The organism is Salinifilum aidingensis, from assembly GCF_054782015.1.
The window spans coordinates 57,672-115,165 of the sequence record NZ_BAAGTH010000016.1; the positions used below are offsets into that span (position 1 = coordinate 57,672).

The 57,494-nt window shown below is 72.3% G+C and carries 49 protein-coding genes (2 of these 49 cut by a window edge); 29 read left to right on the top strand and 20 right to left on the bottom strand.

Features of this window, described 5'->3' with window-relative positions; all coding sequences use genetic code 11:
* Both ACYVJE_RS19595 and ACYVJE_RS19600 read left to right on the top strand, forming a co-directional pair.
* Positions 1-1,436 carry the 3' portion of a four-carbon acid sugar kinase family protein gene (locus ACYVJE_RS19595; protein WP_461145594.1) on the top strand. 7 nt of this gene lie to the left of the window's left edge, so 1,436 of the gene's 1,443 nt are visible here — the last part of the coding sequence; its start codon lies beyond the left edge, outside the window; its stop codon occupies positions 1,434-1,436.
* A gap of 28 nt (positions 1,437-1,464) precedes the next feature.
* Positions 1,465-2,379 carry an NAD(P)-dependent oxidoreductase gene (locus tag ACYVJE_RS19600; protein WP_461145595.1) on the top strand — a complete coding sequence of 305 codons (915 nt, stop codon included), beginning with the start codon at positions 1,465-1,467 and terminating at the stop codon, positions 2,377-2,379.
* Positions 2,380-2,479: 100 nt separating this feature from the next.
* Here the strand turns inward: ACYVJE_RS19600 and ACYVJE_RS19605 are convergent, their stop codons facing one another.
* Both ACYVJE_RS19605 and ACYVJE_RS19610 read right to left on the bottom strand, forming a co-directional pair.
* Positions 2,480-3,046: a helix-turn-helix transcriptional regulator gene (locus ACYVJE_RS19605; RefSeq protein WP_459159221.1), complete on the bottom strand. Its 567-nt coding sequence runs from the start codon at positions 3,044-3,046 to the stop codon at positions 2,480-2,482.
* A gap of 261 nt (positions 3,047-3,307) precedes the next feature.
* Positions 3,308-5,269 (bottom strand): aconitate hydratase, encoded by a 1,962-nt coding sequence (locus tag ACYVJE_RS19610; RefSeq protein WP_461145596.1) that lies wholly within the window; start codon positions 5,267-5,269, stop codon positions 3,308-3,310.
* A 205-nt stretch (positions 5,270-5,474) separates the two neighbouring features.
* Between ACYVJE_RS19610 and ACYVJE_RS19615 the strand changes: the two genes are divergently transcribed.
* A complete protein-coding gene (locus ACYVJE_RS19615; RefSeq protein ID WP_459159219.1) occupies positions 5,475-5,906 on the top strand; it encodes a DUF4383 domain-containing protein in 432 nt (143 codons plus the stop codon).
* A gap of 110 nt (positions 5,907-6,016) precedes the next feature.
* Positions 6,017-6,850, top strand: coding sequence for a DUF2804 family protein (locus ACYVJE_RS19620; protein ID WP_461145597.1), 834 nt, complete (start codon positions 6,017-6,019; stop codon positions 6,848-6,850).
* A gap of 146 nt (positions 6,851-6,996) precedes the next feature.
* Here ACYVJE_RS19620 and ACYVJE_RS19625 read toward each other — a convergent pair whose 3' ends face one another.
* From ACYVJE_RS19625 to ACYVJE_RS19635, 3 genes are all read right to left on the bottom strand, one after another.
* Positions 6,997-7,995: a TerC/Alx family metal homeostasis membrane protein gene (locus ACYVJE_RS19625; protein WP_461145598.1), complete on the bottom strand. Its 999-nt coding sequence runs from the start codon at positions 7,993-7,995 to the stop codon at positions 6,997-6,999.
* Between the two features lie 205 nt (positions 7,996-8,200).
* Positions 8,201-9,532, bottom strand: coding sequence for an MFS transporter (locus tag ACYVJE_RS19630; RefSeq protein WP_461145599.1), 1,332 nt, complete (start codon positions 9,530-9,532; stop codon positions 8,201-8,203).
* A 64-nt stretch (positions 9,533-9,596) separates the two neighbouring features.
* Positions 9,597-10,358: an IclR family transcriptional regulator gene (locus ACYVJE_RS19635; protein ID WP_461145600.1), complete on the bottom strand. Its 762-nt coding sequence runs from the start codon at positions 10,356-10,358 to the stop codon at positions 9,597-9,599.
* A gap of 243 nt (positions 10,359-10,601) precedes the next feature.
* Between ACYVJE_RS19635 and thiI the strand changes: the two genes are divergently transcribed.
* Positions 10,602-11,858 (top strand): tRNA uracil 4-sulfurtransferase ThiI, encoded by a 1,257-nt coding sequence (thiI, locus tag ACYVJE_RS19640; protein WP_461145601.1) that lies wholly within the window; start codon positions 10,602-10,604, stop codon positions 11,856-11,858.
* A 133-nt stretch (positions 11,859-11,991) separates the two neighbouring features.
* Positions 11,992-12,666: a class I SAM-dependent methyltransferase gene (locus ACYVJE_RS19645; protein WP_461145602.1), complete on the top strand. Its 675-nt coding sequence runs from the start codon at positions 11,992-11,994 to the stop codon at positions 12,664-12,666.
* Positions 12,667-12,826: 160 nt separating this feature from the next.
* Here the strand turns inward: ACYVJE_RS19645 and ACYVJE_RS19650 are convergent, their stop codons facing one another.
* The 4 genes from ACYVJE_RS19650 to ACYVJE_RS19665 form a co-directional block, all read right to left on the bottom strand.
* Complete coding sequence (locus ACYVJE_RS19650) at positions 12,827-13,867, bottom strand: prenyltransferase (RefSeq protein ID WP_461145603.1); 1,041 nt, start codon at positions 13,865-13,867, stop codon at positions 12,827-12,829.
* Between the two features lie 10 nt (positions 13,868-13,877).
* Positions 13,878-14,606, bottom strand: a complete 729-nt coding sequence (locus tag ACYVJE_RS19655; protein WP_459159212.1) for a class I SAM-dependent methyltransferase — start codon at positions 14,604-14,606, stop codon at positions 13,878-13,880.
* Complete coding sequence (locus ACYVJE_RS19660) at positions 14,600-15,862, bottom strand: glycosyltransferase family 4 protein (protein ID WP_461145604.1); 1,263 nt, start codon at positions 15,860-15,862, stop codon at positions 14,600-14,602. Before ACYVJE_RS19660 ends, ACYVJE_RS19655 begins: the two co-directional genes overlap by 7 nt.
* A 257-nt stretch (positions 15,863-16,119) precedes the next feature.
* Entirely contained in the window at positions 16,120-17,148 is a 1,029-nt protein-coding gene (locus tag ACYVJE_RS19665) for a GH25 family lysozyme (RefSeq protein ID WP_461145605.1), read from the bottom strand.
* 571 nt (positions 17,149-17,719) lie between these two features.
* Here ACYVJE_RS19665 and ACYVJE_RS19670 point away from each other — a divergent pair.
* Together ACYVJE_RS19670 and ACYVJE_RS19675 are read left to right on the top strand one after the other, a co-directional pair.
* Complete coding sequence (locus ACYVJE_RS19670) at positions 17,720-20,080, top strand: Tex family protein (protein ID WP_461145606.1); 2,361 nt, start codon at positions 17,720-17,722, stop codon at positions 20,078-20,080.
* A gap of 250 nt (positions 20,081-20,330) precedes the next feature.
* Positions 20,331-21,455, top strand: coding sequence for an acyltransferase family protein (locus ACYVJE_RS19675; RefSeq protein WP_461145607.1), 1,125 nt, complete (start codon positions 20,331-20,333; stop codon positions 21,453-21,455).
* Between the two features lie 92 nt (positions 21,456-21,547).
* On the opposite strand, the gene ACYVJE_RS19680 is transcribed toward ACYVJE_RS19675, so the two are convergent.
* Positions 21,548-22,594, bottom strand: a complete 1,047-nt coding sequence (locus ACYVJE_RS19680; RefSeq protein ID WP_461145608.1) for a cellulose-binding protein — start codon at positions 22,592-22,594, stop codon at positions 21,548-21,550.
* 359 nt (positions 22,595-22,953) lie between these two features.
* Positions 22,954-23,583 (bottom strand): TetR/AcrR family transcriptional regulator, encoded by a 630-nt coding sequence (locus tag ACYVJE_RS19685; protein WP_461145609.1) that lies wholly within the window; start codon positions 23,581-23,583, stop codon positions 22,954-22,956.
* Positions 23,584-23,916: 333 nt separating this feature from the next.
* Between ACYVJE_RS19685 and ACYVJE_RS19690 the strand changes: the two genes are divergently transcribed.
* The 4 genes from ACYVJE_RS19690 (at position 23,917) to ACYVJE_RS19705 (ending at position 30,215) form a co-directional block, all read left to right on the top strand.
* Positions 23,917-25,413 (top strand): aldehyde dehydrogenase family protein, encoded by a 1,497-nt coding sequence (locus tag ACYVJE_RS19690; protein WP_459159205.1) that lies wholly within the window; start codon positions 23,917-23,919, stop codon positions 25,411-25,413.
* Positions 25,414-25,700: 287 nt separating this feature from the next.
* The gene (locus ACYVJE_RS19695) at positions 25,701-27,308 is read left to right on the top strand and encodes an APC family permease (RefSeq protein WP_461145610.1); all 1,608 of its coding nucleotides are present in this window, start codon (positions 25,701-25,703) and stop codon (positions 27,306-27,308) included.
* Between the two features lie 21 nt (positions 27,309-27,329).
* A complete protein-coding gene (locus ACYVJE_RS19700; protein WP_459159203.1) occupies positions 27,330-28,880 on the top strand; it encodes a GMC family oxidoreductase in 1,551 nt (516 codons plus the stop codon).
* A gap of 270 nt (positions 28,881-29,150) precedes the next feature.
* A complete protein-coding gene (locus ACYVJE_RS19705) occupies positions 29,151-30,215 on the top strand; it encodes an HAD family hydrolase (RefSeq protein ID WP_461145611.1) in 1,065 nt (354 codons plus the stop codon).
* A 52-nt stretch (positions 30,216-30,267) separates the two neighbouring features.
* Here the strand turns inward: ACYVJE_RS19705 and ACYVJE_RS19710 are convergent, their stop codons facing one another.
* Positions 30,268-30,813: a DinB family protein gene (locus ACYVJE_RS19710; protein WP_459159201.1), complete on the bottom strand. Its 546-nt coding sequence runs from the start codon at positions 30,811-30,813 to the stop codon at positions 30,268-30,270.
* 146 nt (positions 30,814-30,959) lie between these two features.
* Between ACYVJE_RS19710 and ACYVJE_RS19715 the strand changes: the two genes are divergently transcribed.
* The 7 genes from ACYVJE_RS19715 (at position 30,960) to ACYVJE_RS19745 (ending at position 37,589) form a co-directional block, all read left to right on the top strand.
* A complete protein-coding gene (locus tag ACYVJE_RS19715) occupies positions 30,960-31,667 on the top strand; it encodes an HAD family hydrolase (protein WP_461145612.1) in 708 nt (235 codons plus the stop codon).
* Positions 31,664-32,701 carry a phosphotransferase family protein gene (locus ACYVJE_RS19720; protein ID WP_461145613.1) on the top strand — a complete coding sequence of 346 codons (1,038 nt, stop codon included), beginning with the start codon at positions 31,664-31,666 and terminating at the stop codon, positions 32,699-32,701. The genes ACYVJE_RS19715 and ACYVJE_RS19720 overlap by 4 nt, the downstream gene beginning before the upstream one ends.
* A gap of 1 nt (position 32,702) precedes the next feature.
* Positions 32,703-33,917: an acyl-CoA dehydrogenase family protein gene (locus tag ACYVJE_RS19725; protein ID WP_459159198.1), complete on the top strand. Its 1,215-nt coding sequence runs from the start codon at positions 32,703-32,705 to the stop codon at positions 33,915-33,917.
* A 65-nt stretch (positions 33,918-33,982) separates the two neighbouring features.
* A complete protein-coding gene (gene fabG / locus ACYVJE_RS19730; RefSeq protein ID WP_461145614.1) occupies positions 33,983-34,738 on the top strand; it encodes a 3-oxoacyl-ACP reductase FabG in 756 nt (251 codons plus the stop codon).
* 21 nt (positions 34,739-34,759) lie between these two features.
* Complete coding sequence (locus tag ACYVJE_RS19735) at positions 34,760-35,938, top strand: acyl-CoA dehydrogenase family protein (RefSeq protein WP_461145615.1); 1,179 nt, start codon at positions 34,760-34,762, stop codon at positions 35,936-35,938.
* Entirely contained in the window at positions 35,935-37,050 is a 1,116-nt protein-coding gene (locus tag ACYVJE_RS19740; RefSeq protein WP_461145616.1) for an acyl-CoA dehydrogenase family protein, read from the top strand. Before ACYVJE_RS19735 ends, ACYVJE_RS19740 begins: the two co-directional genes overlap by 4 nt.
* 86 nt (positions 37,051-37,136) lie before the next feature.
* Positions 37,137-37,589, top strand: a complete 453-nt coding sequence (locus ACYVJE_RS19745) for a MaoC family dehydratase (RefSeq protein WP_461145617.1) — start codon at positions 37,137-37,139, stop codon at positions 37,587-37,589.
* 205 nt (positions 37,590-37,794) lie between these two features.
* Here ACYVJE_RS19745 and ACYVJE_RS19750 read toward each other — a convergent pair whose 3' ends face one another.
* The 5 genes from ACYVJE_RS19750 to ACYVJE_RS19770 all read right to left on the bottom strand — a co-directional run bounded on the left by ACYVJE_RS19750 (position 37,795) and on the right by ACYVJE_RS19770 (position 43,717).
* Positions 37,795-39,348 (bottom strand): AbgT family transporter, encoded by a 1,554-nt coding sequence (locus tag ACYVJE_RS19750; protein WP_461145618.1) that lies wholly within the window; start codon positions 39,346-39,348, stop codon positions 37,795-37,797.
* Between the two features lie 340 nt (positions 39,349-39,688).
* The gene (locus tag ACYVJE_RS19755; protein WP_459159192.1) at positions 39,689-40,321 is read right to left on the bottom strand and encodes a TetR/AcrR family transcriptional regulator; all 633 of its coding nucleotides are present in this window, start codon (positions 40,319-40,321) and stop codon (positions 39,689-39,691) included.
* A 165-nt stretch (positions 40,322-40,486) separates the two neighbouring features.
* Positions 40,487-41,263, bottom strand: coding sequence for an SDR family oxidoreductase (locus ACYVJE_RS19760; RefSeq protein ID WP_461145619.1), 777 nt, complete (start codon positions 41,261-41,263; stop codon positions 40,487-40,489).
* A gap of 1 nt (position 41,264) precedes the next feature.
* Positions 41,265-42,020, bottom strand: coding sequence for an SDR family oxidoreductase (locus ACYVJE_RS19765; RefSeq protein ID WP_459159190.1), 756 nt, complete (start codon positions 42,018-42,020; stop codon positions 41,265-41,267).
* Positions 42,021-42,040: 20 nt separating this feature from the next.
* The gene (locus ACYVJE_RS19770) at positions 42,041-43,717 is read right to left on the bottom strand and encodes a class I adenylate-forming enzyme family protein (RefSeq protein WP_461145620.1); all 1,677 of its coding nucleotides are present in this window, start codon (positions 43,715-43,717) and stop codon (positions 42,041-42,043) included.
* 180 nt (positions 43,718-43,897) lie between these two features.
* Here ACYVJE_RS19770 and ACYVJE_RS19775 point away from each other — a divergent pair, with 180 nt between their 5' ends.
* A complete protein-coding gene (locus ACYVJE_RS19775; RefSeq protein WP_459159188.1) occupies positions 43,898-44,482 on the top strand; it encodes a DNA-binding protein in 585 nt (194 codons plus the stop codon).
* Positions 44,483-44,512: 30 nt separating this feature from the next.
* Positions 44,513-45,169 (top strand): RES family NAD+ phosphorylase, encoded by a 657-nt coding sequence (locus ACYVJE_RS19780; RefSeq protein WP_459159187.1) that lies wholly within the window; start codon positions 44,513-44,515, stop codon positions 45,167-45,169.
* Positions 45,170-45,220: 51 nt separating this feature from the next.
* On the opposite strand, the gene ACYVJE_RS19785 is transcribed toward ACYVJE_RS19780, so the two are convergent.
* Positions 45,221-46,189 carry a TerC family protein gene (locus ACYVJE_RS19785; RefSeq protein WP_461145639.1) on the bottom strand — a complete coding sequence of 323 codons (969 nt, stop codon included), beginning with the start codon at positions 46,187-46,189 and terminating at the stop codon, positions 45,221-45,223.
* 539 nt (positions 46,190-46,728) lie between these two features.
* On the opposite strand from ACYVJE_RS19785, the gene ACYVJE_RS19790 reads away from it, so the two are divergent.
* The 8 genes from ACYVJE_RS19790 to ACYVJE_RS19825 all read left to right on the top strand — a co-directional run bounded on the left by ACYVJE_RS19790 (position 46,729) and on the right by ACYVJE_RS19825 (position 56,462).
* Positions 46,729-49,467 carry an alpha/beta fold hydrolase gene (locus tag ACYVJE_RS19790; RefSeq protein WP_461145621.1) on the top strand — a complete coding sequence of 913 codons (2,739 nt, stop codon included), beginning with the start codon at positions 46,729-46,731 and terminating at the stop codon, positions 49,465-49,467.
* Entirely contained in the window at positions 49,467-50,369 is a 903-nt protein-coding gene (locus tag ACYVJE_RS19795) for an ABC transporter permease subunit (RefSeq protein WP_461145622.1), read from the top strand. Before ACYVJE_RS19790 ends, ACYVJE_RS19795 begins: the two co-directional genes overlap by 1 nt.
* A 113-nt stretch (positions 50,370-50,482) precedes the next feature.
* On the top strand, positions 50,483-51,409 hold the full coding sequence (locus ACYVJE_RS19800; RefSeq protein ID WP_461145623.1) for a LysR family transcriptional regulator: 927 nt from the start codon (positions 50,483-50,485) through the stop codon (positions 51,407-51,409).
* A gap of 173 nt (positions 51,410-51,582) precedes the next feature.
* On the top strand, positions 51,583-52,788 hold the full coding sequence (locus ACYVJE_RS19805) for a CaiB/BaiF CoA transferase family protein (protein ID WP_461145624.1): 1,206 nt from the start codon (positions 51,583-51,585) through the stop codon (positions 52,786-52,788).
* Positions 52,788-53,561, top strand: a complete 774-nt coding sequence (locus ACYVJE_RS19810; RefSeq protein WP_461145625.1) for a crotonase/enoyl-CoA hydratase family protein — start codon at positions 52,788-52,790, stop codon at positions 53,559-53,561. The genes ACYVJE_RS19805 and ACYVJE_RS19810 overlap by 1 nt, the downstream gene beginning before the upstream one ends.
* Positions 53,558-54,292, top strand: coding sequence for an acetoacetate decarboxylase (locus tag ACYVJE_RS19815; protein WP_461145626.1), 735 nt, complete (start codon positions 53,558-53,560; stop codon positions 54,290-54,292). The genes ACYVJE_RS19810 and ACYVJE_RS19815 overlap by 4 nt, the downstream gene beginning before the upstream one ends.
* A gap of 13 nt (positions 54,293-54,305) precedes the next feature.
* Positions 54,306-55,262 (top strand): 3-hydroxyacyl-CoA dehydrogenase NAD-binding domain-containing protein, encoded by a 957-nt coding sequence (locus ACYVJE_RS19820; protein ID WP_461145627.1) that lies wholly within the window; start codon positions 54,306-54,308, stop codon positions 55,260-55,262.
* 15 nt (positions 55,263-55,277) lie between these two features.
* A complete protein-coding gene (locus ACYVJE_RS19825; RefSeq protein ID WP_461145628.1) occupies positions 55,278-56,462 on the top strand; it encodes an acyl-CoA dehydrogenase family protein in 1,185 nt (394 codons plus the stop codon).
* A gap of 276 nt (positions 56,463-56,738) precedes the next feature.
* On the opposite strand, the gene ACYVJE_RS19830 is transcribed toward ACYVJE_RS19825, so the two are convergent.
* Positions 56,739-57,179 carry a VOC family protein gene (locus ACYVJE_RS19830; protein WP_461145629.1) on the bottom strand — a complete coding sequence of 147 codons (441 nt, stop codon included), beginning with the start codon at positions 57,177-57,179 and terminating at the stop codon, positions 56,739-56,741.
* A gap of 93 nt (positions 57,180-57,272) precedes the next feature.
* Positions 57,273-57,494 carry the end of an excinuclease ABC subunit UvrB gene (uvrB, locus tag ACYVJE_RS19835; RefSeq protein ID WP_459159177.1) on the bottom strand. It continues 1,938 nt past the right edge of the window, so only the last 222 of its 2,160 coding nucleotides appear in the window; its start codon lies beyond the right edge, outside the window — the gene reads right to left on this strand; the stop codon is at positions 57,273-57,275.

A 57,494-nucleotide genomic window follows, 5' to 3' on the forward strand; every position in this document is an offset into this window, starting at 1 on the left:
CGCACCCCGCCGAGACCGCCGAGGCCGTGCCCACGGACAGGTTGCTCGGGGACCTGCCCGCTGACCGCGCCGTCGACCCGGACGAGCTCGCCGCCGCGATCGCCGGTGGGCCGCGCGTCGTCGCCCTCGACGACGACCCGACCGGATCGCAGACCATCGCCGACCTCCCGGTGCTGACCACCTGGTCCGTCGACGACCTGCGCTGGGCGCTGCGCGCCTCCGACACCGGATTCTTCGTGCTGACGAACACCCGCAGCCTCGCCCCGGACGACGCGGCCGCGCGCAACCGCGAGGTCACCGCCGCCCTGCGCACCGCAGCCGCGGCCGAAGGCGTGCGCTGCTCGCTGGTCAGCCGCAGCGACTCCACGCTGCGGGGGCACTTCCCGCTGGAGACCGACGTGCTCGCGGACAGCGCCGCGCGGCAGGGCCACCCGGTCGACGGCGTGGTCCTCGTCCCGGCCTTCCCCGACGCCGGCCGGATCACCGTCGACGCGGTGCACTGGACCCGGAGCGCACCGGGGATGGTGCTGCCGGTCGGACGCACCGAGTTCGCCCGCGACGCCACGTTCGGCTTCAGCAGCTCCGACCTCCGCTCGTGGGTCGCCGAGAAGACCGGCGGCCGCCACGCCCCGGAGCAGGTCCGCGCGATCACCCTGACCGACCTGCGCACCGGCGGGGCCGACCACGTCGCCGACGTCCTCGCCGGGCTGCGCGACGGCGAGCCGGCGGTCGTCGACGCCGTGCACGACGAGGACCTGCGAGTGCTGGCGCTGGCCTCGCTGCGCGCCGAGGCCCGCGGCAGCCACCTGCTCTACCGCGCGGGCCCGTCGTTCATGCGCGCCCGCACCGGCCAGGCGAAGCAGCCGCCGCTGCCGACCGCGCGACTGGCCGAGCTCACCGGTCCCGGGCACGGTCTCGTCGCCATCGGCTCGCACGTCGGCCTGACGACCGCGCAGCTGGCGGAACTCCGCGCTCTCGGCGGGATCGAGGAGCACGAACTGCACGTGCCCAGCCTGCTCGACGACACCGTGCGGGACGAGCACGTCCGGCAGGTCGCCGAGCGGGCCGCCGCCGCGATGGCCGACCGCGACGTCGTCATCACCACCAGCCGCGACCTCGTCACCGGGGCCGGTGCGGACGAGAGCCTGGCCATCGCCCGCGCGGTCTCCGCCGGGCTCGTCGACGCCGTGCGCACCGCCGTCCGCGCCCGCCGCCCGGCGTTCGTCGTCGCCAAGGGCGGCATCACCTCCAGCGACGTCGCCACCGGCGGTCTCGACATCCGACGCGCGGTGGTCCGCGGTCAGATGCTGCCGGGCATCATCTCGCTGTGGGAACCGGTCTCCGGGCAGTTCTCCGGCGTCCCGTACGTGGTGTTCCCCGGCAACGTCGGCGACGCCGAGGCGCTGGCGCACGTGGTCGGCAACCTCCGCACCTGAACGTCCCCTCATCCCACGGAGTTGGCACATGGTCGAGAACCACCCGACGGTCGCGGTGATCGGGCTCGGCGCGATGGGCATGCCCATGGCGCGCCGCCTGTCCGCCTCCTTCCCGGTCGCCGCGTTCGACGTCGCCGCCGACCTGCGCGCGCAGGCCGGCGAGTTCGCCGACACCACCGCCACCAGCCCTGCCGGGGCGGTGCGCGGGGCCGACGTGGTCGTGCTGGCGGTGCGCGACCGCCAGCACGTCGACGCCGCCCTGTTCGGCGCCGACGGTCTCGTCGCAACGGCGCGCCGGGGCACCCCGGTCGTGCTCACCTCCACCGTCGGACCGGACGTCGTGCGCAGCGCGGCCGAGCGGCTGGCCGGACACGGACTAGCCACTGTGGACGCTCCAGTGAGCGGCGGGCCGGCGCGCGCGGGCACGGGAGAGCTGCTCGTCCTCGTCGGTGCCGGGGACGCGGCGCTGTCCACCGCCCGCCCCGTTCTCGACGCGCTGGCCTCCACGCTCACGGTCGTGGGGCCGAACCCGGGTGACGGCCAGGCGCTCAAGGCGATCAACCAGCTGCTCGCCGGTGTGCACATCGCCGCCGCCGGGAAGGCGGTCGCGCTCGCCCGCGAGCTCGGCCTCGACCCGGCCGTGGTGGTGGATGCGCTCGGCGAGGGCGCCGCCGGGTCCTTCATGCTGCGCGACCGCGGACCGCGAATGCTCGAGTCCTACGCCGAGGAGGGAGCGCCGGTGCGGTCCCGCATGGACATCTTCGTCAAGGACATGGGCATCGTCACCGAACTCGCCCGGGACAACCGCGTTCCGGCACCGCTGTCGGCCGCCGCCCACCAGTTGTACCTGCTGGGCGAGCGCTCCGGCATGGGAGCGCGCGACGACTCGGAGGTCGTGCGCCTGCTGTCCCCGGGGAGTTCCGCGGAACGGGACGAGGGCTGAAGAACGGGGCGGGGGACGGGCCGCGCGCCGCTGCGCCGCGCGGACCCCCGCTCGTCCGTCCCGGGCAGGGGTTCACCGGCAGGGGTTCACCGGCAGGGGGTCACGCGCCCCTGTCCGGAACCGCGCCGTTGAGCGCGCCCTCGTCGAGGATCTTGATCACGGCCGAGGTCCGGTCGGATACCCCCAGTTTGACGAACACGGCGCGGAGGTGGTTCTTCACCGTCCGCTCGGTGATTCCCATCTGCCGCGCGATCTGCCGATTGGGCTTTCCGCTGAGCAGCAACGACAGGACCTGCCGCTCGCGTTCGGTCAGATCGGTGAAGCGCTCCTTCGGGATCGTGCGCGCGCCGGTCCCGAGCGCCTGCCCCGTTCCGGAGCGCGCCTCCGCACGCGCCGCACCGGCGCGCTCCGCGCCGGAATGCGTCGCATCGGAATGCACCTTCCTGGAATAAACCGAATCGTCACCGTCCTCGGCGTCCGCGCGGAGAAGACGCTCCACTTCGTCGAGCAACCGGTTCGCCCGGCACGTCTGATCGGCGGCCTCCCTGATCAGGGTGCGGATGACGGCCCGCACGGCCTCGTTCTCCGCCCGCTCATCATCGTTCATTCGTTCTCCGAATTTCGGTTGCGCCGCTTCTTGCGCACGAACACCGAGCAGCACCGACATCCTAGTCCACGAACGGCACCATTGGCCGCTGACCGCTCGATATTCCGCCATCCAGCCCACTCCGCGAAAGGAGAAAGCCCCGACGGGCGGACGGCCCGCGTCGCCGATCGAATGATCGGCAGGCGGAATTCCGCCCGCCTCCCGGCCGTTCGACGACGTTCGCCTCCGAGCCGGCCGGAGCCCTCGGCGGGCGCAGCCGACGCCGACGAGCGCACGGCCGGGGCCGCAGCGCTGTGCGACCCCGGCCGTGCAGCTCCTCCGTCACCCCCGTTCCTCGGAGGCCAGCAGCGGGATGAGCCCGCCGTACCGCACCGCGCGGACCTGGCGCGGCGACAGCGAGTGCCGCAGCGCGCAGTCCTCACCGCGGGTGAGGTTGTGCAGGGTCAGTTCCCGCCCCGCGTCGAGCGCAGCACCGGGGCGGTCGAGCGCGAGCACGTCGTCGCGCCGGATCCGGTCGTAGGAGCTCGGATCGGCGAACTCGAGCGCGAGGATGCCGAAGTTCGCCAGGTTCTGCCAGTGGATCCGGGCGAAGGACTTCGCCACGACCGCGCGCAGCCCCAAGTAGCGCGGGGTGATCGCGGCGTGCTCCCGCGAGGAGCCCTGCCCGTAGTTCTCGCCGCCGATGACGATGTGCCCGCTGCCGCCCTGGTGCTCCTTCGCCCGCGCGGGGTAGTCCGGGTCGAGACGGGTGAAGGTGAACTCCGCCAGCTGCGGGATGTTCGACCGGTACGGCAGGGCGCGCGCCCCCGCTGGGGAGATCTCGTCGGTGGAGACGTGGTCTCCGACCTTCAGCAGCACGGGCGCTTCGACGCGTTCCGGCAGCGGCGGGAAGTCCGGCAGCGCCGAGATGTTCGGGCCGCGCTCCAGCTGCTGCTGCCGCGCCTGCTCGTGCGGCAGCGGTTCGACGAGCATGGCGGTGTTGATCGAGGCCTTCTCCGGCAGCTGCGGGCGCGGCGCGCTCATGCCGTGGCTGTTCGCCAGGTCCCGCGGATCGGTGATCACCCCCGTCAGGGCCGAGGCGGCCGCGGTCTCCGGCGAGCACAGCCACACCGAGTCCTCCTCGGTGCCCGAGCGGCCGGGGAAGTTGCGCGGGAAGGTCCGCAGCGAGTTGTGCCCCACCGCGGGGGCCTGCCCCATGCCGATGCAGCCCATGCACCCGGACTGGTGAATCCGCGCGCCCGCGGCGATCAGGTCGAACGTCGCGCCCATCCGGGTCATGTCCTCGAGGATCTCCCGCGAGGTGGGGTTGACGTCGAAGCTGACCGCGTCGTCGGTCTGCCGCCCCCGCACGACCTCCGCGGTGGCGGCGAAATCGCGCAGCCCCGGGTTCGCCGAGGAGCCCACGACGACCTGGCTGACCGGTTCTCCCGCCACCTCGCGCACCGGCACCACCTTGTCCGGCGCCGAGGGCTCGGCGATCAGCGGTTCCAGCGCGGACAGGTCGATCTCGTCGGTGACGTCGAAGGTGGCGTCCGGATCGGCGTGCAGCTCGGTGAAGTCCGCGGGCCTGCCCTGGGCCTCGAGGAACTCGCGCACCGCCTCGTCGGCCGGGAAGACCGTGGTGGTCGCCCCGAGCTCCGCCCCCATGTTGGCGATCACGTGCCGGTCCATCGCGGTGAGCTCGTCCAGGCCGGGACCGGAGTACTCGATGATGCGGTTGACACCGCCCTGCACCGTGTGCCGGCGCAGCATCTCGAGCACGACGTCCTTGGCCGAGACCCAGTCGGGCAGCCGCCCGGTCAGCCGCACTCCCCAGATCTGCGGCATCCGGATGTGCAGCGGCCGCCCCGCGATGGCGACGGCGACTTCGAGCCCGCCGACGCCGATGGCCAGCATGCCCAGCGAGCCGGCCGCGCAGGTGTGCGAGTCGGAACCCACCATCGTCCTGCCCGGTTTGCCGAAGCGCTGCATGTGCGTCGGGTGGGACACGCCGTTTCCGGGCTTGGAGTACCAGATCCCGTAGCGCTGCGCTGCCGTGCGCAGGAACTGGTGGTCCTCGGCGTTCTTCTCGTCGGCCTGCAGCAGGTTGTGGTCGACGTACTGGACGCTCACCTCGGCCCGCGTGCGGTCCAGCCCCAGGGCCTCGAGCTCCTGCATCACCAGGGTTCCCGTGGCGTCCTGGGTGAGCGTGTGGTCCACCGCCAGCCCGATCTCCGAGCCGGGAGTCATCTCCCCTTCGACCAGGTGATCGGCGATGAGCTTCTGAGCCACGGTGCGCGCCATGTCCACCTCCAGGAGATCGGCGTTCGCGCGGCCTGCCGCACGGCCGCTCCACCGCCCTACCCCGCCGCGGGGGTGGCGAAACGATCAGCGGCCGGAACCCGCCGCCCCGGCCGGGCCCGCGACCGGCGGTGCATGCCCGCCCCTCCGGGCGGGTAGGCCGCGGGCGGATCGGCCCACCGCCCACCGCTGCGCACGACGAGGAACGATGAGCACCGCGACGATCAGCCGGCACACCGACTGGCGCAGCTACGTGCTGTGGTGCGAGGGGGCGCTGCTCGTGCTCCTCGCGGGTGCGGGGCTGGTCGCCAACGGCCTCGTGCCGCTGCTCGGCCGCCCCGAGCAGGTGGTCCTCGGCTTCCACGTCAACGGGCTGCACGGGCTGCTGCTGCTCGCCACCGGGCTGGGCGCCCTGAGCTGCTCGTCCCGCAGGTGGGGGCAGCGCCGCTTCCTCGGCGGGCAGGCCGTCGTCTACATCGTCGTGTTCCTGTTCACCGCCTCCCACATGGGGCCGTCCGCGGCCGAGACGATCGGGCTGAGCGTCCACGACGTGTTCCTGCACGCGGCGCTGGCCACCGCGGGGGCGGTGCTGTGGCTGTCGCTGTCGCTGGCGCCGCAGGGCGGGCAGGAGCGCAGCTGAACCGCCACCGCCCGCAGCTGCCGGCGCCGCGGACGTGGGCGGTTCCCCCGACGCACCGAGATCACTAGGATCACGACGTGGTTCGGGTCCAGGTGCAGGGGAGCGCGCGGATGACGGAAGACGCCCTGCCGGTGCGCCGGGTGGGTGCGGCCACCAGCGAACTGCCCCTCGACCCGGCGCGGCTGCCCCTCTTCCGCGGCGGCCGGCCCCGCAAGCTGTGGAGCTATCTCGGGGTGTTCGCACCCGGTGTCCGGCTGTGCGCGGGCGTGGTCCGCATCGCCGGGGCTGTCCAGTCGTTCTGGGCGGTGCACCTGCCCGAGCAGGGGGTCTTCCGCGAACGCACCGCGCTGCGCACCGCCGTCGCGTTCACCGACACCCGCGTGCGGTTCGACGGCCGCGGCGTGCGCGCCCGGCTCGGCCTCGTGCCGTGCGGCGACCGCGTGGACGTGGTCTCCCGCCACGGCCGGCACCCGGTGTGGACCCGCAAGACGCCGCTGCACGTGCGCGGCGCGGTGTCCGTCGACGGCACGTCGGTGCCCGTCGACGCACCCGGCCTGCGCGACGACTCGGGAGGGCACCACGCCCGCACCACCCGCTGGTTCTGGTCGGCCGGGTGCGGTGTGTCGGCCGAGGACCGCGCCGTGACGTGGAACCTCGTGGACGGGTTGCACGACGACCCGGCCGCCTCCGAGCGCACGGTGTGGATCGACGGGGCCGCCCAGCACGTCGACCCCGTCACCTTCGCCCCGGACCTCACCGCGGTGCACCACGCGCGGGGCGCGCTCTCGCTGCAGCACGAGGCCGAGCGCTCCCGGCACGACCGGCTGGTCGTGCTCGACAGCCACTACCGCCAGCCCTTCGGCGCGGCCGGCGGCTCGCTGCCCGACGGCACCGCGCTGCGCCGCGGGGACGGCGTCGTGGAGTGGCACGCCGCCCGCTGGTGAACCCGCCCGCCGCGGCGGGCGGGTTCCGCGGGGCTCAACGCGGCGGCCGCGCGCCGAGCAGCGCGGCGCAGACGACCACCAGCGCGAGCAGCACGAGCACCGTCACGGCGAGTTCGACGAGGAGGCCCGCCACGACGCTCACTCCCTCACTCCCTCGACACCGCGCTGCTGCGCTGGGTGCGGAAGCTGACCAGCGTGACCACGCCGAGCACGAGCACGATCACGCCCAGCGACAGCGGGGTCGGAACATCGGGCACGGCGGGCCACATCTCGTGCGCCCAGTGCAGCACCAGCTTGGCGCCGATGAACGCCAGGATGATGGCCAGGCCGTGGTTGAGGTAGGTCAGCTTGGCCAGGGCCGCGTGCAGGACGAAGTACAGCGCCCGCAGCCCCAGCAGGGCGAACGCGTTCGTGGTGAACACCAGGTACGGATCGGCGGTGATGCCGTACACCGCGGGCACCGAGTCGACGGCGAAGACCACGTCCGCGCCGAATACCGCGACCACGACCACCGCCAGCGGGGTCAGCGCGCGCCGGCCGCCTTCGCGCACGGTCATCCGCGCGCCGCGGTACTCCTCGGTCACCGGCATGAGGCGGCGCACCAGCCGCACCGACCGCATCTGCGAGACGTCCTTCTCGAACGACTCGCCGCTGATCGCCTCCCGCAGGATCTTCACCGCGGTGACGAACAGGATCGCGCCGAACACGAGGAACGCCCACGTGCCCGCCTGCAGCAGCGCAGCGCCCGCCGCGATGAACGCGCCGCGGAGCACGAGCGCGCCGACGATGCCGTACAGCAGCACGCGCTGCTGCAGCGCCGCCGGCACGGCGAAGGCCGTGAGCAGCAGCATGAACACGAACAGGTTGTCCACCGACAGCGACTTCTCCACCAGGAAGCCGGTGGTGAACTCGAGGGCCTCGGCTCCGCCGTAGGTCGGCCACAGCCACAGGGCGAACAGCAGCGGCAGCGCCAGGTAGAACACGGACCAGCCCACGGCCTCGCGCAGCGACACCTCGTGCGGTCGGTGCGTCACCGCGAAATCCGCGGCGAGCAGCGCGACGAGCACGAGGATGCTGATCGCCCACAGCCAGGGCGTTCCGATCGACTCCGTTCCCGCGGCCGCGGTGAGCGGGGTGCTGAGCACGGTTCTCCTCCTCAAGCAGCGAACTGTCTTGAGGTCTCCTTCACCGCGGCGGGCGGCCGTCCGGGGACGTCGCGGGACGTCCGTACTGACCGGGGCGGCCTCGAGAAGTACTCCCCTCGCGGGGAGTATCTCCGATCAGCGCGCTCGCGGCAACCTCCGATCAGCCACGCCCCGCCACCAGCAGCTGGCGCGTCCCCGTCGACCGTCACGAGCCTCCGTTCACGCCTCCGCGCTCCGCCACCGGCGCCTGCGCGGAGGCCCGCGCGGCACGCCCCCTCGGGGCGAACCGCAGCAGGACCGCCGACAGCGCGGCGGCCGCTGCGAAGACGAGGAAGTTGCCGTCCACGCCGCCGCCGGCGGCGAGCAGCAACCCGCCGACCTGCGGGGCGGCGACCGCACCGATGCGCCCGACGCCCAGCGCCCAGCCGAGAGCGGTGCCGCGCAGCTGCGCCGGGTAGGCATTGGCGATCGCCGCGATCACGAGGCACTGCGTCCCGTGCGTGCCCACCCCGGCCGCGACGAAGAACAGGTACGTGACGACCACGGGCGGGTGCGCGAGCAGCCCGACCAGCCCCAGCGCCGCCAGCAACGCCGCCGCTCCACCGGTGCTCACAGGACCGAAGCGGTCCCCGGCCCAGGCGGTGAGCAGCGATCCGAGCGCGGCGCCGAGGTTGAGGGCCAGCAGGAAACCCAGCGAAGAGCCGAGGGCGAAGCCAGACTCCCGCATCAGCTGCGGCAGCCACGTGCCCAGCCCGTACCAGGAGAACAGCACCGCCAAGGTGGTGGCCGCGAACAGCGCGCTCGCCGCACCGTGCTGCCGGGAGAACAGGCCGCCGCCCTCCGCGTCCCCACGCGGTTCCGGATCCCGCTGCTCGGCGGTGAGCCCGAACCTCGCCTCCACGTCCACCGCGCGGGCTTCGTCGCCGCGCGCCCGGTGATACGCCGGGGTCTCCGGCAGCAACCGCCAGCACAACGGCAGCACGACCACGAGCGCGAGCGCGGCCACGGCGAACATGCTCGGCCAGCCCCACGCGGGGATCATGCCGATGCCGAGCAGCGCTGCCAGCGTGCCGCCGATCGGCACTCCCGACATCATCAGCGTGGACACCAGGGAACGGCGGCCCGGCGGCACGAATTCGGCCGCCAAGGCGTTCGCCGAAGGCACGAGTCCGCCCAGCCCGAGCCCCGCCAGGAACCGGAGAGCACCGAAGGAGGCCGGTCCCCACGCCACCGCGCACAGCACGGTGAAGACCGAGAACCACGCGGTGCACAGCAGCACGGCGCCGCGCCGCCCGATCCGATCGGACAGCGCACCCGCCGCGAGTGCACCGACGAGCATGCCGGCGAACGCGAGGCTCCCCACGAGCCCGCCGGCCCCGGGGGTCAGACCCCATCCCGGTTCGCGCAGCAGTTCCGGCAGGACCGTCCCGTACACGATCAGGTCGTAACCGTCGAAGACGACGGTCACCCAGCACAGCACCACCACGAGAAAGGCCGCCCGGGTCGGCTGCTCCGGGCGCGCTTCGATGTGCGACATGGACCGGACCGTAGGCCGGCTGTTCCGCCCTCGGGCACAGCATTCTGCTATGGGGAACGAATCCTCACGCGCCGGCGCGCAGGTCCTCCTCCGCGCGCGCCGCCGCCGCGTGCAGCTCGGCGGCCCACTCCGGCACGCGCGCCGCTTCGAACCGCACGGCGGGGGCGGACACGGAGATCGCTCCCGCACCCGCGCCGGACTCGTCGTGCACCGGCACGCCGATGGCGCACACGCCGGTTTCGCTGACCTCCCGGTTGAGCGCGTACCCCTGCTCGCGCACCGCGCGCAGCTCCCGCAGCAGGTTCCGCCACCGCTCCTCGTCGAGCGAGTGGCCCCGACCCTCGCGCCGGTACAGCTGCTCCAAGCGGTGGGGTTCCAGCTCCGCGAGCAGCGCCTTGCCGCCGGAGCAGGCGTGCGCGGGCAGGATCGTTCCGCGGCGGTCGCCCACCTGCAGCACCTGGGGCGATTCGACGCTGGCGAGGAACCGGCACTGGGTGCCCACGCGCACCATGAGGTTCGTCGTCTCCCCCACCCGTTCGCACAGCGCTTCGAGGTGCGGCTGCAGCACCTTGCGCAGGTGCTGGTTCGCCGGTCCGCCCAGTCGGCTCGCGGCCAGCGCCGGACCGGGCACGTAGTTGCGGTTGCCGTCCTGCACCGCGAAGTCCCGGTAGACGAGCATCGCCAGCAAGCGGTGCGCGGTGGAACGCGCGATCCCCAGCTCCTCGGCCGCGTCGGCCACGCGCACTCCCCCGTGGTCCCGCAGCATCTGCAGCAGCAGGAGCGCGTTGTCGACCGAGCTCAGCGCGTACGGGGGCTTGTTCTTCACCGCGGGATCCTGTTCTCCTCCGCCGAATTCTCCCCCACTCTCGCGCCCGCCCCGGTGGCACCGCAACGGGCGGAGCCGAGCGCAGCGGCGCGCGGGTCCCCGCACCCGGAGGGCAACCGGCGAACGCCTTACAACCACCCGGCGGTGAGGCCGTATCCTCGAAGGGTCCTGCCGACGTCGCGCACGGCGGGCGTGCTGCCGCCCGGACGTCGGACCTACCGCGTGTCCAGAGAGGTGGAGTGCATGCCCGCGCAGCCGTGTGTGCTGCTCAAGCACGGAGAGCTCGCGATCAAGGGCCGCAACCGCGGCGTCTTCGAGCGGCACCTGCTGCGGAACCTGGAGGGGGCGCTCGGCGAGGTCGACCCCCGAGCCCGCGTGGAACGGCGCGCGGGGGTGCTGGTGGTGACCTCCCCGAACGCGCAGGACCCGCAGCGGCAGGCCGCGCTGGTCGAGCGCGCCCGGGAAGTGGTCGGCATCAGCGTCGTGCAGCCCGGGGTGCGCACGTCGAAGGACCCGGAGGCGACCGCGCAGTCCACGCTCGAGCTGCTGCGGCAGCAGCTGGGCGCGGCACCGCGCACGTTCGCCGTGCGGGCCCGCCGACGGGACAAGAACTTCCGCATGTCGTCCTCGGAGATGGCCGCCTACTTGGGCCAGCGCGTGGTCGACGAGCTGGGCTGGCCGGTGAACCTGGACAACCCGGACACCGAGATCACCGTCGAGGTGGACTGGCGCGAGACGTTCGTGTCCGTCCAGCACCTGCGCGGCCAGGGCGGCCTGCCGGTGGGCTCCAGCGGCAGGGCCCTGTCGCTGCTGTCGGGCGGGTACGACTCGCCGGTCGCGGCGTACCGGATGATGCGACGCGGGCTGCGCTGCGACTTCCTGCACTTCACCGGCGCCCCGTACACGGGACCGTCGTCGACGTACAAGGCCTACGCGCTGGTGCGGCAGCTCAACCGGTTCCAGGGCGGTTCGCGCCTGCACGTGGTGCCGATCGGCAAGGCGCAGCGCGCGCTGGCCACCGCCGGCGCCGGGGAGCTGCAGATCGTGGCCCAGCGGCGGCTCATCGTGCGCGTGGGCACCGCGCTGGCGCAGCGGCTCGGCGGCGAAGCCCTGGTGACCGGCGACAGCCTCGGTCAGGTATCCAGCCAGACGCTGAGCAACATGGCCACCACCGAGCAGGCGGCGGGCCTGCCGGTGATGCGGCCGCTGCTGGCCTGGGACAAGCAGGAGATCATGGGTGAGGCCGCGAGCATCGGCACGGCCGACATCTCCAAGCTGCCGGACGAGGACTGCTGCAGCCTGATCATGCCGCCGAATGTGGCCACGCACAGCCAGGACACCCAGTTGAACAAGGTCGAGAACCGCGTCGGGTTCGACGACCTGATCGAGGAGGTCCTGGAGAACATCCAGGTGCTGGAGGTCGAGGGCGAGCGCGCCGCGAGCGCCAGCTGCGAGGCCGACGGTGCCGCGGCCGACCGGGCCCCGGCCGCCACGGTCTGACCGGCGCGGTGCCGGCGGGGCGCCGCCCGCACCCTCCCGGCCGCCCGGTCGCGGCGGCGCTCGTCCCGCCGCACGCCGCGCGCGGCGTGCCGTAGGCTCGGCGCGAACGCCACCGAGAGCGCCAGGAGGTCGCGTGTCCACCACGGCCCCGGAGAGCATGCCCGCCGAACTGCTCGCCCGCGCCGAGAGCACCCCCGGCTTCATGCCGGTCGACGAGGGGCTCGCGCTGCACCGGGCGGCGATCGGACATCTCGGCGCGGGCACGGCGGTGGAGATCGGCACCTACTGCGGCAAGTCCACGCTGTACCTGGCCGCCGCCGCGCGGCACACCGGCGGCGTCGTCGTCACGGTGGACCACCACAGGGGCTCGGAGGAGCACCAGCCCGGCTGGGAGTACCACGACCCGGACCTGGTCGATCCGGAAGTGGGCCGGCTGGACACGCTCGGCGCGTTCCGCCGCACCGTGGCCACCGCGGGCCTGGAGGAGCACGTGCTGGCCGTCGTCGGCGACTCGGCCGGCATGGCGGCCCGCTGGAACACCCCGCTGGGCCTGCTGTTCCTCGACGGCGGGCACACCGAGCAGGCCGCGCGGACCGACTTCGACGGCTGGGCGCACTGGGTCGTGCCCGGTGGCGCGCTCGTCATCCACGACGTCTTCCCCGATCCCCGCGACGGGGGGCAGGCCCCCTACCACGTGTACCGGCGCGCGGTGGACTCCGGGCAGTTCCGGGAGGTTTCGGTGACGGGTTCGCTGCGGGTGCTGGAACGCGTCGCGGGCGAAGCGGGCGCCCGCATCGACACCGCATGACCGTCCGCGCAAGGGACTCCGCGGAGTGGCCGGCGCAGGCGGGCGGCCGGGGCCAGTCGGGAGGAACCCGCACAGCGCGAGCGCCCGGACGAGAACGTCCGCAGCGGACTCCCCGTGCCGGAACCCAGCGCTGCGCGGACGCGCGGACCGGGCGGCTCCGTCACCCCGCCACCGCGGCGACCCGCGCGCGCACCGGGCGCGCCGCTGCGGTGCCATCGCGGAAGATCCCGTTCGCCGGCGTGGTGCGCGACAGCGCGTCGGCGGCGAGGATCACCGCGGCCGACGTCCACGTGGTCCGCTCCCACGGCCACCGCTTGCCGTCGGCGAAGACGTGGCCGGTCCAGTACGACCCGTCCTCGTCGCGCAGGTGCTGCATCGCGGCGAACAGCTTGTGCGCCCACGCGCTCTCCCCGAGCGCGTCCAGGCTCAGCACGAGCTCGCAGGTCTCGGCTCCGGTGACCCACGGATGGTCGGTGACGCACCGCACGCCCAGACCGTCCACGACGAACTCGTCCCAGCGGGAGCGCAGCAGCGCCGCCGCCGCGGTGCCGCGCACCGCCCCGCCAAGAACCGGGTAGTACCAGTCCATCGAATAGCGGGGCTTCGGCGCGAACGCGCCCGGTTCCGCGCGCACCACCGCGCCCAGCCGGTCGGCCGCCTCCCGCCAGTGCGGCTGCGGACTGCCCACGTGCTCGGCCAGGGCGAGCGCGCACCGCAGGCTGTGGTGGATGCTGGAACAGCCGGACAGCAATGCCTCGTCGAGCGGGACACCGCGCGGGTCCACCGCCCAGCTGATCTGCCCGCGCTCGCGCTGGGCGCCGAGGACGAACTCGACGGCCGCGCGCACCGCGGGCCACATCTCGGCGGCGAAGTCCGCGTCCCCGGTCAGCAGCACGTGGTGCCACACGCCGACCACGGGGTAGGCGCAGAAGTTCGTGTCCGCGGCGGCGTCCTCGACGCGTCCGGCGCGCACGCGCAGCGGCCAGGACCCGTCGGGGCGCTGCGTCGCGCGCAACCACCGGTAGGCGCGGGCGGCGCGGTCCCGCTCGCCCGCCGCTGCCAGTCCCATCGCGGCTTCCACGTGGTCCCACGGGTCCACGTGCCCGCCCGGATACCAGGGGATCGCCCCGGAGTCGAGCTGCACCATGCCGATCGTGCGCGCGGTGCGGCGCACCTGCTCGGCGGTGATGGTGCCGGGCACCACCGGGACCTCAGGCGGCACCGGGCGCCCCCGGTTTGCCGAAGTAGGCGACCACGCTCTTGCCGAGCACCGGGTCGAGCAGCCGTTCGGCCGCGCGCGTGACCCGCGGGCGCCGCATCAGGTCCCACACGAGCATCCGGTGGTACGCCCGCACGGCCGGGTGCTCGTCGTCGTCCGGCCCCACCGCGCACTTCAGCCACCAGTACGGCGAGTGCAGCGCGTGCGCGTGGTGGTGGAACGCCGGCCGCAGCCCCGCCTCGCGGAGTTTGGCCTGCAGCTCCTCGGTGCGGTAGATGCGCACGTGCCCGCCTTCGACCTGGTGGTACTCGTCGGAGAAGGCCCAGCACACGCGTTCGGGGAACCAACGCGGCACGGTGACGACGACCCGCCCGCCGGGCTTGACCACGCGGACCAGCTCGTGCATCGCCTTCTCGTCCTCGGGCAGGTGCTCCAGGATCTCCGAGGCGATGACCCGGTCGAAGTGCTCGTCGGGGAACGGCAGCGACAGCGCGTCCCCGGCGACCGTGGTGGCGCTGGCCGCGGCGGGGACCTCGTCCCCCGCCTCCATCGCGGCGAACATCGTCGCCACGTTCTCCAGTTCGGCGGCGTCGTGGTCGAAGGCGACGACCTCCGCCCCGCGGCGGTACAGCTCGAAGGCGTGCCGCCCGGCGCCGCACCCCAGGTCGAGTGCGCGCATGCCCGGTGCCACGCCGAGCTTGTCGAAGTCCACCGTCAGCACCGGGTCGCTCCCTTCCGCGCCGCCTGCCGGCGCGTTCGCTCGATCGCTTCCGCGTAGCAGTCGACCGTGGCGGCGGCCACGGAAGTCCAGCTGTAGCGCTCCACCACCCGGCGCCGGCCGGCCTCGCCGAGCCGGTGCCGGTAGTCCGGGGAGTCCAGCACCGCGCCCAGCGCCGCCGCGAGCTCCTCGGCGTCGCCGGGGCGGACGAGTTCCACGGTTTCGCCGTGCTCGCCCGCGACCTCCGGGATGGCGCCGGCGCGGCTGGCCACCAGCGGGGTGCCGCAGGCCATGGCCTCCACCGTGGGCAGCGAGAAGCCCTCGTACAGCGAGGGGACGCAGGCCACCTCGGCCGAACCGAGCAGTTCGGCGATCCCGTCGTCGCTGAGCCCGCTCGCGGTGCGCACCACGTCGCCGATGGCGAGGTCCTCGATGCGGCGCTCGGTGGGCCCGCCGGGGATCGGTTGGGAGACGAGCACCAGTTCCACGTCGCGTTCGGTGCGCAGCTTCGCGACGGCCTCCAGCAGCGTGCCCACGCCTTTCATGGGGGTGTCGGCGCTGGCCATGGCGACGATCCGGCCGGGAACGCGCGGGGCTCGCGGCGGGTGGAACACCGCCGGGTCCACGCCGAGGGGGACGACGTTGAGCTGGTCGCGGCGCACGCCGAAGTCGCGCCGGATGTCGGCGGCGGAGGACTCGGACACGGTCATCAGGTGCGGGATGCGCCGGGCCACGCGGGCCTGCATCCGCAGGAAGCCGTACCAGCGGCGGAGGGTGATCCGCCGCCGCCCCCGCGCGTTCGCGAGGTCGACGCGGCGGTCGTGCGTGATCGGGTGGTGGATGGTCGCCGTCACCGGCAGCCCCGCCGCGGGCAGGCGGAGCAGGCCGTAGCCGAGGCTCTGGTTGTCGTGCACCACGTCGAACTCGTGCGCGCGGGCGCGCAGTTCCTCGGCCGCGCGCAGGGTGAACGTCAGCGGCTCGGGGAACCCCGCGGTCCACATGGTGCCGAGCTCGAGCAGGTCGACCCAGTCCCGGAACTCGCGCCAGTGGGGCGTGCGGAAGGGGTCGGGATCGCGGTACAGGTCCAGGCTGGGCACGCGGGTGAGCCGCACCTCCGGGTCCAGCTCCGGGTAGGGCTGCCCGGAGAAGACCTCCACGTGGTGGCCGAGCTCGGCCAAACCCCGGCTGAGATGGCGCACGTACACACCTTGGCCGCCGCTGTGCGGCTTGCTGCGGTAGGACAGCAGCGCGATTCGCACGGGTTCACCTCGCAGGCCGGTCGCCCCCGACCGGATCTGGAACCGGGTCGTTCCGGCCGGGCCTGAGCGATCACCTTAACCCGACCCGGTGAGCGGCGATCCCGTCAGGTGGTGTCCACCACGACACCGCAACCCCCGCTCGCCCCGGACAGGCACGTGGGCCGCCCGCGTGCGCGGACGGCCCACGTGCCGGAGGGGTGCCGCACCCCGCGCCGGGGGCTGCGGCGTTGTCGCACTGCTCGGGGCGGAGCCCCGGATCAGCGGGCCAGCTGCTCCAGCCGGGCCTGGCCCTCGCGGAACAGGTTGATGTCGGTGTTGCCGCTGATGCCGGGCACCGCGCCCTCGTCCGTGTACTGCCAGAAGTCCCAGTTGTCGAAGCCGGCGGGCACCGAGGGCTGGTCGACCTCGTAGGCGGCGAGCCACAGCGGGTGGTCGTTGTAGCTGTCCGTGCCGCCCATGCACTGCTGCCAGAACGACGGGTTGGCGTAGATGATCGGTTTTTCGCCTGTGCGTTCCTTGACGGTGTTGTTGAAGCCGTCCACCCACTGGTGCATCTGGTCGACGGACTTGCCGTAGCAACCGCCGCTGTTCGGGTCGACCTCCAGGTCCAGCACGGGCGGCAGCGACTTGCCGTCCTGCTGGTAGTCGGCCACGTCGAGGAAGCGGTTGGCCTGCTCCTCCGGACCGGAGGAGCCGGGGCGGGCGAAGTGGTAGGCGCCGGCGATCATCCCGGCGTCCTTGGCGCCGTGGTACTGCTGCGAGTACGTCGGGCTGGTGAAGCTCGTTCCATCCGTGGCCAGCACGAACGTGAACTTCTTGCCGGATCCGGCGACCTGCTTCCAGTCGATGGAGCCGTTGTGGTTGGACACGTCGATGCCCTCCACCGGCGGCCCGACCGGAGCGGGGGCCTCCTGCTCCTCGGCCTGCTGCCCGCCTGCCTGCTGCTGCGGGGAGTCCTCGGCCTTGGCCATCATCCGCTCGGCCGTCCCGGGCGACATCTCGCCGGTCTGGGCCGCTTCCTGCACGTCGCGCTGCTGCGTGCCGGGCCCGGCGAGGCTGGCGATGACGATGCCGACGAGGCCGACCGCGGCCACGGCACCTCCGGCCTGCATGGCCCGGGCGCGTGTCGGCACGCCCTCACCGCCGGGCAGGTTGGCCGACAGCCGGCTGAACAGCAGCGCCACCCTCTCCCGGAAGCGCTGCACGGCCGGGGCCTCCCATCCGCGCCGGAGCGTCGGCAGGACGGCGGCGACCGCGCGGTGCACCGCCGGTCGCACGCGATCCACGCCGGAGCGCAGCGTCGTGTCGACCGAGTGCGCGGCCGAGCGGACCGTGGACCACTGGCCGCGTGCCCCATCGTTCGGGTCCGATGGGGCACCGTTGACGTCTGAATCGGGGGATCGTGTTGCGTCGGGGTCTTCGTGTGTCACGAGACCCCACACTCCAGCGCGGAGCGTAGCCGTGCATCACGGTTTCTACGGGGTTCGGTACCTAGATTGACCCCTCGGGGTGTACTTGCGTGCAGCTGCAAACACGCATCGTGGCGAATCTCCGGGAAAACCTCGCATCCCGGACCGCTGCGTGCCAGCCGCCCCTCCCCGGCTCCGCCGAGCACCGGGAGCAGCCCCTCCCGACCGCTCGCAGGTGCGCTCCGCACGGCCCCGCGGCGCACTGGACGCGCACCCTACGGGACGCCCGCAGCGCCGGGAGCACCCCGTCCCGCTGGCGGGCCGCACCAGCCCCGCCCGACACGCCGCCGCGACTGGCGCGCGAGCCGCGCGGAGCGTTCCGGCACAATGCGAGCGGAGTCAGCGGAGATCGCGAAAGCACAGCGTAGGAAGCAGGCAGCGAGGCATCGTGACCACAGCCGTTCACCAGAAGATCGCCGAGGAACTCGGAGTCCAGCAGCGCCAGGTCGAAGCCGTGGTCGACCTGCTCGACGACGGCGCCACCGTGCCGTTCGTGGCTCGCTACCGCAAGGAGGTCACCGGCGGGCTCGACGACACCCAGCTGCGCACGCTCGAGGAGCGGCTGCAGTACCTGCGGGAGCTCGAGCAGCGCCGCGAGGCCGTCCTGGAGTCCGTCCGCTCCCAGGGCAAGCTCGACGAAGAGCTCGAAGCGCGCATCCGGGCCGCCGAGACCAAGGCCCGCCTGGAGGACATCTACCTCCCGTTCAAACCCAAGCGCCGCACGAAGGCGCAGATCGCGATCGAGTCCGGCCTGGAGCCGCTCGCGGACCGGTTGCTGACCGACCCGGCGCTCGACCCGGACACCACCGCCGCCGAGTACGTCGACCCCGACAACGGGGTGGCCGATGCCGATGCGGCGCTGACCGGTGCCCGCGCGATCCTGGTGGAGCGCTTCGCCGAGGACGCCGACCTCGTCGGCGAGCTGCGCGAGCGGATGTGGCAGCGCGGCCGCCTCGTCTCCCGCGTGCGCGAGGGCAAGCAGGAGGAAGGCGCCAAGTACTCCGACTACTTCGAGTTCGACGAGGCCTTCACCGCGCTGCCAGCGCACCGCGTGCTCGCGCTGTTCCGCGGGGAGAAGGAGGAGGTGCTCGAGCTCACCCTCGAGGCCGACTCCGACGCGGAAGCCACGGGCGCGGACTACCAGCGGATCATCGCCGCGCACGTCGGGATCGCCGACGAGGGCCGCCCGGCCGACGAGTGGCTCGGCGGGGTGGTCCGGTGGGCCTGGCGCACCCGCGTGTTCACCCGCCTGTCGGTGGACCTGCGCGCGCGGCTGCGGCAGCAGGCCGAGGACGAGGCCGTGCGGGTGTTCGCCGCGAACCTGCGCGACCTGCTGCTGGCCGCCCCCGCCGGGACCCGGCCGACGATCGGCCTCGACCCGGGGTACCGCACCGGCGTCAAGGTCGCCGTCGTCGACGGCACCGGCAAGCTCGTCGCCACCGACACGATCCACCCGCACAAACCGCAGCAGCGCTGGGACGCCGCGCGCGAGCGGCTGGCCGGGCTGGCGCGCGAGCACGGGGCCGGGCTCGTCGCGATCGGCAACGGCACCGCCTCCCGCGAGACCGAACGGCTCGCGGACGAGATCATCAAGGCCCACCCGGACCTCGGGCTGACGAAGCTGACCGTCTCGGAGGCCGGTGCGTCGGTGTACTCGGCTTCCGAGTACGCCGCCCGGGAGCTCCCGGACCTGGACGTGTCGCTGCGCGGCGCCGTGTCCATCGCGCGGCGGCTGCAGGACCCGCTGGCCGAGCTGGTCAAGATCGACCCGAAGTCGATCGGCGTCGGCCAGTACCAGCACGACATGTCCGAGGCGAAGCTCTCCCGCTCGCTCGACGCGGTCGTCGAGGACTGCGTGAACGCGGTCGGTGTCGACGTGAACACCGCGTCGGTGCCGCTGCTCGCCCGCGTGTCCGGCATCGGGGCGGGGCTGGCCGACAACATCGTCCGCCACCGCGACGACCACGGCGCGTTCCACGACCGCGAGGCGCTCAAGGAGGTCACCCGGCTCGGCCCGAAGGCCTTCGAGCAGTGCGCCGGGTTCCTCCGCGTCCCGGACGGCGAGAACCCGCTGGACTCCTCGGCCGTGCACCCCGAGTCCTACCCGGTGGTGCGGCGCATCGCCGAGAGCACCAGCAGCGACCTGAGCACGCTCGTCGGCAACGAAGCGCTGCTGCACCAGCTGCGCCCGCAGGACTTCGTCGACGACGCCGTCGGCCTGCCCACGGTGACCGACATCCTGTCCGAACTGGAGAAACCCGGGCGGGATCCGCGCGGCGAGTTCCGCACCGCGAACTTCGCCGAAGGCGTGGAAACCCTGGCGGACCTGCGCTCCGGGATGCAGCTGGAAGGCGTGGTCACCAACGTCGCCGCGTTCGGCGCGTTCGTCGACGTCGGGGTGCACCAGGACGGCTTGGTGCACGTCTCGGCGATGTCGAAGAACTACGTCAGCGATCCCCGCGACGTCGCCAAACCCGGTGACGTGGTCCGGGTGAAGGTGCTCGACGTGGACGAGGAGCGCAAGCGCATCTCGCTGACGCTGCGGCTCGACGACGAGCCCGGTCGTGCGCAGGGCAAGCGCGAGTCCGCGGGCGGCGGCCGCCCGTCCGGCGGCAAGGGCAAGGACAACGGCGGCAAGAGCGGCGGCGGCAAGGGCGGCGGCAAGCGCCCCCGCGGCGGTCGTCAGCAGCAGGACGCGCCGAGCGGCGCGTTGGCCGACGCGCTGCGGCGCGCCGGCTTCTCCGGGTGAGCGCACGACGACGGAGCGCGGCCACCGGCCCCTGCAGCGCGGGCCGGTGGCCGCGCTCCCGCTGGACCCGTTGCACCGGCGCCGCCCGCGCCGGTCCCCGCGCGGCGAGAGCACCGGCACTGCCGCGGAATCCACGGGGGAACGCGATGGCGTCAGCTGGGCGGCGTCAGCGACGGAACTCCCAGCGAGTTCCCAGCAGCCCCCCAGAGTGCATGAAGCCGACAAAGCCGGGGTTGGTAACGTACTTCGCGTGTCCGAGCAGACCACTCTGAACACCCGCACGTCCTCGGGCAAGAGCACACGAAAGATCAGCTGGGACGTGGTGCGCACCGCGTGCGTGACGCTGGTGATGCTCTACCACGGCACCCACCTGAGCGTTCAGCTGCACCCCGAACTGGCGCCCCGCACCTTCGAGTTCCCGTTCCAGGTGGGGGCCAGCATGCTGCTGGTGATCTCCGCCTACTTCGCGTGCGTGACGATCGGCCGCGGAGCGGTCTCCCGGTACTGGTGGAACCGGGTGGCGCGGCTGTTCCCGCCGTTCGTCGGCGCGGTGCTCGTCATCTACTTCGTCATGCGCCTGGTGCCGATCGAGGGGTGGTTCTTCCCCGGACCGCAGCACCTCGTCGAGAACCTGCTCATGCTGTGGCACTGGGACGACGACGTGTTCTTCCTCGACGGCTCGCACTGGACCGTTCCGCTGCAGCTCATGGGCTTCACCGCGGCGGCGGTGCTGTACCGGGCGCGCCTCGGGCACGGACGTGCCGTCGTCGGGCTGCTGTGGGTTCTGGTCTTCCTCCCGATCGCGCAGTGGCCGCTGCGCGTGTCCGGTCCGCCGGAGGTGTACCGGGTGCTCGTCGACGGCCTCGGCGCGCACCGCTGGCACCTGTTCGTCGCCGGCATCGCGATCTGGCTGTGGTCGCAGCGGCGCATCGGGAACCGGCACTTCACCGCGCTGCTGGCCTCGTGCATGTTCGCCCAGGCCCTGCACAACCACGCGGTGATGCCGGACGGTTCGCTCGAAGCCGACTGGGGCTCGACGATCGCGGTGTGCATCGGGCTGGTCGTGATCGCGGCGACCGCCAACGGCCCGGACTGGAACCGGTTCGTCCCCGACTGGCTGGGGCGCCGGTTCACCTGGTTCGCCGGCATCTCCTACGGCGTGTTCCTCATGCACCAGACCCTCGGCTACGTCGTCTCCCGCAAGCTCCAGGACGCCGGGTTCGGGCCGACGACGCAGACGCTGGCGATGCTGATCACCGGCGTGCTGCTCGGGTGGGCGCTGACGCACGTCGTCGAGCGGCCGATCCACCGCACGCTCATGCGCGGCTACGACCGGTGGGCCCAGCGCCGCGGGCGGGCACCGGTCCTCCCCTGAGCGCGCGCTGCCCCTGACCGCCCGCTGCGCGGTGCCGGCTCGCGGGCCGGCACCGCGCAGCGGGCGGCGTGCGGCACCCCGCCGGGCCGTGCTCAGCCGGGCGAGCGGGCGGGAGCTTCGGCCTCCGCCGCGGGGTCCCCGGCAGCCTCCTCCTGCTCGGCGTCGGCCTCCGGGGAGGTCTCGACGTGCCGGCCGGACTCGGCACCTGATCCCGGTTCCAGCGACGGCTCGGCCTCGCGCTGCCGCGGCACGCGCACCCGCTCGGAGGGCACCTTCCGGCCCGCGGCGACGTGCTGCACGTAGTTGTCGGCCTGCTCGCACTCGGCTCCGCTCTCCGTCGCGGCGAGGAACGGTTCCGCGCTGTCGAGCACGGCCTGGGCCGCGCGGACCTGCTCGCCGAGGTCGCGGCGCAACCGCAGCATCGTGTCCGCGTACTCGTCGGCGCGGCGGATGCGGCGCTGCGCCTCGTCCGTGGCCTCGCGCACCAGGCGCTCCGCCTCGGCACGGCTGGTGCGTTCCCGCTCGTCCAGCGCGCGCATCTCCTCGTCGCGGCGGGCGGCCATGGAGACCTCGAAGTCGTGCTCGACCTGACTGCGCCGCTGTTCGGCCTCGGCGTCGAGCCGGCGCCGGTGCTGCTCGGCCTCGTCGGCCATGCGCTGCACTTCCTCGCGGGTCCGCTGCAGCATCTCGGTGCGCTGCTGCTCCGACTGCCGCCGCCACTCGTCGGCCTCGGTGACGAGCTGCTCGTAGCGGTTGCGTAATTCCGCGGCGGACTGCTCCGAGCGGGCCCACTCGTGCTCGGCCGCGGCGCGGGCGGAGGCGGTGATCTCCTCGGCCTCGTCCTTGGCCAGTCGGACCATCCGGCGCAGCCGGTCGGACAGGGCGGTCTCGTCGACCGGCGTCCGGGCCTGCTCGTCGAGCTGCCGCTGCAGGGAGTCGATGTCGGCACGTGCCTGCTCCAACTGCTGCGACAGGTCGGCGACCTGGCCCAGCGCCGAGTCCCGGTCCTCGGCGAGCATCCGGATCTCGTTCTCGGCTTGCTGGATGTAGAACTTGACCTGGGAACGCCGGTATCCCCACCAGACGGTGTCGAAATCCGCTTGCAGCGGCACGAGTTCGCGATCCTCTTGCTGGCCCACGGTCTCACCTCGCTCGGGACGGGCTGTCATTGCGCTTCGAGCGAAGCCGCACCCGGCGGCACATTCCGTTCTACGCCACGGACCGGCGTGAACGAATCACTCCGGGCGACTGAACCGGATAACACGCGCACCAGCGCCACCCGATCAGTCGAGCCATTGGCGCGGCGGGTCACTCTGTTGATCGATTCTCCGAGCGGGCGTTAGCCGATATCAACAGTCGTGATGCGATGTGCATCAACCTGCAACCCGGGCGCCGGCGCGACGCCACCGCCCGGCCTCCTCCGCACCCGGGCGCCTGCGGCGCCGCAGGGGCCCACCGAGGCAGTGCTCCCCGGACCGCACCTCGGGCGCGGAGTCCCTCAGACCGAACGGACCGCGCCGGCGGAGCCGGCAGGCGCCTCCCCCGCTCCTCCGGGGCGGAGGATCCGCTGGAAGGTCGTGAGGATGTCGGCGCGCTCCGGCAGCGTCTCCCGCACGATACCCTGCAGCAGCAGACCGCAGAACGCGACCGACAGGGCGCGGCCCGTGGTCGGGTCGGTGTAGCCGGCGAACAGCTCGGCCAGCGTCGAGTCCCACTCCTGGCTCACGTGCCGCAGCGCGGGCCGGTGCAGCGCCGCGATGTAGAGCTCGTGCTCCACGGCGGTACGGGTGCGCTCCGGCCCGAGGTAGTGCAGGACGAGCTCGGTCAGCGCTTCGGCCAGGTCCTGCTGCGGCTGCCGCGTCCGCGCCCACTCGCGCAGCTGCACGACGTCGTCGGCGGCCGCCTGCCGCAGCGCTTCGGCGAGGAGGTCGTCGAGCGTGGAGAAGTAGTAGGTCGTCGACCCCAGGGGCACGTTCGCCTGCGCGGCGACCGCCCGGTGCGTGAGCTTCTCCACGCCCCGCTCGGCCACGACGGCGATCGCGGCGCGCGCGATGCGCTCGCGCCGGTCCGGATCCTTCGCGCGCCGCTTGGCCGCACCGGTGGTCTCGGCGGTTCCCGTGATCGACATCCCGTTCGACACCACCCCTCGTGTCGGCTGCCACAGCCCTTCGCGCCCACCGGCAGCTCGACGCCCGGCGGGTGTTTGATCAGCGTCCGCCCAGCCTGCCACACGCGGCGGGGGCGGCGATGCGATCCAACTCACGAGCACCGCATCTCCGCAGTTCAACGGCGTCATTCTACGCCGCGCGGACGCGCTTCTCGCGATCGTTCGCAAGGTCCCCGAACAGCGTCATGTACATCTGTACACACACGCTGCTAGGCTCAGTCCCGTTCGATTGCAGACGCCGAACTCGACGCGCACGGCAACCGCGGCGCGAACAACGACTACGGGAAATCACGCATGTCGCAAGCGGAAAACACGAACGCCACGCTGTTCATCGACGGCGTGTGGACGAACGCCGCGCAAGGCGGTAGCCGGGAGATCCGGTGCCCCGCCGACGGCGGTCTCGTCACCACCGTGGACGAGGCCGACCGCACCGACGCGGAACGCGCGATCGCCGCCGCGCGACGCGCCTTCGACACCGGCGACTGGCCCCGCACCCCCGCGTGGGAACGCGGTGACCTGCTGCTGAGGGTCAGCGACATCCTGGTGCGCGACACCGAGGAGTTCGCGATCGCCGAGTCGCGCGACACCGGCAAGCGGCTCGAGGAGAGCCGCATCGACATGGCCGACATCGCCGCGTGCTTCCGGTACTACGGCAAGATCGCCGGTACCGAGGCCGGGCGGGTCGTCGACACCGGCTCCGCCGACGCCATCAGCAGGGTGCAGCACGAACCGGTCGGCGTGTGCGGCCTGATCACGCCGTGGAACTACCCGCTGCTGCAGGTCGCGTGGAAGGTCGCCCCCGCGCTGGCCGCGGGCAACACCTTCGTGCTCAAGCCGAGCGAGCTCACCCCGAGCACCGCCGTGCTGCTCGTGCGCGCGCTCACCGAGGCCGGCCTGCCGGCAGGTGTGGGCAACCTCGTGCTGGGCACGGGCGCCGAGGCCGGTTCGGTGCTGTCCGAGCACGCCGACGTGGACCTGGTGTCGTTCACCGGCGGGCTGCACACCGGCCGGAAGATCGCCGCCGCGGCGGCCGGCACGGTGAAGAAGGTCGCGCTCGAACTCGGCGGCAAGAACCCCAACGTCGTCTTCGCCGACGCCGACTTCGACACCGCGGTCGACTACGCCATGCTCGCGATCTTCCTGCACTCCGGGCAGGTGTGCTCGGCCGGTGCCCGGCTGGTCGTGCAGGACGAGCTGCACGACGCGCTCGTCGACGAGATCGTGCGCCGCGCGCAGCGCATCCGCATCGGTGGCCCGTTCGACGAGGACGCCGAGACCGGCCCGCTGATCTCCGCGGAGCAGCTGCGCAAGGTCGAGGACTACGTGTCCAAGTCCCTCGGTGAGGGAGCTGTCCTGCGCACCGGCGGTGCCCGCCCGGAGGGCGAGCGCTACGCCTCCGGTCACTACTACCTGCCCACCGTGCTCGACGAGGTCCAGCAGGGCTCGTACGCGGTGACCGAGGAGTCGTTCGGCCCGGTGCTCACCGTCGAGCGGTTCACCGACGAGGACGATGCGGTCCGCATCGCCAACGACACGCACTACGGCCTCGCCGGCGCGGTGTTCACCTCCGACCCGGCGAAGGCGCAGCGGGTCGCCAACCGGATGCGGCACGGCACCATCTGGATCAACGACTTCCACCCGTACCTGCCGCAGGCGGAATGGGGTGGCATGAAGCAGTCCGGTGTGGGGCGTGAACTCGGCCGCGCCGGACTCGGCGAGTACCAGGAAACCAAGCACGTCTACCAGAACCTGCAGCCGCAGCCGCTGAACTGGCTGTTCACCGGGGAATAGCCCCCTGCAGAGCGCGTCCGCCCGCCGGTGGTCCGGCTCCGGCTGCCAGCAGCCGCGCCGCTGCCGGTGGGCGACCGCGCAGCACATCGCCGGCCGCGCCGGGCGGAGAGCCGCGCACGCGGCAGTACAGCGCCGTGCGCCGCGATTCCCCCGCATTCACGCACGGGGGCGCGTGTGTCCGCCCGGCGGTGGTCCGCGGAAAAACCGGAACGCCGCAACGAAGCGCACGAAACCACCCGGCCCGGGCCCTTTTTGCGAGGCGCGGGCGGGAAAGGAGTTGTCGGGGCATGAGTGCGCCCACGGGCGATACCGAGCTATCCGAGTTCGGATACACCAACAAGTTAAAAAGAACTCTCGGCGGATTCAGCACGTTCGCCGCGGGAATCAGCTACATCTCGGTGCTCACCGGCACCTTCCAACTGTCCTACTTCGGACTGTCCCACGGCGGGCCCGCCTACTGGTGGTCCTGGCCGATGGTCTTCCTCGGGCAGTTGCTCGTGGCGTTGAGTTTCGCCGAGTTGGCCTCCCGCTACCCGATCGCCGGATCCATCTACAACTGGGCCAAGAAACTCGGCGGCCAGCACGTCGGCTGGCTCGCGGGATGGATGATGCTGGTCGCTTCCGTCGTGTCCATCGCGGCGACCGCACTGGCCTACCAGAACACGCTGCCGCAGATCTGGAGCGGTTTCCAGGTCGTCGGCGACGGCTCCACCCCCGCTGAGCACGCCGTCAACGGGATCCTGCTGGCCACGGCGCTCATCGTGTTCACCACGCTGGTCAACGCCTTCGGCGTCAAGCTGATGGCGCGGATCAACAGCATCGGCGTGTTCATCGAGCTGGCCGCCGCGGTGCTGCTGATCGTGGCACTGGCCGCCGTCGCGGTGCACAGTCCCTCCGTGGTGCTGCAGACGAACGACAGCGGTGCGGACAACCCGGCCGGCTACCTCGGCGCGTTCCTCGTGGCCGGCATCGCCTCCTCGTACGTGATGTACGGCTTCGACACGGCCGCCTCGCTCGGTGAGGAGTCGGTGGACCCGCACCGCAACGCCCCGCGGGCGATCCTGCGGGCGTTGCTCGCCTCGTTCCTGCTCGGCGGGCTGATCATCCTGTTCGGCCTCATGGCCGCGCGGGACCTGAGCGCACCGGCGCTGCTCAACGGCGGTCTGCAGTTCGTCCTCAACGACTCGCTCGGCCCGGTCGTCGGCCGGCTGTTCCTGCTGTCGATCTTCGTGGCGATCACGGTGTGCGTGCTCGCGGTGCACACGGCGGCGATCCGCATCGCCTTCGCCATGGCCCGGGACAACGCGCTGCCCGCGGGCTCGAAACTGGCCCGGGTGAGCCCGCGGTTCCAGACCCCGGTCGTGCCCGCCGTCGTCATCGGCGCGCTGGCGTTGGCGCTGCTGCTGGTCAACATCAACCAGCCGCAGATCTTCACCGCGGTCACCAGCCTGGCGATCATCCTGATCTACATCTCCTACCTGCTGGTGACCGTGCCGATGCTCGTGGCACGGCTGCGCGGCACGTGGTCCTCGGCCGAGCAGCGGGGCCGCTTCAGCCTGGGCAGGTTCGGCCTGCCGATCAACATCCTGGCCGTGCTGTGGGGCCTGGCCATGACGACCAACCTGGCCTGGCCGCGCCGGGCGGTGTACAACGCCGACCCGCCGTACCACTGGTACCTGCAGTACAGCTCGCTGCTGTTCATCGGACTCGTGGGCGCGGGCGGATTCGCCTACTACTGGTTCGTGCAGCGCCGCAAGATCGGCGTGCTGAGCGAACACGCCTCCGCCGCCGACACCGCCGAGGCCGGCACCGCCGGGGCCGGGAGCAGTGCCGAGACCGGCAGCAGCTCGGAACCCGCACCGCGGGAACACGCGACGAGCACCCCTGTTTCCTGACCAGAAACGGAGAACACTGCCATGACCGACCAGTTCGACTACGTCGTCGTGGGTGGCGGCAGCGCCGGCGCCGCGGTCGCCGCCCGCCTGTCCGAGGACCCGGACGTGACGGTGTGCCTGCTGGAAGCCGGCCCGTCCGACGTCGGCGACAAGAACGTCCTGGAACTCGACCGCTGGATGGAACTGCTGGAGTCCGGCTACGACTGGGACTACCTCATCGAGCCGCAGGAGAACGGCAACTCGTTCATGCGGCACGCGCGCGCCCGCGTGCTCGGCGGATGCTCCTCGCACAACTCCTGCATCGCGTTCTGGGCCCCGGCCGAGGACCTCGACGAGTGGGAGTCCCTCGGCGCCACCGGCTGGGGCTCCGCGGACATCTTCCCGCTGTACAAGCGGCTGGAGACCAACGACGCGCCGGGTGAGCACCACGGCCGCAGCGGCCCGGTGAACATCCGCACCGTCCAGCCGAACGACCCGTGCGGTTCGGCGCTGCTGGACGCCTGCGAGCAGGCGGGGGTTCCGCGGACCCAGTTCAACTCGGGCACGACCGTCACCAACGGGGCGAACTGGTTCCAGATCAACGCCCGCGAGGACAACACCCGCTCCTCCTCCTCGGTGTCCTACCTGCACCCGATCATGGGCGACCGCCCCAACCTCGAGGTGCGCACCGAGGTGCGGGCCAAGCAGGTCACCTTCGACGGCACGCGCGCCACGGGTGTGCAGTACCTGGACTCCGACCAGCTGCACACGCGCGCCGTGCGGGCCCGGCGGGAGGTCGTGCTGTCCACCGGTGCGATCGACACGCCGAAGCTGCTGATGCTGTCCGGCATCGGCCCGGCCGAGCACCTGCGCGAGGTCGGGGTCGACGTCCTCGTCGACTCCCCCGGCGTGGGCTCCACGCTGCAGGACCACCCGGAGGGCGTCATCAGCTGGGACGCCAAGCAGCCGATGGTCGGCGAGTCGACCCAGTGGTGGGAGATCGGCATCTTCCACACCACGCAGCCGGGGCTGGACCGCCCGGACCTGATGTTCCACTACGGCTCGGTGCCGTTCGACATGCACACCGTGCGGCAGGGCTACCCCACCTCGGAGAACAGCTTCTGCCTGACGCCGAACGTCACGCGCGCCCGCTCCTCGGGCACGGTGCGGCTGCAGAGCCGCGACTTCCGGGACAAGCCGAAGGTCGACCCGCAGTACTTCACCGACCCGCACGACATCCGGGTGATGACCGAGGGCATCAAGCTGGCGCGGCGCATCGTCGAGCAGCCCGCGATGCAGGAGTGGGCCGGCGCCGAGCTCTTCCCCGGGCCGGACGTGCGCACCGACGACGAGATCGCGGACTACCTCAAGCGCACGCACAACACCGTCTACCACCCGGCTGCCTCGGTGCCGATGGGCGCCGAGGAGGACCCGAGCACGCCGCTGGACCCGCGGCTGCGCGTCAAGGGCGTGCAGGGGCTGCGCGTGGCGGACGGTTCGGCGATGCCGTTCCTCGTGGCGGTCAACCCGAACATCACCACGATGGCCATCGGCGAGAAGTGCTCGGACATGCTCGCCGAGGACCACCGCTGACGACGGCGTTCTCCGACAACACAACAACGGCCCCGGCCGCCCCCGGTACCGCTGCTCCCCCGGCGGTACCGGGCGGCACGTCGGTGAACACCGCGTTGGCGCGGCGCGGGTGGAAACGGCGCTCCTCCCCCGGGCGCCGGGCGGAGGTGGTCCCTCCGCCGCTCCCCGACCGCCCGCCGTGCGATGTCGGCCCCCTCCGCACCCCGATGGCGGAGGGGGCCGACGCGTCAGCGCCGGTGCTCCCCCACCGCGGGCCGGAAAGGAATGCGCGTGCGCATCTTTCGCAACACCATGCTGCTCGTGTCCGCGCTGGCGGTCGTGGCGTTCACGACCGCGGTGACGCGCACCGGCGGGCACGCCGCGCCGGGACTGGCGGGATGGCCCGACGACCGGGGCGACCGCGTGGCCCGGGCCGCCGACGCGGCCGAGGAGGGCGACTACGCCGTCTTCGACGCGGACAACACGCTCTGGGAGCACGACCTCGAGGAAGCGCTGCTGCCGTACCTGGAGATGCGCGGGGTGCTCTCGCCGGAGCGACTCGACCCCTCGCTGCGGTTGATCCCCTTCCGGGACGGCGAGAGCCTGTACTCGTACTACCTGCGCCTGTGCGAGATCGACGACAAGGTCTGCTACCCCTGGATCGCCCAGGCGTTCTCCGGGCTGCGGCTCGGCGAGCTCAAGGGCCACGTCGACGACCTGCTCGCGCGGGACGAGCCGGTCCCGGTGACCTACTACGAGGACGGGGAGCTCATCCGCGGCGCAGTGGAGCCGCCGCGGATCTTCCCCGCGCAGCGCGAACTCCTCGACGCGCTGCGCGGCGAGGGCGTGCGGGTGTACGTGGTCAGCGCCGCGGCCGAGGAGCTGGTCCGCATGGTGGCCTCCGACCCGCGTTACGGGCTGGACGTCCCGCCGGAGCGGGTCATCGGTGCCTCCATGCTGCTCGAGGACCCGCAGACGGGGCGATTGGGCACGGCGCGGCAGCGCATCGCCGCGGGCGGACGGGTCGGCGCCGACTACTCCCCGCGCGGGCGCGGGAGGTGGGAGCTCACGCCGCACCTGTGGGCCCCGCAGACGTGGTACGAGGGCAAACCCGCCGCGATCCGCGACTACATCGACCCGCAGCGGCCCCCTGTGCTCGTCGCGGGCGACTCGGAGAGCGACTGGGCCATGCTGTTCCGCGCGGACGTCGCCTCCGGCGGGGTGCGCATCTGGGTCGACCGCGACGCGGAGACCACCGCGGAGCTGCACGGGGAAGCGGCTTCGCGGGCCGCTGCGGGCGACGAGGACGCCGACCGCGGCTGGGTGTCGGTCGCGCCGGAGCAGTTGCGCGGCTGAGCCGCGGGCGTCGTGCCGCCGCAGGTGCTCGGCGGCACGACGCCCCGGCCGGTCAGCCCCCGCCGAACCGGGTTCCGGTCGCGGAGGCCCGGTACAGGTCGCGCAGCAGGAGCACCTCGGCTCCGTGGTGGAACAGCTCGCGGTTGATGTGCAGCACGAGCGCCAGGTAGGAGCGTTCGGCGTAGGGGCCTTCGGCCGCGCCGACGGGGCTCAGCCAGCCGTCCTCGTCGAGCCCGCCGATGCCCTCCCGCCACAGCCGGTGCTGCTCGTCGAGGTAGTCCAGCGCCGCAGCCGCACTGCCCGGGTACGCGTCCGCGTCGATGCGGAATTCGCCACCGCCGAAGTGGCCGCTCACCCGCATGCCGAACAGGTGCGCCGCGATGTGCGACAGACGCCAGGCCAGCGTTGTGAACGGTGGTGGAACCGGCTCGGGGTGCTCGAAGTCCATCCGCCACCCTTCCGGCACGGGCCGGATCGACCAGCAGCCGTCGACGGGTTCCCAGAAGTACTCCGCGTCGGTGAGGCCGTCGAGCCGCGGCCGCCACCGCTGCCAGTAGAAGTCCAGTTGGTCCAGGGCTTCGTCGCGCCACACGCTCATGCCCGGAGAGTACGCGGCACCTCCCACGCGGGAGCGGAGCGCACCGCGAGCCACCTCCGTCGGGGTGCACGTCCCGTGCCGTGCCGGCTGGAAGCGGCGCCCGCGCGCCCTGGTCAACATACCGTCTAGTCGGTACGGTGCCGCGTATGAACGGTGGCGACACGGTGGCCGGCACCACGATCCGCGCGGTCGTGTTCGACTACGGCGGAGTGCTCACGACGCCGGGCCGCTCCGCGATCGCGGAGTGGACCGAGCACGAGCGCATCGACCCCGGTACGTTCTCCACCACGTTGAAAGCCTGGCTGTCCCGCAGCGCTCCCGCCGGTACACCCATCCACCGGCTGGAGACGGGCGAACTCGGCCTGGCGGAGTTCAACCGGGAGCTCGCCGCGCAGCTGCGCACCGTCGACGGCGGTCCGGTCCCACCCGAGGGGCTCATCGAGCGCATGTTCGCGCGCATGCGCCCCGTCCCCGCCATGCACGAGCTGGTCCGCGCCCTCCCGCGCTGCGGCGTCCGCACCGCGCTGCTGTCCAACAGCTGGGGAAACCGCTACCCGGAGGAGCTGCGGGAACTGTTCGAGGTGGCCGTCATCTCCGGCGAGGTCGGCCTGCGCAAGCCCGAGCCGGAGATCTACCACCGCACGCTGGAGCGGTTGGCGCTGCGCCCCGAGCGCACCGTCTTCGTCGACGACGCCGAGCCGAACACCGCAACGGCCCGGCAGCTCGGCATGCACACCATCACTCACGCCGACGCGGACGTCACGCGGCGCGAACTCACCGGGCTCGTGCCGGAGATCGCCGACGCCCCGCCGCCGGTGCCGCGGGAGCACCCACAGGAAACGGAGATCCGATGACCGAGGCGACCTCGCACCGGCTTCCCGGGCTCGACCTGGAGCGGCTGCGCGAGTACCTGGACGAGACGTGTCCCGGCCTCGTGCGGGGTCCGTTGAGCGGGAGCCTCGTCCAGGGTGGCCGGTCCAACCTGACCTACGTCGTCGACGACGGCTCCTGCCGGTACGTCGTCCGGCGCCCGCCGCTGGGCCACGTGCTGGCCACCGCGCACGACATGGGCCGCGAGCACCGCGTGCTCAGCGCGCTGGCCGGCACCGCCGTGCCCGTGCCGCGCACGCACGTGCTGTGCCAGGACGAGGAGGTCCTCGGCGCCCCCTTCTACGTCATGGAGCACGTCGACGGCACCGTCTACCGCTCCGAGGCGGAGACCACGCAGCTGTCCACGCCCCAACGCGCCGACCTCGCCCACCGGCTCGTGGACGTGCTCGCCGAGCTGCACGGCATCGAGCCCGCCTCCGTGGGGCTCGAGGACTTCGGTCGCCCGGAAGGCTTCCTGCAGCGGCAGCTGCGGCGCTGGAACAAGCAGCTCGCCGCCTCCCGCGACCGGGACATCCGCGGCATCGACGAGCTGTCCGGGAAGCTGGCCGACCGCGTGCCGCAGAGCGCGAACGCGGCGATCGTGCACGGCGACTACCGGCTGGACAACGTGCTCGTCGACGACGACCTGCGCATCAACGCCGTGCTGGACTGGGAGATGGCCACGCTCGGCGATCCGCTGACCGACCTCGGCCTGCTCGTCGTGTACTGGGAGGGGTTCAGCGGCCTCGAGGGGGAGCCGATCACCAAGGGCATCGGTCCGGACTACGGGTTCCCCGGCGCGCGCGAGCTGCTCGACCGCTACGCGGAGCGCAGTGCGCTCGACCTGACCGCGTTGGACTGGTACATCGCGTTCGGGTTCTTCAAGATCGCGGTGATCCTGGAAGGCATCCACTACCGCTACACGAACAACCAGACCGTCGGCGAAGGCTTCGAGCACGTCGGGGCCCAGGTCGAACCGCTCGTGGCGCAGGGACTCGCCACACTCGAGGAGGGCTGACATGGACTTCGCGCACGACGAGCGCACCGAGCACGTGCGCTCCGAGCTCACCCGGTTCCTGGACGAGTGCGTCCACCCGGCCGAGCCGGAGTACACCGCGTGGCTCGCCGACAACGACGACCCGTGGGCCCGGCCGCCCGTGCTGGAGGACCTCAAGGCCGAGGCCCGCCGCCGCGGCCTGTGGAACCTGTTCCTGCCGGGCGAGCACGGGGGCGGGTTGACCAACCTGCAGTACGCCCCGCTGGCGGAGCTCATGGGCCGGACCGGCCGGCTCGCCTCGGAGGCGACCAACTGCGCCGCGCCGGACACCGGGAACATGGAAGTGCTCGCCATGTTCGGCTCGCAGCAGCAGCAGCGGCAGTGGCTGACGCCCCTGCTGGAGGGCCGCATCCGCTCCGCGTTCTGCATGACCGAACCGGAGGTGGCCTCTTCGGACGCCACCAACATCGAAACCCGCATCGAGCGCGACGGCGACCACTACGTCATCAACGGCCGCAAGTGGTTCTCCTCCGGTGCGATGAGCCCGCAGTGCGCGGTCCTCGTCGTCATGGGCAAGACCGACCCGGACGCCGAGAGGCACCGGCAGCAGAGCCAGATCCTCGTCCCCTCCGACACCCCCGGCGTCGAGGTCAAGCGCAGCATGCGCATCTTCGGCTACACCGACGGCGACGAGGGCGGCCACGCCGAAGTCGTGTTCAACAACGTGCGCGTGCCCGCCGAGAACATCATCAGCGGGGAGGGCGAAGGATTCGCGATCGCGCAGGCCCGCCTCGGACCGGGCCGGGTGCACCACTGCATGCGCGCGATCGGCATGGCCGAGCGCGCGCTGGAGCTGATGTGCCGGCGCACCGAGGACCGCGTCGCGTTCGGACAGCCGCTGGCCGAGCAGGGCGTCGTCCAGAACTGGATCGCGCAGGCCCGCGTGCGCATCGAGCAGGCGCGCCTGCTCGTGCTCAAGACGGCCTGGCTGATGGACACGGTCGGCAACAAGGGCGCGCACACGGAGATCCAGGCGATCAAGGTGGCCGTGCCGGAGATGGCCACGTGGGTCATCGACCGCGCCATCCAGGCCCACGGCGGTGCGGGCGTCAGCCAGGACACACCGCTGGCCGCGCTGTACGCGCACGCGCGCACGCTGCACATCGTGGACGGACCGGACGAGGTCCACCTGCGTTCCCTCGCGCGGCGCGAGCTGAAGGAGTACCGCACCCGCTGATGCGGGATCACCAAACGTTCCACCAGGTTTCCCCCAGCACGCAACGAGGAAGAGGAGGCAACGGCATGGTCGAGAAGAGGACCGCGGTCGTCACCGGGGCGGCCCGCGGGATCGGAGCGGCGACGGCGCAGCGGCTCGCGGAGGACGGCTTCGACGTCGCCGTCGTGGACGTCGACGCCGACCAGTGCGCCGGCACCGTCGCCGCGATCGAGGAGGCGGGCGGCAAGGGCGTGGCCGTCGGCGCCGACGTCAGCGACTCCGCGCAGGTGGACGCGGCGGTCGAACGCGTGGCGAGCGAGCTCGGACCACCGGTCGTCCTGGTCAACAACGCCGGCGTCCTCCGGGACAACATGCTGTTCAAGATGTCCGAAGAGGACTGGGACACCGTGATGAACGTGCACCTGCGCGGTTCGTTCCTGATGAGTCGCGCGGTGCAGAAGCACATGGTGGACCAGGGGTGGGGCCGGATCGTGAGCCTGTCCAGCACCTCGGCGCTGGGCAACCGCGGCCAGGCGAACTACTCCACCGCCAAGGCGGGACTGCAGGGCCTGACCAAGACCCTGTCGGTCGAGCTCGGCAAGTTCGGCGTCACCGCCAACGCCATCGCCCCCGGGTTCATCGCCACGGACATGACCAAGACCACGGCCGAACGCGTCGGCATGTCCTTCGAGGACTTCCGCGACGCGGCCGTGTCGAGCATCCCGGTCGGCCGGGCCGGCGATCCCGCGGACATCGCCAACGCGGTGTCGTTCTTCGTCGACGAGCGCTCCGGTTTCGTCAACGGCCAGGTCATCTACGTCGCCGGCGGACCGAAGACCTGATCTCGGATTGGACGTGTGCCCATGGACACCGCACGGTTGACCGAACTCGTCACCGAGTTCCTCGCCGAGCACGACCCGGCGGCGGAGGAACCGCGGGAGTTCCTCCGCGCGCGCTTCGACGCGGGGCTGGCAGCGGTGCACCACCCTCCCGGCCTGGGCGGGCTGGACGCGCCGCAGGAGCTGCAGGAGCACGTCGACGCTCTGTTCGCGCAGGCGGGCGCGCCGGACAACGACTCGCGGCTGAACACGATCGGCCTCGGCATGGCAGCCCCGACGGTCCTGCAGTTCGGCGACGAGGAGCAGCGCAGTCGCTACCTCCGTCCGCTGTGGACCGGCGAGGAGATCTGGTGCCAGCTGTTCAGCGAGCCCGGAGCGGGATCGGACCTCGCGGCGGTCGCCACGCGGGCCACCCGCGACGGCGACGACTGGATCGTGGAGGGCCAGAAGGTGTGGACCTCGCTGGCCCACCACGCCCGGTGGGCGCTGCTGCTGGCCCGCACCGACCCGGACCGGCCCAAGCACGGGGGGCTGACCTACTTCATCTGCGACATGACCGCGCCGGAAGTGGACGTGCGCCCGCTGCGCCAGATCACCGGTGAGGCGGAGTTCAACGAGATCTTCCTCAACCGGGTGCGCATCCCCGATGCGCAGCGGATCGGCGAGGTCGGCCAGGGCTGGCAGGTCGCCCTCGGCACGCTGATGAACGAACGCGTCGCGATCGGCGGCAGCAACCACGAGCGCGAGTCCGGCATGATCGGCGCGCTTGCCGGGCTGTGGCGCGCGGATCCGGGCGTGCGCGGTGCGGCGCGGCAGGACCGGCTGCTGCGGTTGTGGGTCGAGGCCGAAGCGGCGCGGCTGACGAGCCAGCGGCTGCGGCAGCAGATCGCGGTCGGCGCACCCGGGCCGGAGGGATCGGCGGCGAAGCTCACCTTCGCGCGGCTGAACCAGGAGATCTCCGGCATGGAGGTGGAGATCCGGGGCGCGGACGGGTTGCACTACGACGACTGGACGTTCCGCCGGCCCGACCGCACCACGTTCACCGACCGTGGCCCCGGTTACCGGTACCTGCGGGCCAAGGGCAATTCCATCGAGGGCGGCACGTCCGAAGTGCTGCGCAACATCATCGCCGAACGCGTCCTCGGACTGCCCGGGGAGCAGCGCGTCGACAAGGACGTGCCGTGGAAGGAGCTGCCGCGATGAGCACTCCCGACCTGCTGTACACCGAGACCGAGGAGGACCTGCGCTCCGCCGTGCGCGGGCTGCTCGAGAAGCGGTGCGACTGGACCGACGTGCTCGCCCGCTGCGAGGGCGAGGAGCCCTACGACCTCGGCCTGTGGCGCACCCTCGCCGGCGAGCTCGGCCTGGCCGGACTGCTCGTCGACGAGGAGCACGGCGGTGCCGGGGCGGGCCCGCGGGAGCTCGGCGTGCTGGCCGAGGAGATCGGCCGGCACGTGGCCCCCGTTCCGTTCCTCGGGTCGGTGCTCACCACGGCACTGCTGCGCGAGTGCACCGGCGACGCACGCGTGCGCGAGCTCCTCGGCGAGATCTCCGCGGGCACGCGGTGCGCCACCCTGGCCGTCGGCATGGCCCGCTCGCCGTACGCGGAGTTCCCGCGGGACGTGACCGCCGAGGGCGGTGAGCTGTCCGGCCTGGTGCAGACCGTGGTGGACGTCGAGGTGGCCGACACCGTGGTCGTGCCGGCGGTCGAGAGCGGACGGCCCGCGCTGTACCTCGTGGACACCGCCGCAGCGGGGGTGGGCCGCGAGGCCGCGACCCCGCTGGACCTGACCAGGAGGTTCGGCACGCTGCGGCTCGACCGCGCTGCGGCCTCCCCGATCGGTTCCGGGGACGATGCGGCGGCGCTGCTGCGGCGCGCTCTGGTCGTGGCGGCGGGCGCCGTGGCCTGCGAACAGGTCGGTCTGGCGCAGCGCTGCCTCGACGCGACCGTGGAGTACGCCCTGACGCGGTACCAGTTCGGCCGCCCCATCGGTTCCTTCCAGGCGGTCAAGCACCGGCTCGCGGACCTGTGGACCACCGTGAGCAACGGGCGGGCCGTGGCGCGCAACGCCGCCGACGGCCTGGCCGGCGGTGCCGAACCGGAGCTGTCCGTGGCGCTGGCGCGGAGCCACTGCTCGGACATGGTCGTGCTCGCCGCGGAGGAGCACCTGCAGCTGCACGGCGGTATCGGCATGACCTGGGAGCACCCCGCGCACCTGTACCTGGGGCGGGCGAAGTCCGGCCAGCTCACGCTCGGTTCGGGCGAGCAGCACCGGGCGCGCATCGGCGCTGCGGTCGACCTCCCACCGCAGTAGCGGTTTCCCGCAGCACCGCACCGAAAAGGAACCGGACACGGGACGTACTGCTCCGCACGACGGGACGGATGTCGAAAGGTGTTTTCATGCGCGTGTTCTCCGACAAGTCCGAGCTCATCGCCGCGGAGGGCGAGGAGCTCGGCCGCAGCGACTGGCTGACGATCAGCCAGGAGCAGGTGAACCAGTTCGCCGATGCGACGCTGGACCACCAGTGGATCCACGTGGACGTGGAACGCGCCGAGCAGGGGCCGTTCGGCGGCCCCGTGGCGCACGGGTACCTGACGTTGAGCCTGCTGCCCAAGCTCAACGCGGAGACCTACAGCGTGCAGGGCGCGCGCATGGGCATCAACTACGGCCTGGAGAAGGTGCGCTTCCCCAGCCCGGTGCTCGTGGGCTCGCGGGTGCGCGCGCGCACGGAACTCACCGGGGTGACCGAGATCAGCGGTGGCCTGCAGCTGGCGATCACCGCGACGATCGAGATCGAGGGCAACGACAAGCCCGCCTGCGTGGCCGAGACCCTCTCCCGCGTGATGTTCTGAGCCGCGCCCGGCCGCCGCGCAGCGCCGTTGCCCGCGCAGCGCCGTTGCCCGCGCTGCGCGGCGGCCGCCGGGACCCGGCGCCGCTCCCGAGGAGCTGCGCCGGGTCCCTCACCCGCCGCGCTGCTTCCCTCCCGCGGGGCGCTGCGCGTTCGCCGGGTGCGCACCGGCACGCGGGGCCGCGCGATCAGACCGCTCCGGTCGGTTCTCACGGCCCCGCGTGGATGCCCATACCGGGGCCGAGCGGCAGATCGGCGGCGTAGAACGCGGTCATGATCACCGCCCAGGTCAACCAGAACGGCACGACGAACGGTGTCATCCGGGAGACCAGCGTGCCGATGCCGGCGCTCGGCTCGTACCGCCGCAGGTAGCCGAGGATGATGATCATGTAGGGGTTGAGCGGCGTCATGATCTGCGTGGCGGAGTCGCCCACGCGGAACACCGCCTGCGCGAAGCCCGGTTCGAATCCCAGCAGCAGGAACATCGGGACGAACACCGAGGCCATCAGCGTCCACAGGCTCGACCCGGAGATGATGACCAGGTTGAGCAGCGAGGCGAGCACCATGAACCCGACGAACGCCGGGTAGCCCGTCAGACCCGCGGTGCGCAGCGCTTCGGCCCCGCCCACGGCCAGCGCCGTGCCCAGGTTCGTCCAGTCGAACAGGGCGATGAACTGCCCCAGCATGAACGCCAGCACGAGGAACCCGGTGAGGTTGCGCAGCGCCTCGCCCATCAGGCGCGGCACGTCGGAGGGCCGCGCGATCGTCGCCGCCCCGGTGCCGTAGGCGATGCCGGGGACCGCGAAAGCCAGCAGGATCAGCGTCGTCACCGAATCCAGCAGCGGCGATTCGGGCAGGAACGCGCCCTGCTCGTTGCGCAGCGGGGAATCCGGCCACAGCACCGCGGTCAGCACCGCGGCCGCGAGTGCGCCCAGGGCGATCCCCGCCCGCGCGAGGCCGCGGCGCTCCGCGGCGGCCAGGGCGATCCCCTCGGCCGAGAAGTCCTCCTCCACCGGCCGGCGCGGCACCTGCAGCCGGCGCATCCGCGGTTCGAGGACGCGGTCGATGAGCAGCCCCGCCAGCAGCCCGAGCACGAGCGCGGAGGTGAGGTTGAAGTAGTAGTTCGACACCGGTGTGACGGTCGTGGCCTGCTGCGGCAACGACTGCACGACGGAGTTGCTCACACCGGCGAACAGACCGTCCAAACTGGTCACCAGCGGCGAGGTGGAGTACCCCGCACCGGTGGCGGCGAACGCGCCGAGCAGCCCGGCCACCGGGTGCCGCCCGGCGGCTTGGAACACCAGCGCCGCCAGCGGGGGGACGATGATCATCGACGAGTCGGCCATGACGCTGGCGGTGACCCCGACCAGCCCCACCGCGTACGGCAGGACCCAGCGCGGCGCGCTGCCGAAGGCGGCGCGGATCAGCGCGGTGAGCAGACCGCTGCGCTCGGCGAGACCGACGCCGAGCATGATGGTGATCACGGTGGTCAGCGGCGGGAAGCCGAGGAAGTTCTCCGGGATCGAGGTGAGCAGGAACTCCAGCCCCGGACCGCTGAGCACCGCCCGCACCGGGGTCTCGGCCTCGGCGCCGGGAACCTGCACGGTCACCCCGAACAGCGCGACCACTGTGGAGACCGCGGCGACGGCGGCCACGAGGAACCCGAAGAGGAGGAAGGGTTCCGGAAGCCGGTTCCCGACGCGCTCGATCAGGTCGAGCACCCGGTCGGTCCGCGTGCTCCCGGAGGTCTCGCTCCCGCGCATCCCTGCTCCCCGCCGCCGTCGTTCCCCACCGCTGGTGCCGTGCCGCTCGCTGCGGTGCCCAGTCCCCGCTGCTTTCCCGACCCCTGCCGCGGTTCTGGCCGCCGGTGCCCTCCACCGCTACCGCTTCGACCGCGCCCAGGACACCGCGTCCGCGGCCCGGAACACAACCATCGACGGGGCGACCCCCGCGGCACCCGGAACCGGACCCCCGCTCCTCCGGAGGACGCTCCGCACACCCTCGATGACCTGGTGTTGGAACATTCCTCGAGAAATGTTCAACCCCCTGGGGGCATGCGCGGAGGTGTCGCTCAGCGCGGTGGCGCAGGGCGGAGCGCGCGGCTCAGGCCGGGCGCAGCGCGGCGAGCAGCAGGTCGGCGAAGTGCTCCCCGACCTCTTCACCGGTGAGTTCGCCGTCCTGGCGGAACCACGTGCCCAGGTGGTGCACCGCGCCGAAGTAGAAGTCCACGACGAGTTCCGCGGGCTTGTCCCGCACGAACACGCCCGCGTCCTGCCCCTCGGCGATGAGTTCGCGCACGCGCTCGTGGTAGCGGCGGCGTTCCGCCCGCACTTCCGCCTGCTTGTCGGCGCTGAGCAGGTGCATGGAGCGGAAGAAGATGACGGTGTCGTCCAGGTTCGCCACCGTGGTGGCGACCACGTCCGCGGCGACCTGGTGCAACCGCTGGTCGATGGGCAGGTCGCTGTCCACGGCCTGCTCCATCCGCGCGGTCTGCACGCGGAGCACCCGGGCGTAGATCTCGTAGAGCAGGTCGTCCTTGGAACCGAAGTAGTGGTACATGGCCCCCTTGGTCACGCCCGCGGCGTCGACGATCTGCTGCACCGAGGTCGTCTCGAAGCCCTGCTCGGCGAAAAGCCGCGTGGCGACGGTCAGCAGTCGGCGGGGAACCGACTCCGCGTCCGAGCCGGCCGCTGCCGCGTCGTGATCACCCGTGCGATTTCCCGCGGCCCGCACCATGTCCACCTCCGTCGTCGGTCCACACTGGCGCCCGCGTCCGGTTCGCGCCAGGTGCTCGGAAACCTGCCGCGGCCGCGCGTGCCGTGCGCCCGCGCGGCCGCGACTCACGATATCGACCGGGAGGGTTGCGCCCTGTGCGGCCGGTCGGCGCATCCACCGGCGTGGTCAATCGACTTCGCTGCGCAGTGCGCGTTGCAGTTTCCGCATCCCACTCTGCCACCGCTGGGGCTCGGTGGCGCGCCGCGCGTAGTAGTCGGCCACCTCCGGATGGGGCAGGACCAGGAACCGCCCGTCGTCGAGCGCCTCCACCACCTCGGCGGCCACCTGGTCGGGTTCGACCGCGTCCGCGGCCAGCAGGCGGTGCGCCTCCGAACCGGAATCGCCGAGCATGGACGTGCGCACGCCCTGCGGGCACAGCGCCTGCACGGTGATGCCCTGGTCGGCGTAGGTGATCGACAGCCACTCGGCGAAGGCCAGCGACGCGTGCTTGGTCACCGAGTACGGCGCCGAGCCGAGCATCGTCAGCAGCCCGGCCGCGGACACGGTCGCGAGGAAGTGCCCCCGCCCCCGGGACAACCAGTGCGGCAGCACGGCGCGCGCGGCGCGCACGTGGGCCATCACGTTGATCTCCCAGGAGCGCTCCCACAGCCACTCGTCGGCCTCGGGGCCGCCGGAATCGGCTACGCCGGCGTTCGCGCAGAACAGGTCGATGCGCCCGTGCTCGGTCAGCGCGCGGTCGACGAGCTGCTGCACGCCGTCCACCGCGACGACGTCGCCGACCACGGCAGTGCCGCCGATCTCGTCGGCCACCTGCCGCACCGCCGGCTCGTCCACGTCGCCGAGGACGACGCGGGTTCCGCGCGCGGCCAGCGCGCGGCTCAGCGCGGCACCGATGCCGTTTCCCGCACCGGTGACGATCGCGACCGTGCCCGTCCGGTCCATGTCACACCCCTCCGGTCAACGTTCCGCCGCCGTCGAGCACGAGCACCTGCCCGGTGACCCAGGAGGCGTCCGAGGACAGCAGGTAGGCCGCGGCACTGCCGATGTCACCGGGATCGCCGAGCCGCTTCATCGGGTACTGCTCGGCCACGTCCGACTCGTTGCCCTCGAACAGCGCGGTGGCGAACTGGGTCTTGACCACGGCCGGGGCGACCGCGTTGACCCGCACCGACGGCGCGAGCTCCACGGCCAGTTCCCGGGTGAGGTGGGTCAGCGCGGCCTTGGTCGTGCCGTAGAAGCCGATCCCCGGCGCGGGCCGCTCACCGGCCACTGAGGACACGTTGAGCACGGTGCCGCCGTTGTCGGACATCCACAGGCGGTGCACCTGCTGGGTCCAGGAGAGCGCGCCGAGCACGTTGACGTCGAAGATCTTCCGCGCGGCGCCGAGGTCCAGGTCCACGAGATCGCCGTAGACGGGGTTGATGCCGGTGTTGTTGACCAGCACGTCCACCCTCCCCCACTGCCGCAACACGCGGTCGACGGTGTCCGCGTGGTGCTCGGGGTCGTCGCCCTTGCCCGCCGCGGACATCGCGTGCTCCGGGCCGCCGAGCCCCTCGACCGCCTCGTCGAGCGCCTCCTGCTTGCGGGCCGTGACGCACACTTTCGCGCCCTCGGCCACGAGGCGTTCCGCGATGGCGTAGCCGATTCCCCGGCTGGCGCCGGTCACCAGTGCGACCTGTCCTTCGAAGCGCTTGCTCATCGGCGTTTCCCTTCCCGCGTTCAGCGTGTCGTCGCCGCACCGCTGCGGGCCTCGTCCCGCAGCTGCCGGCGCAGTATCTTGCCGGTGGCGGTCTTCGGCAGTTCGCCGACGACCACGACGGACCGGGGGTACTTGTAGGCGGCGAGGCGCTGCCGGCAGTGGTCGACGAGGTCCTGCTCGGCCACCTCGTGCCCGTCCCGCAGGGACACGTACGCCCGCACCGTCTCACCGCGGTACTCGTCGGGGACGCCGACGACGGCCACCTCCCGCACCGCTGGATGGCCGTAGAGGACGTCCTCGACCTCGCGCGGCCAGACCTTGAAGCCGGAGGCGCTGATCATGTCCTTCTTCCGGTCGACGACGTAGAACCAGCCCTGCTGGTCCATGAACCCGACGTCGCCGGTGTGCAACCGCCCCTGCGGGATCCCCCGGGCCGTTTCGTCCGGCTTGTTCCAGTACTGCGGCACCACCATGGGTCCTTCGATGACGATCTCGCCGACCTCCCCCGCGGGCAGGTCGGCACCGTCGTCGCCGACGATGCGCAGCACGCTGCTGAACGTCGGGATGCCGACGCTGAGCGTGCCGGAGGACTCGTCGACGGGCGCTTCCAGGTGCGCGGGCACCGAGGTGGCGGTGGCCGTGGTCTCGGTGAGCCCGTAGCCGTTGCGGATGTAGTGGCCGAAGCGCGCGCGGAAGTCCTCCACCACGGCCGAGGGAAGCGGAGCTCCTCCCGAGAAGAGCTGTTCGAGCGAGGAGAAGTGCTCGGCGCCGGCCTCGGGGTGGTTCATCAGCGCGACGTAGGCGGTCGAGGGGCCGATCATGTACTGCGGTCGGTGCTCGGCGAGCGCGTCGAGCACGACCCCCGGTTCGAAGCGGCGGACGAGGTCGAGCCTGCCTCCCACGGCGATCGCCGCGCCGAGCTGGCAGACCATGCCGGTGATGTGGAACAGCGGGGCGAGGCCGAAGATCCCGCACCCCTCGGAGAGCCGCTGCTGGATGCCGGCGGCGTTGAAGGCGAAGTTGCCGTGGGTGGTCGTCGCGCCCTTCGGCACGCCGCTGGTTCCCGAGGTGTACACCAGCAGCGCGGTGTCCGAGGCGCTGGGCCGCGGTCCCGCCGGCCGGCGGCCCGCGCGCTGCCGGGCGAGGGCGAGCAGATCGGCGTCGGCGGGCGCGCGCTCGGCGGTGGAACCGCCGAACACCCGCTCGTCGTCGCGGCCCTGCAGGTCCTGCTCGCAGGTGGTCACCACGCGGCGGACACCGGCCGGGCCGACCAGTTCGGAGAGCACCTCGCGGTGACCGCGCTCGGAGCTGACGACCACGGCGGGTTCGCTGTCGGCCAGGATCGTCGTCAGCTCGTGGCTGCGGTACATCGGGTTGAGCGGAACGACGACCGCACCGGCCTTCCACCCGCCCAGCAGGGCGAGGACGAACTGCGGTGTGTTCTGCAGGTACAGCGCGATCCGGGCGCCGGGCTCGACGCCCTGCTCGACGAGGTAGTCGGCGAACCCGTCGCTGAGCTCGTCGAGCTCGCGGTAGGTGAGGCGGCCGTCGAAGTAGGTGACCGCCACGCGGTCCGGACAGGTCCGGACGGCGAGGTCGAACATCTCGGTCACGGTGCCGTGCTCCGGCTCCAGCTCCGCCGGTGCGCCCTCCTCGTACAACGCCAGCCACGGGCGCTCGTCGTACACGCTGCCCACGTCACACCTCCTCGTGCCCCGACCACTGCGTCGACCGACCAGTCGGTACGCATCAGTCAACGTGCCAACGGCGGATCACGTCAAGAGCACCGGACGCGCACCCGGCACCGCGGCGACCGGGCGGCAGAACCCCGCGCACGCTGACGCACACCACGCCGCTTTCCGCGTTATGCTCAGACCATGACAGCCGCCCTGGAGACCGTGCTCGCGCGCGCCGGCCTGCGGATCACCGCCACCGAGTTCCTCTCCCTGGTCGAGGACGCCGCCAAGCGGCTCACCACCCCCCGGGCCGACCCCGCGGCGCACTTCACCGACGGCGAGCGCGCCGCGCTCGCCGAGGCGGGCCTCGACCTGGACCCGCTCGGCGAGGCGGAACCCGACCCGCGCGCCCGCACCGTGGCCGAGCAGGCGGTCCTGCGCGACACCGCCCTGTCGGTCGGCCAGGCCGCCGAACGCATCGGCGTCGACACCAGCCGCATCCGCCACCGCATCGCGGAGCACCGGCTGATCGGCTGGAAGGACCGCGGGGGCTGGCGGCTGCCCGCCTGGCAGTTCGGCGACCGCGACGTGCTGCCCGGGCTGGAGACCGTGCTCGCCGCGATGCCGCTGGACCAGCCCGCCCTCGTGCTGGCCAACTTCATGACCACCCCGCAGCAGGACCTCGAGCTGGGCGAGGCACCGGTGAGCCCGCACGAGTGGCTGCTCGCCGGCGGGGACCCGCGACCGGTGGCCGCGCTCGCCGCGCACCTGGGCCAGCCCGCCTGACGCCCCCGCAGCGATCCCGGACACGACGCCATGGCTCGGCTCCCCCAGCCGCCCCCGCCTGCCGCGTTGCAGGCCATGCTCCGCCGCACCGAAGACGTCATCGCCGTTCCCGCCGGTACGCGGCTGGTCCGCGTGTTCACGGCCACCGGCAACCACCCGCAGCAGTGGAACAGCTTCCGCTACGCGGGGCCGCTGCCGCACGCGCGGTTCGACCCGCACCAACCGGCCGCCCGCGGCGACCGCCCCGTCACCCGGGAGCACGGGGTGCTCTACTTCTCGCTGGCCGTGCGCACGTGCATCGCCGAAGTGTTCCAGGCGACCTCGACGGTGGACCGGCGCACGCGCGAACCGCACCTGGTGCTGTTCCGCCCGCGCCGCACGCTGCGGCTGCTCGACCTGTCCGGGCTCTGGCCCACGCGCGTCGGCGCGTCCCAGGCCATCAGCAACGGCCCCAAGGAGCGCGCGCAGGCCTGGGCCCGCGCGATCCGCGCGGCCTACCCGGAACTGGACGGCCTCTGGTACCGCTCGTCGATGGACGCGGGAAACCCGTCGATGTGCCTGTGGGACCCGCCCGCCGCGAACGCCGTGCCGGAGTCGCCGGACGTGCTGCTGCCGCTGAGCCACCCCGGTCTCGACGTGCCGCTCGGACGGGTGTGCTCCGAGCTCAGCTACACGCTGCTCGACTGAGCAGCGCTGCCTGGTGCTGCTGGCGCTGCTCGAACGGGGCGCCGTCCCGCCTCAGTGCTGGTGCTGCTGCTCGCGCTGCGCGTCGCGGCTCGACTTGGCCAGGCTCGCCCAGGTCGTCACGGCCAGCACGACCACGATGACCCCCAGGGACATCCAGTTCTGGATCTCCAGCCACGTCGGCACGAGGTGGTACTCGTGCAGCGCGTGGATGACGAGCTTGACACCGATGAAGGCGAGGATGACCGCCAGGCCGGTGGACAGGTAGACGAGCTTGCTCACCAGGCCGCCGACGAGGAAGTACAGCTGCCGCAGCCCCATCAGGGCGAAGGCGTTGGCGGCGAACACGAGGAACGGGTCCTGGGTGATGCCGAAGATCGCGGGGATCGAGTCGACGGCGAACAGCAGGTCGGCGCTGCCGATGGCCACGATGACCACGAACATCGGCGTCAGGTAGCGCTTGCCCTCGAGCCTCACGGTGGACTTGGCACCGTGGTACTCGGAGGTGACGGGGAAGACCTTCCGCGTCCAGCGGACGAGGGCGTTCTCCTTGTACTGCTCGTCCTCGTCCTTGTTGCGCAGCATGCTCGCCGCCGTCCACAGCAGGAAGGCGCCGAAGACGAAGAACACCCAGACGAACTTCGCGATCAGCGCGGCGCCGACGGCGATGAAGGCGCCGCGCATGATCAGCGCGAGCAGGATGCCGATGAGCAGCACGCGGTGCTGGTGGACGGAGGGCACCGCGAAGCTCGCCATGATGATCATGAAGATGAACAGGTTGTCCACGCTCAGCGAGTACTCGGTGATGTAGCCCGTGAAGTACTCGAGCGCGAAGTGCCCGCCGCCGAAGAACCAGACGCCGAGGCCGAAGGCGACCGCGCACGCGACGTAGAAGGCGACCCACTTGGCCGCTTCCCCGGTGCTGACCTCGTGCGGCTTGCGGTCGACGATGACGAGGTCGAGCAGCAGCAGCACGGCGAGCCCGCCGAGCGTCGCCAGCCAGACCCACCACGGCACGTGCATCGTGTCGTCACCAGCCGCCCGCTGCGCGAGCAGGCCCACTTCGGCACTCATCCAGAAACCTCCGGCTCAAGGGCGCACGCCAGCAACCGGAGGTCTCTTCCACCGACGCGGGTCGGCCGAGGGCGCCGGGCCCGCGCACGCACCCGCCCGCCGAGCACGGCGGTAGGCGGGTCGAGGACGAGCGGGTCCGTGATGACGACGCCGTCGCGAAAGGAATACTCCCCTCCACAGTCCGGGCGGGATTATCGCCGATCCAGGCTAGTCGCCGCCACATGACGTGACGATCAGCACCCGCGCGCTGCACGCGGCGTGCACCCCGGCGGCGGTGCGGATGCCTCAGGTCACAGCACCGCGCCGCGCGGATTGCTGTTTGGTCTCCGCTTCATAGCGTCTTCATTGTCTCCGGGCGGTGACGGCAACCCGGCGCGATCACGTCGCTTAGTGTCGGGCGCGTGTCCTCTCCCCGCGAGCCCCTCCGGTCCCGTCCGCGCTCCCGCAGCGACCGGCGCGCCCCGCGCCGGCGCCGCGCGGGTACCGGAGTGATCGCGCTCGCCCTGGTGGCGATCGTCGTGCTCGCCGCGTTCTGGTGGGCGGAGGAGGACCCGCGGCCCGCCGAGCTGCCGGCGCCGCGCGAGGCCCGGGTGGACGTGCTCGACGGGCCGGAGCGCGAGAACCGCGTGCAGCTCGACGTCACGCTCCACGCCCCCGCCGAGACGCCCGCCCCCGCCGTCCTGCTCGCGCACGGTTTCGGCGCGGACAAGACCAGCGTCGCGGACCAGGCCCGGGAGCTGGCCCGGCGCGGCTTCACCGTGCTCACCTACTCCGCGCGCGGGTTCGGCGCCAGCACCGGCAGGATCGCGCTGAACCACCCGGACTACGAGGTCGCCGACGCGCGCCAGCTCGTGGACTGGCTCGCCCGGCAGCCCGAAGTGCTCCGCGACGACGACAACGACCCGCGCATCGGCGTCACCGGCACCTCCTACGGCGGCGCGCTCGCGCTGTCGCTGGCGGGCACCGACCCGCGTGTGGACGCGCTGGCCCCGGTGATGGCCTACAACGACCTCGCCGCGGCGCTGCTGCCCAACCGCGCCTCGGCCGCCCCGCTGGACCGCAGCACCCCGGCCGCGGCCAGCGGGACCAGTACGCCCGGAGTGCTCAAGCAGGCGTGGGCGGGTCTGCTGTTCTCCGCAGGGGGCGAGCCCACGCCGCAGTCGCGCTCCGGCGGGGCCGGCGGCCCCGCCGGACAGCGCAGCAGCGCGCTGACCTGCGGCCGCCTCGCCCCCGCCGTGTGCCGCGCGTACACCCGCATCGCGCGCACCGGCGAGGCCGACCCGGCCGCCCGCGCCCTGCTGGAGCGCGCCTCACCGAAGCGGTTCACCGATCGCATCCACGCACCGACGCTGCTGGTCCAGGGCGAGCAGGACACGCTGTTCGGCCTGGACCAGGCCGACGCGAACGCGCGCCAGATCGCGCGCGCCGGCGGCGAGGTGCGCGTGCTCTGGTACGCGGGCGGGCACGGCGGAGGTGCTCCCGACGCCGAGGTGCGCCGCCGGATCGGCGACTGGTTCGCCGCACGGCTCGGCGGTGTGGACCCGCCCGAGGAACCGATCCCGGCCTTCCGCTACGACCTGGCCGGACGCCCCCAGCGCGACGGCCACCGCGCCGAGCGCACGGTGGTCGCCCCCGAGTACCCGGGGATGCGCGAGGGGCGCACGGCCCGCTTCGACATCGGGCTGCGCGGTGAACCGGCCCGCGTGGTCAACCCGCCCGGGGGAACACCGGCGGCGACCAGCACGCTGCCCGGCACCCGCGGGGCGCGCACCCCGGCGCGCGACCTGCCCGAGCAGACGGCCGTGTTCCGGTCGGAACCGCTGCGCAAGCCGCTGCTGATCTCCGGTGTGCCGCAGACGCGGCTGTCGGTGTCCGCCGTGCCCGGCCAGCCCGGCGGGGACGAGGCGGTGCTGTTCGCCAAGCTCTACGACGTCGGCCCCGGCGGGGAGCGCACCATGGTCGGCGACGCGGTGGCGCCGCTGCGGATCACCGGGCTGCCGCAGGACGGCAGCCCCGTCGACGTGCACGTGGCCCTGCCGGGCGTAGTGCACTCGGTGGAGCCGGGGCACCGCCTGGAGCTGGCGGTGACCACCACGGACAGGGCCTTCACCACCTCCCGGGAGCCGGCAGTGCACCGCGTCGGCCTGGCAGGCGGGGGCGCGTTGTCCGCGCCGTCGGTGCGCGGGACGGACCTCTCGGCAGGCAGCGTGCCGGTCGCCCCGCTCACCGGGATCGGGGTGATCATCGCGGCCGCCGCGCTGGTCTGGGGGGTTTCCCGGATCCGGCGCCGCGGCGACGGCGCGGTCGCCGAGCTGACCGACACGCCGCTGGCGATCGACCGGCTGTCCAAGTCGCACGCGGGCACCGCGGGCGGGGTGCGCGAGCTCTCGCTGCGCGTGGAGCGCGGGCAGATCGTCGGGCTGCTCGGACCGAACGGCGCGGGGAAGACGACCACGCTGCGCATGCTGCTCGGCCTGGTCCACCCCGACGCGGGAACCGTCCGGATCTTCGGCCACCTCGCGCGCCCGGGTGCGCCGGTGCTCTCGCGCGTGGGGGCGCTGGTGGAGAACCCGGGATTCCTGCCCCACCTGTCGGGCATCGACAACCTGCGCTCGTACTGGGCGGCCACGAGCAGGCCGATCCTGCAGGCGCGCTTCGACGAGGTGCTGCGCATCGCGGGCCTGGACGAGATCGCGCACAGCCCGGTGCGCACCTACAGCCAGGGCATGCGGCAGCGGCTGGCGATCGCCCAGGCGATGCTCGGCCTGCCGGACCTGCTGGTGCTGGACGAACCGGTGAACGGGCTCGACCCGCCGCAGATCCAGCAGCTGCGGGAGATGCTGCACCGCTACGCCGCCACCGGCCGGTCGGTGCTCATCTCCAGCCACCTGCTGTCCGAAGTGGAGCGCACCTGCACCCACGTGGTGGTGATGCACCAGGGGCGGCTGGTCACCTCGGGCGGAGTCTCCGAGGTGGTGGGCTCCGGCGATGAGCTGAGCATCCGGGTGGACGACCCGGCCGCGGCGGCCGAGGCGCTGCGCGCGATCACCGGGATCGGCCTGGTCCGCCGCGACACCGCCGACGGGCAGGTGCACGTGGACCTCGGGTCGGTCTCGGCCGGGATCGTGGTCAACGCGCTCGTCGCGGCCGAGGTGGCGGTGCACCAGGTCGGGCCGCGTCGCCGGCTGGAGGACGCCTTCCTCCAGCTCGTCGGAGAGGAACAGTGATGGTCGAGGACGCGGACGTGCCCGAGCTCGCCGTGGTGCGATCGACGCAGCCGGCCCAACCGGACGGCGCCGCCGAGGGGTACCGGGCGCGGCGCACGCTGCCCGTGCGGGTGGAGTTCGCCCGGCAGCTGCGGCGCCGCCGCACGCGGATCACGCTCGGCGTCCTGGCAGCCACCCCGCTGGTGCTGCTGCTCGGGTTCGCCCTCAGCGGCGGCACCGGCCCGCCGGACGGGCCGACGTTGGCGGACAACGCCACCGGCGGCGGGTTGAACTTCACCGCGTTCACCCTGTTCGCCGCGACGAACCTGCTGCTGGTCGTGGTCGTCGCGCTGTTCTTCGGCGACACCGTCGCCAGCGAAGCCGTCTGGTCGAGCTTGCGGTACCTGCTGGCCGCACCGGTTCCGCGCACGCGGCTGCTGCGGCAGAAGGCCCTGGTCGCGGCACTGCTGTCGCTGCTCGCGCTCGCCCTGCTGCTGGTCGTGTCGCTGGCGGTGGGACTCGTCGCCTACGGGGCCGGTGAGATGATCACCCCGACCGGGGAGACCGTGCCGTTCACGGCGGGACTGCTCAGCCTGGTGCTGTCGGGGCTGTACCTGGCGCTGCACCTGTCGTGGATCGCCGGGCTGGCGCTGTGGCTGAGCGTGAGCACCGACGCCCCGCTGGGGGCCGTCGGCGGTGCGGTGCTCGTGTCGATCCTGTCGCAGATCCTCGACCGCACCCCCGTGCTGGGCGGTCTGCGCAGCTACCTGCCGACGCACCACTCCACCGCCTACGTCGACCTGCTGCGGGTCGAGCTGGACTGGTCGACGGTGCCCTACGGCGTGTTCTCCGGGCTCGCCTACGCAGCGGTGTTCTGCGCGCTGGCGGTGCACCAGTTCCGGCGCAAGGACATCACGAGCTGACCCCACCCGCGCGGGCCCGGTGTTCGGCCGCTGACTCCGCGGCTGCCGCCTCGATCACACCGCCGCAGGTGATCGGCGTGCCGCGGCGAGCGCGCGGCGTAGGCTCGCCGCCGATGGAGACGTTCCACCTGCGGTACTTCGTCGCGGTCGCGGAGAACCTGAGCTTCTCCCGGGCGGCTCGGCAGCTGCACATGGCCACCTCCCCGCTGAGCCGCCGCGTCCGGGACCTGGAGCACGAGCTGGACGTGACGCTGTTCGACCGGGATCCGCACCACGTGCAGCTGACCGGGGCGGGCAGCGCGCTGCTGCCGCTGGCCAAGGACGTGCTGAGCCGCTTCGACGACCTGCCGTGGCAGCTGCACCAGCAGCTCGGCGCGGTACCGCGCACGGCCTACGCCGGTGTCGCTCCGGGACTGCACCCGCAGCTGCGGGAGGCGTTGCGAGCCGCCGAGCGGAGCTGCCCCGCCGGGGTGGAGCTCAAGCGCTGGCCGGGCAGCAGCGCGGACCTGCTCGCGGCGGTGCAGCGCGGCGAGCTCGCCGCGGCCCTGGTGCACCTGCCGGTGCACGCCGAGGGGATCGAGGTGCGGGAGGTGTTCCGGGAACCGCTCGGCGCCGTGGTGCCGGCGGCGGAGTTCGGGGGACGCTCCGCGGTGCGGTTGTCGGAACTCGTCGACCACACCTACGTGCGCCTGCCGGCGGGGATGCAGCCCACGTACTTCGAACAGGTCCAGGTGCGGCTGCAGGCCGCGGGAATTCACCGGAAAATTACCGCCAGCAGCGGCGATTACGGCGCCGTCGGGGAAATCGTCGCGAACGGATCTGCGTTCTCGCTCACTTTCCTCGACCCGAAAAGCGACATGGCCAAGCACCGCGGGGAGAACCTGGCAGTACTGCCGTTCGAGGACTTCGACCCGGAACTGACGACAGGTCTGATCTGGCACCGCGACCGCGCGGAGAACAACAGCGGCCTGCGTGAACTGGTAGAACACGTCGATCGCACCCTGCTCGACGTGCTGGGCGAGCCTCCGCGAGCGGAGTGATCACCCCGGCCGCCGCGACGGGGAACGGCGTGACCGCTGCGGTCGCGCCAGTTTTCGCGAATCGGTTCCGCTGATCGTTTGCCCCTCCTCCCGCGCCCGCCCTAGCCTGAAACCAGAAAGCTAGTTAGCCAGACGAATTTCTCTGGTTCCGGCGCACTCGCACGGAGCGAAGGATGACCGCAACGACTCCCAACCGAACGGATGCGCACGACCCGACCGGCCCGCTCGCCGGAGTGCGCGTCATCGACCTGTCCACCGTCGTCATGGGCCCCTACGCCGCGCAGGTCCTCGGCGACCTCGGCGCCGACGTGGTCAAGATCGAGAACCCCCACGACACCGCCCGACGCGGGACCGCCGCGCGCACGCCCGGCATGACCCCGCTGCACATGAACGTCAACCGCAACAAGCGCAGCGTCGACCTCGACCTCAAGGACCCCGACGACCGGCAGCGCGCCCTGCAGCTCATCCACGGCGCCGACATCGTCATCACGAACATGCGCATCGCCGCGCTGCAGCGCCTCGGGCTGGACCACGAGAGCCTGGCCGCCGACAACCCGCACCTCATCTACGCGCACGCCCAGGGCTTCCGCCCCGACTCCGAGCGGGCCGAGCTCGCCGCCTACGACGAGACGGTGCAGGCCGCCTCCGGACTGCTGGACATCGCCGAGCGCGCGGGCGACATCGGTTCCCCCGTGGTGCTGCCCAGCATCCTCGCCGACAAGGTCGCCGCACTGACCATCACCTACTCGGTGCTGGCCGCGCTGGTGCACCAGCGCTCCACCGGCCGGGGCCAGCTCGTCGAGGTCCCCATGGCCGACACGCTGCTGTCGTTCAACCTCGTCGAACACCTGCAGGGAAGGACGTTCGAGCCGCCGATCGGCGAGACCGGGTTCACCCTGTCCATGAACCGGGGGCACCGGGCCCGGCCCACCAAGGACGGTCTGGTCATGATCATGCCCTACACGCCGAAGAACTGCCGGGACGTCTTCCAGGCCGCCGGACGCCCCGACCTGGCCGAAGACCCCCGCTTCAACGACGACGCCCTCGACAGCAAGCACGACGGCGAGACCATCGCCCAGCTCATCGAAGAGGTCACCCCGAACCTGACCACCGCCGAGTGGATCGAGGTGTGCACGAAGAACAGCGTGCCCGTCGGCCCCGTGCTGCGCCTCGACGAAGCCGACGAGGATCCCTACGTCCGCGACGGCGGGCTGCTCGAGCTCGAGCAGCACCCCACCGAAGGGCCCTACCGCGTGGTCGGCATCCCGGTGAACTTCTCCGCGACGCCCCCGTCGGTCCGGCGGCACGCCGCGATCCCCGGCACGCACACCGACGAGGTCCTCGCCGAGCTGGACCGCTCCGACGAGGAGGAGAACTGATGTCCACACCGGACACCGCTGTGCACACCGAAAAGCACGGCGCCGCACAGCTGATCACGATCAACCGCCCGGCCAGCCGCAACGCGGTCAACTCCGCCGTCGCCAACGGCATCGCCGCCGCGCTCGAAGAGCTGCACGGCGACGAGGACCTGCGCGTCGGTGTGATCACCGGCGCGGGCGGCACGTTCTCGGCCGGGATGGACCTCAAGGCCGCCGCGGCCGGCGAATCCGCCGCGGTCGCCGACGGCGGATTCGCCGGCATCACCGAGGCGCGCAACGACAAGCCGCTCATCGCGGCCGTGGAGGGCCACGCCCTCGGCGGCGGGTTCGAGATCGCGCTGTCCTGCGACCTCATCGTCGCCGCCGACGGCGCCACCTTCGCCCTGCCCGAGGTCAAGCGCGGCCTCATCGCCGGCGGTGGCGGCACCGTGCGGCTGCCGCGGCGCATCCCGCACCACCTGGCGATGGAACTGCTGCTCACCGGTGAGGCCATCCCCGCCCGGCGCGCGGCCGAGATCGGCCTGGTCAACCGGGTCGTTCCGGACGGTTCGGCCGCGTCCACCGCCCTCGAGCTCGCCGAGCGGATCGGGGCGAACGCCCCGCTGGCGCTGGCGGCGGTGAAGTCGGTGCTGCGCGCCGGGGACGGCGCACCCGAGCACACCGCGCTCACCGCCCAGCGCGAGGCGGTCGAACACCTCCGCAACTCCGCGGACTTCGCCGAAGGAGCACGCGCGTTCGCGGAGAAGCGCGCTCCGGAGTGGAGGGGCCGGTGACGCGCGACGAGGTCCTGCAGGCGGTCACCACACCGCTGACTGCACCCGCCTACCCGCCGGTCCGCCCCCGGTTCACCGACCGGGAGTACCTCAACATCGTCTACCGCACCGATCCGGACGCGCTGCGCGCCGCCGTTCCCGAACCGCTCGAGATCGACGAACCGCTGGTGCGCTTCGAGATCATGAAGATGGGCGATGTCACCGCGTTCGGGCCCTACGTCGAAGCGGGCCAGGCGATCCCGGTGCGCCTCGGCGAGGAGCGCGGCGAGTACCTGCACGCGATGTACCTGGACGACTTCGGCGCCACCGCCTCCGGGCGGGAGGCCAGCGCCTACCCCAAGGCGCTGGGCAGCCCGGCGCTGTACCCCGACCGCGGTGCGCTGGTGGGCACGCTCGACTACGGCGCGGTCCGGGTGGCCACGGCCACCATGGGCTACAAGCACGCGCCGCTGGACCCGGACGAGGCGCAGGCGCAGATCACCACGCCGGCGTTCATGCTCAAGATCGTTCCGGACTACGACGGCTCGCACCGGGTCTGCGAGCTGGTCCGCAGCCAGATCACCGACGTGGCGGTCAAGGAAGCGCACACCGGACCGGCCCGGCTGGAGTTGCACGAGCACGTGCTCGCTCCGCTGGCCGACCTGCCCGTGCGACGGGTGGTCTCGGCCAGCCACGTGCTGACCGACCTCACGCTCGCACCGGCCGCCCCCGTGCACGACTACCTCGCTTGAGCGGGAGGATCCGATGTCCCCGCAGAACGATCCGCAGTGGACGGAAGTGGCGGTGGTGGGAGCCGGCACCATCGGGCTGTCCTGGGCTGCGCTGTACGCCGCGCGAGGAATGGCGGTGCGCCTGTCCGACCCCCGCGACGACCTGCAGCAGCAGCTCGACGAAGCCCTGCCCCAGCTCGCCGAGGGCCTGCCCGGTATCGAGACCGCGCAGTTGCGCGAACGGATCACCACCACCTCCGAGCTGGCCGAGGCCGTGTCCGGGGTCGACCTGGTGCAGGAGAACGGCCCGGAGCGGCTGCGGACGAAGCGGGAGCTGTTCGCCCAGCTCGCCGAGCTCGCACCGACCGGGGCCGTGCTCGCCTCCTCCAGCTCCGGCCTGGTCGCCTCCGACATCGCCGCGGAACTGGCGGAGCCGGCGGCGAGCCGCGTGCTCATCGCCCACCCGTTCAACCCACCGCACGTGGTGCCACTGGTGGAGCTCGTCCCCGGAAGCGCGACCGCCGAGTCCACGGTGGCCGCGCTGCAGGAGTTCTACGGCCGCATCGGCAAGGCACCGATCCGCGTGCACGGGGAAGTCCCCGGATTCGTCGCCAACCGGCTGCAGAGCAGCATCATGCGCGAGGCGATCTCGCTGGTGCTCGACGGTGTCGTCGACGTCGGTGAGCTCGACGCGGTGATGAAGAACTCGCTCGGCCAGCGCTACGCCACCGTCGGGCCGTTCGAGAGCTTCCACCTCGGCGGCGGCCCCGGCGGCATCCGGCACATGATGGAGCACCTCGGCTCAGGCATGGCCGAGCAGTGGGAGGAACTCGGCCGTCCGGAGATGAACGACGCCGCGGTCGCCGCGATCTCCGAGCAGACGGAGAACGCCTACGGGTCCGGCCCTGAGGAGTACCGGCGCCGCAGCGCCCTGCGCGACCGCAAGCACCTCGCACTCGACGCGGCGCTGCACAGCGCCGCGCAACGCTGAAACCAGGAGGAGACGATGCCCAAGCAGGCCAACACGACCCCGGACTTCTTCGGCTACGCCGAACACCTCGACGAGTCCGAGCGCGCCGAGCTCGCCGAACTGCGCGAGTACCTGGAGCGCGAGATCAAGCCGATCGCCGCGCGCGCCTGGGAGAACGCGCAGTTCCCCTTCGAGGTCGTCGAGAAGTACGCCCACCTGCAGCTGGCCCGCTACCAGTACCCCGAGTACGGCGACGGCCGCAAGCGCAGTTCGCTGTTCAGCGGATTCCTCAACCTCGAGCTCAACCGCATCGACCCCTCCCTGGCGGTGTTCTCGGGTGTCCACACCGGACTCGCCATGGGCAGCATCTACGGCGGCGGGGACCAGGAGCAGCGCGACCGGTGGATGCCGGACATGGTCGAGATGAACCGCATCGGCGCCTTCGCCCTGACCGAGCCCGAAGGCGGCTCGGACGTCGCCGGCGGCATGCGCACCACCGCGCGCCGCGAAGGGGACGAGTGGGTGCTCAACGGCGCGAAGCGGTGGATCGGCAACGGCACGTTCGCCGACCTCGTCGTCGTCTGGGCCCGCGACGAGGCCGACGGGCAGATCAAGGGCTTCGTCGTGGAGAAGGGCACGCCCGGCTTCAGCGCCAGCAAGATCGAGGGCAAGATCGCCCTGCGCGCTGTGGAGAACGCCGACATCACGCTGGACGACGTGCGCGTGCCGGAGCACAACCGGCTGCAGAACATCAACAGCTTCCGCGACACGGCCAAGGTGCTCGCCTCCACGCGCGGCGGCGTGGCCTGGCAAGCCCTGGGCGTGGCCGTGCGCGCCTACGAGCTGGCTCGCGACTACGCGGTCGGGCGCCAGCAGTTCGGCAAACCCATCGGCTCGTTCCAGATGATCCAGGACCTGCTGGTGAAGATGCTCGGCAACATCACCAGCGTGTTCGGCATCGTCGTCCGGCTCAACGAGCTCACCGAGCAGAACCGCGCCGGGGCCGACCAGGCCGCGCTGGCCAAGGCCGTGGCCACCACGCGGATGCGCGAGGTCGTCGCCTGGGCCCGCGAGCTGTTCGGCGGCAACGGCATCGTCCTCGACTACGAGGTGGCGAAGCTGTTCGCCGACGCCGAGGCGATCTACTCCTTCGAGGGCTCGCGGGAGATGAACACCCTCATCGTCGGCAAGTCCGTGACCGGCCTGAGCGCCTTCGCCTGACACCGGGGCCGCCGCGTCCCCGCGGCCGGCCCCCGGCGACCGCCCCGCGACGGTCCCGTCGGCGCTGCAGCGTTCCCGCGACACGCTTCCGGAGGCACCCGACTCGCCGGGCGCTGTATCAGGTGCGCTCCCCCGAAATCCCCGGTGACCTGCAGATTCCTCTTTTGAACGATTCCAGTGTGCGCAATTTTCATGAAAATTGCGCACACTGGAAAGAATCCAATGTGGCTGCGGATCACGCCGACCGGGCAGGCGGCGGAGCTTCGCCCCACCGCATCACTGCACGCAGAACTCGTTGCCCTCGGGATCGGTCATGACGACGCAGTACCCGTGCGGTTGGTCGTTCTCGTAGAGCACCGCGGCGCCCAGCTCCTCCAACGCTGTCACGTGCTCGCTGATGCGAGCCCGCGCCGCGGCGGCGTCGGACGGGGGCGAGCCGCGCCTGCTGATGTTGACGTCGAGGTGCACCCGGTTCTTCGCGCTCTTGCCCTCCGGAACGCGCTGGAAGAACACGCGCGGACCGGCACCGTCCGGGTCGACCACCGCGGAGAAGGCGTCCCACTGCTCCCGGGGCAGACCGAGGTGCTCGCCCACCTGCTCCCACGAGGAGAAACCGGGCGGTGGTGGCTCGACTTCGTAGCCGAGCGCCGCCGCCCAGAACCCCGCCAACCGCGCCGGATCGTGCGCGTCGAACGTGACCTGCACCCCGATGCCCACCGCACTCCTCCTGATGACCACCCGTACCGACTGCTCGCGGCGAGGGCTCAGCCGGGAGGGGACCTCCGGCAGAGCCCCGCTGAGCCACGACCGCTACTGGATCCCGGCCTCGTCCATGCCGCGCAGCTCCTTCTTCAGGTCCTCGATCTCGTCGCGCAGCCGCGCGGCCAGCTCGAACTGCAGCTCGCGGGCCGCGTTCATCATCTGGTCGTTGAGCTGCTGGATCAGGTCGGCCAGCTCGGCGCGGGGCATCTGCTTGGGATCGCGGTCGGACACCAGCCCGGAGCTGGTGGCCACGTTCTCCCCGCTGGGCTT

What these genes read in the sequence shown, in the direction of transcription:
- ACYVJE_RS19600 (WP_461145595.1), top strand. Translation starts at nt 1,465, where the DNA reads ATGGTCGAGAACCACCCGACGGTCGCGGTGATCGGGCTCGGCGCGATG.
- ACYVJE_RS19605 (WP_459159221.1), bottom strand. Translation starts at nt 3,046, where the DNA reads ATGTCGGTGCTGCTCGGTGTTCGTGCGCAAGAAGCGGCGCAACCGAAA.
- ACYVJE_RS19610 (WP_461145596.1), bottom strand. Translation starts at nt 5,269, where the DNA reads ATGGCGCGCACCGTGGCTCAGAAGCTCATCGCCGATCACCTGGTCGAA.
- ACYVJE_RS19615 (WP_459159219.1), top strand. Translation starts at nt 5,475, where the DNA reads ATGAGCACCGCGACGATCAGCCGGCACACCGACTGGCGCAGCTACGTG.
- ACYVJE_RS19620 (WP_461145597.1), top strand. Translation starts at nt 6,017, where the DNA reads ATGACGGAAGACGCCCTGCCGGTGCGCCGGGTGGGTGCGGCCACCAGC.
- ACYVJE_RS19630 (WP_461145599.1), bottom strand. Translation starts at nt 9,532, where the DNA reads ATGTCGCACATCGAAGCGCGCCCGGAGCAGCCGACCCGGGCGGCCTTT.
- thiI (WP_461145601.1), top strand. Translation starts at nt 10,602, where the DNA reads ATGCCCGCGCAGCCGTGTGTGCTGCTCAAGCACGGAGAGCTCGCGATC.
- ACYVJE_RS19685 (WP_461145609.1), bottom strand. Translation starts at nt 23,583, where the DNA reads ATGTCGATCACGGGAACCGCCGAGACCACCGGTGCGGCCAAGCGGCGC.
- ACYVJE_RS19690 (WP_459159205.1), top strand. Translation starts at nt 23,917, where the DNA reads ATGTCGCAAGCGGAAAACACGAACGCCACGCTGTTCATCGACGGCGTG.
- ACYVJE_RS19695 (WP_461145610.1), top strand. Translation starts at nt 25,701, where the DNA reads ATGAGTGCGCCCACGGGCGATACCGAGCTATCCGAGTTCGGATACACC.
- ACYVJE_RS19700 (WP_459159203.1), top strand. Translation starts at nt 27,330, where the DNA reads ATGACCGACCAGTTCGACTACGTCGTCGTGGGTGGCGGCAGCGCCGGC.
- ACYVJE_RS19710 (WP_459159201.1), bottom strand. Translation starts at nt 30,813, where the DNA reads ATGAGCGTGTGGCGCGACGAAGCCCTGGACCAACTGGACTTCTACTGG.
- ACYVJE_RS19715 (WP_461145612.1), top strand. Translation starts at nt 30,960, where the DNA reads ATGAACGGTGGCGACACGGTGGCCGGCACCACGATCCGCGCGGTCGTG.
- ACYVJE_RS19720 (WP_461145613.1), top strand. Translation starts at nt 31,664, where the DNA reads ATGACCGAGGCGACCTCGCACCGGCTTCCCGGGCTCGACCTGGAGCGG.
- ACYVJE_RS19725 (WP_459159198.1), top strand. Translation starts at nt 32,703, where the DNA reads ATGGACTTCGCGCACGACGAGCGCACCGAGCACGTGCGCTCCGAGCTC.
- fabG (WP_461145614.1), top strand. Translation starts at nt 33,983, where the DNA reads ATGGTCGAGAAGAGGACCGCGGTCGTCACCGGGGCGGCCCGCGGGATC.
- ACYVJE_RS19735 (WP_461145615.1), top strand. Translation starts at nt 34,760, where the DNA reads ATGGACACCGCACGGTTGACCGAACTCGTCACCGAGTTCCTCGCCGAG.
- ACYVJE_RS19740 (WP_461145616.1), top strand. Translation starts at nt 35,935, where the DNA reads ATGAGCACTCCCGACCTGCTGTACACCGAGACCGAGGAGGACCTGCGC.
- ACYVJE_RS19745 (WP_461145617.1), top strand. Translation starts at nt 37,137, where the DNA reads ATGCGCGTGTTCTCCGACAAGTCCGAGCTCATCGCCGCGGAGGGCGAG.
- ACYVJE_RS19750 (WP_461145618.1), bottom strand. Translation starts at nt 39,348, where the DNA reads ATGCGCGGGAGCGAGACCTCCGGGAGCACGCGGACCGACCGGGTGCTC.
- ACYVJE_RS19755 (WP_459159192.1), bottom strand. Translation starts at nt 40,321, where the DNA reads ATGGTGCGGGCCGCGGGAAATCGCACGGGTGATCACGACGCGGCAGCG.
- ACYVJE_RS19760 (WP_461145619.1), bottom strand. Translation starts at nt 41,263, where the DNA reads ATGGACCGGACGGGCACGGTCGCGATCGTCACCGGTGCGGGAAACGGC.
- ACYVJE_RS19765 (WP_459159190.1), bottom strand. Translation starts at nt 42,020, where the DNA reads ATGAGCAAGCGCTTCGAAGGACAGGTCGCACTGGTGACCGGCGCCAGC.
- ACYVJE_RS19775 (WP_459159188.1), top strand. Translation starts at nt 43,898, where the DNA reads ATGACAGCCGCCCTGGAGACCGTGCTCGCGCGCGCCGGCCTGCGGATC.
- ACYVJE_RS19780 (WP_459159187.1), top strand. Translation starts at nt 44,513, where the DNA reads ATGGCTCGGCTCCCCCAGCCGCCCCCGCCTGCCGCGTTGCAGGCCATG.
- ACYVJE_RS19785 (WP_461145639.1), bottom strand. Translation starts at nt 46,189, where the DNA reads ATGCACGTGCCGTGGTGGGTCTGGCTGGCGACGCTCGGCGGGCTCGCC.
- ACYVJE_RS19795 (WP_461145622.1), top strand. Translation starts at nt 49,467, where the DNA reads ATGGTCGAGGACGCGGACGTGCCCGAGCTCGCCGTGGTGCGATCGACG.
- ACYVJE_RS19800 (WP_461145623.1), top strand. Translation starts at nt 50,483, where the DNA reads ATGGAGACGTTCCACCTGCGGTACTTCGTCGCGGTCGCGGAGAACCTG.
- ACYVJE_RS19805 (WP_461145624.1), top strand. Translation starts at nt 51,583, where the DNA reads ATGACCGCAACGACTCCCAACCGAACGGATGCGCACGACCCGACCGGC.
- ACYVJE_RS19810 (WP_461145625.1), top strand. Translation starts at nt 52,788, where the DNA reads ATGTCCACACCGGACACCGCTGTGCACACCGAAAAGCACGGCGCCGCA.
- ACYVJE_RS19820 (WP_461145627.1), top strand. Translation starts at nt 54,306, where the DNA reads ATGTCCCCGCAGAACGATCCGCAGTGGACGGAAGTGGCGGTGGTGGGA.
- ACYVJE_RS19825 (WP_461145628.1), top strand. Translation starts at nt 55,278, where the DNA reads ATGCCCAAGCAGGCCAACACGACCCCGGACTTCTTCGGCTACGCCGAA.